At 60.1% G+C, this 56,201-nt stretch carries 55 protein-coding genes and 1 pseudogene (1 of these 56 running past the window's edge); 27 read left to right on the top strand and 29 right to left on the bottom strand.

The features are described from left to right. The 10 genes in view from ACQZ6J_RS25030 to trbI are tightly spaced (at most 49 nt apart) and all read left to right on the top strand, a layout consistent with a single transcriptional unit that may run on beyond the window. A protein-coding gene (locus tag ACQZ6J_RS25030) for a TrbC/VirB2 family protein (protein ID WP_449086093.1) crosses the window boundary here: on the top strand, positions 1 to 57 show its final stretch. 330 nt of this gene lie to the left of the window's left edge; 57 of the gene's 387 nt are visible here — the last part of the coding sequence; its start codon lies off the left edge, out of view; the stop codon is at positions 55 to 57. Next, entirely contained in the window at positions 50 to 349 is a 300-nt protein-coding gene (locus ACQZ6J_RS25025; protein WP_449086092.1) for a conjugal transfer protein TrbD, read from the top strand. Before ACQZ6J_RS25030 ends, ACQZ6J_RS25025 begins: the two co-directional genes overlap by 8 nt. A 9-nt stretch (positions 350 to 358) precedes the next feature. Beyond that, positions 359 to 2,830 (top strand): conjugal transfer protein TrbE, encoded by a 2,472-nt coding sequence (locus ACQZ6J_RS25020; RefSeq protein WP_449086091.1) that lies wholly within the window; start codon positions 359 to 361, stop codon positions 2,828 to 2,830. Then, entirely contained in the window at positions 2,799 to 3,608 is an 810-nt protein-coding gene (gene trbJ / locus ACQZ6J_RS25015; protein ID WP_449086090.1) for a P-type conjugative transfer protein TrbJ, read from the top strand. The genes ACQZ6J_RS25020 and trbJ overlap by 32 nt, the downstream gene beginning before the upstream one ends. Continuing rightward, positions 3,608 to 3,829 carry an entry exclusion protein TrbK gene (gene trbK / locus ACQZ6J_RS25010; protein ID WP_449086089.1) on the top strand — a complete coding sequence of 74 codons (222 nt, stop codon included), beginning with the start codon at positions 3,608 to 3,610 and terminating at the stop codon, positions 3,827 to 3,829. The genes trbJ and trbK overlap by 1 nt, the downstream gene beginning before the upstream one ends. Next, a complete protein-coding gene (gene trbL, locus ACQZ6J_RS25005; RefSeq protein ID WP_449086088.1) occupies positions 3,823 to 5,013 on the top strand; it encodes a P-type conjugative transfer protein TrbL in 1,191 nt (396 codons plus the stop codon). The genes trbK and trbL overlap by 7 nt, the downstream gene beginning before the upstream one ends. Positions 5,014 to 5,062: 49 nt before the next feature. Then, the gene (locus ACQZ6J_RS25000; protein ID WP_449086087.1) at positions 5,063 to 5,725 is read left to right on the top strand and encodes a conjugal transfer protein TrbF; all 663 of its coding nucleotides are present in this window, start codon (positions 5,063 to 5,065) and stop codon (positions 5,723 to 5,725) included. A 20-nt stretch (positions 5,726 to 5,745) separates the two neighbouring features. Continuing rightward, on the top strand, positions 5,746 to 6,585 hold the full coding sequence (gene trbG / locus ACQZ6J_RS24995; RefSeq protein WP_449086086.1) for a P-type conjugative transfer protein TrbG: 840 nt from the start codon (positions 5,746 to 5,748) through the stop codon (positions 6,583 to 6,585). Continuing rightward, positions 6,585 to 7,040, top strand: coding sequence for a conjugal transfer protein TrbH (trbH, locus tag ACQZ6J_RS24990; RefSeq protein WP_449086085.1), 456 nt, complete (start codon positions 6,585 to 6,587; stop codon positions 7,038 to 7,040). The genes trbG and trbH overlap by 1 nt, the downstream gene beginning before the upstream one ends. Before the next feature lie 13 nt (positions 7,041 to 7,053). Then, positions 7,054 to 8,361, top strand: coding sequence for an IncP-type conjugal transfer protein TrbI (trbI, locus tag ACQZ6J_RS24985; RefSeq protein ID WP_449086084.1), 1,308 nt, complete (start codon positions 7,054 to 7,056; stop codon positions 8,359 to 8,361). 46 nt (positions 8,362 to 8,407) lie between these two features. Here the strand turns inward: trbI and ACQZ6J_RS24980 are convergent, their stop codons facing one another. Continuing rightward, positions 8,408 to 9,403, bottom strand: coding sequence for a Gfo/Idh/MocA family protein (locus tag ACQZ6J_RS24980; RefSeq protein WP_449086083.1), 996 nt, complete (start codon positions 9,401 to 9,403; stop codon positions 8,408 to 8,410). Positions 9,404 to 9,691: 288 nt separating this feature from the next. Here ACQZ6J_RS24980 and pdxR point away from each other — a divergent pair, with 288 nt between their 5' ends. Beyond that, positions 9,692 to 11,209 (top strand): MocR-like pyridoxine biosynthesis transcription factor PdxR, encoded by a 1,518-nt coding sequence (pdxR, locus tag ACQZ6J_RS24975; RefSeq protein WP_449086082.1) that lies wholly within the window; start codon positions 9,692 to 9,694, stop codon positions 11,207 to 11,209. Positions 11,210 to 11,218: 9 nt separating this feature from the next. Here the strand turns inward: pdxR and glpK are convergent, their stop codons facing one another. The 8 genes from glpK to ACQZ6J_RS24935 form a co-directional block, all read right to left on the bottom strand. Next, complete coding sequence (gene glpK, locus ACQZ6J_RS24970; protein WP_449086142.1) at positions 11,219 to 12,745, bottom strand: glycerol kinase GlpK; 1,527 nt, start codon at positions 12,743 to 12,745, stop codon at positions 11,219 to 11,221. A 201-nt stretch (positions 12,746 to 12,946) separates the two neighbouring features. Continuing rightward, positions 12,947 to 14,536 carry an ABC transporter substrate-binding protein gene (locus tag ACQZ6J_RS24965; RefSeq protein WP_449086081.1) on the bottom strand — a complete coding sequence of 530 codons (1,590 nt, stop codon included), beginning with the start codon at positions 14,534 to 14,536 and terminating at the stop codon, positions 12,947 to 12,949. Positions 14,537 to 14,658: 122 nt separating this feature from the next. After that, entirely contained in the window at positions 14,659 to 16,296 is a 1,638-nt protein-coding gene (locus tag ACQZ6J_RS24960; RefSeq protein ID WP_449086080.1) for an ABC transporter ATP-binding protein, read from the bottom strand. Further along, positions 16,289 to 17,113, bottom strand: a complete 825-nt coding sequence (locus ACQZ6J_RS24955) for an ABC transporter permease (RefSeq protein WP_449086079.1) — start codon at positions 17,111 to 17,113, stop codon at positions 16,289 to 16,291. The genes ACQZ6J_RS24960 and ACQZ6J_RS24955 overlap by 8 nt, the downstream gene beginning before the upstream one ends. Before the next feature lie 8 nt (positions 17,114 to 17,121). Further along, the gene (locus ACQZ6J_RS24950; RefSeq protein WP_449086078.1) at positions 17,122 to 18,081 is read right to left on the bottom strand and encodes an ABC transporter permease; all 960 of its coding nucleotides are present in this window, start codon (positions 18,079 to 18,081) and stop codon (positions 17,122 to 17,124) included. Between the two features lie 97 nt (positions 18,082 to 18,178). Beyond that, a complete protein-coding gene (gene glpD / locus ACQZ6J_RS24945; protein ID WP_449086077.1) occupies positions 18,179 to 19,696 on the bottom strand; it encodes a glycerol-3-phosphate dehydrogenase in 1,518 nt (505 codons plus the stop codon). 163 nt (positions 19,697 to 19,859) lie between these two features. Then, positions 19,860 to 20,771, bottom strand: a complete 912-nt coding sequence (locus ACQZ6J_RS24940; protein WP_449086076.1) for a nucleoside hydrolase — start codon at positions 20,769 to 20,771, stop codon at positions 19,860 to 19,862. Then, a complete protein-coding gene (locus ACQZ6J_RS24935) occupies positions 20,771 to 21,868 on the bottom strand; it encodes an ABC transporter ATP-binding protein (RefSeq protein WP_449086075.1) in 1,098 nt (365 codons plus the stop codon). Before ACQZ6J_RS24935 ends, ACQZ6J_RS24940 begins: the two co-directional genes overlap by 1 nt. Before the next feature lie 145 nt (positions 21,869 to 22,013). Between ACQZ6J_RS24935 and ACQZ6J_RS24930 the strand changes: the two genes are divergently transcribed. From ACQZ6J_RS24930 to ACQZ6J_RS24900, 7 genes are all read left to right on the top strand, one after another. Beyond that, positions 22,014 to 23,030: a LacI family DNA-binding transcriptional regulator gene (locus ACQZ6J_RS24930; RefSeq protein WP_449086074.1), complete on the top strand. Its 1,017-nt coding sequence runs from the start codon at positions 22,014 to 22,016 to the stop codon at positions 23,028 to 23,030. Between the two features lie 73 nt (positions 23,031 to 23,103). Further along, entirely contained in the window at positions 23,104 to 24,375 is a 1,272-nt protein-coding gene (locus tag ACQZ6J_RS24925; protein ID WP_449086073.1) for a sugar ABC transporter substrate-binding protein, read from the top strand. A gap of 73 nt (positions 24,376 to 24,448) precedes the next feature. Further along, the gene (locus ACQZ6J_RS24920) at positions 24,449 to 25,306 is read left to right on the top strand and encodes a carbohydrate ABC transporter permease (protein WP_449086072.1); all 858 of its coding nucleotides are present in this window, start codon (positions 24,449 to 24,451) and stop codon (positions 25,304 to 25,306) included. Next, positions 25,303 to 26,130: a carbohydrate ABC transporter permease gene (locus ACQZ6J_RS24915; protein WP_449086071.1), complete on the top strand. Its 828-nt coding sequence runs from the start codon at positions 25,303 to 25,305 to the stop codon at positions 26,128 to 26,130. Before ACQZ6J_RS24920 ends, ACQZ6J_RS24915 begins: the two co-directional genes overlap by 4 nt. Positions 26,131 to 26,238: 108 nt before the next feature. Next, on the top strand, positions 26,239 to 26,694 hold the full coding sequence (locus ACQZ6J_RS24910) for an RbsD/FucU family protein (protein ID WP_449086070.1): 456 nt from the start codon (positions 26,239 to 26,241) through the stop codon (positions 26,692 to 26,694). Between the two features lie 27 nt (positions 26,695 to 26,721). Beyond that, entirely contained in the window at positions 26,722 to 27,678 is a 957-nt protein-coding gene (rbsK, locus tag ACQZ6J_RS24905; protein WP_449086069.1) for a ribokinase, read from the top strand. Positions 27,679 to 27,840: 162 nt separating this feature from the next. Next, positions 27,841 to 28,557 (top strand): autoinducer binding domain-containing protein, encoded by a 717-nt coding sequence (locus tag ACQZ6J_RS24900; protein WP_449086068.1) that lies wholly within the window; start codon positions 27,841 to 27,843, stop codon positions 28,555 to 28,557. A 10-nt stretch (positions 28,558 to 28,567) separates the two neighbouring features. Here ACQZ6J_RS24900 and ACQZ6J_RS24895 read toward each other — a convergent pair whose 3' ends face one another. From ACQZ6J_RS24895 to traA, 5 genes are all read right to left on the bottom strand, one after another. After that, positions 28,568 to 28,894 (bottom strand): transcriptional repressor TraM, encoded by a 327-nt coding sequence (locus ACQZ6J_RS24895; protein ID WP_449086067.1) that lies wholly within the window; start codon positions 28,892 to 28,894, stop codon positions 28,568 to 28,570. Positions 28,895 to 29,224: 330 nt separating this feature from the next. Next, positions 29,225 to 29,830, bottom strand: coding sequence for a TraH family protein (locus tag ACQZ6J_RS24890; RefSeq protein WP_449086066.1), 606 nt, complete (start codon positions 29,828 to 29,830; stop codon positions 29,225 to 29,227). Positions 29,831 to 29,847: 17 nt separating this feature from the next. Further along, positions 29,848 to 31,083 carry a conjugal transfer protein TraB gene (locus ACQZ6J_RS24885; RefSeq protein ID WP_449086065.1) on the bottom strand — a complete coding sequence of 412 codons (1,236 nt, stop codon included), beginning with the start codon at positions 31,081 to 31,083 and terminating at the stop codon, positions 29,848 to 29,850. Beyond that, the gene (traF, locus tag ACQZ6J_RS24880) at positions 31,004 to 31,534 is read right to left on the bottom strand and encodes a conjugative transfer signal peptidase TraF (RefSeq protein ID WP_449086064.1); all 531 of its coding nucleotides are present in this window, start codon (positions 31,532 to 31,534) and stop codon (positions 31,004 to 31,006) included. The genes ACQZ6J_RS24885 and traF overlap by 80 nt, the downstream gene beginning before the upstream one ends. Beyond that, complete coding sequence (gene traA / locus ACQZ6J_RS24875) at positions 31,531 to 34,833, bottom strand: Ti-type conjugative transfer relaxase TraA (protein WP_449086063.1); 3,303 nt, start codon at positions 34,831 to 34,833, stop codon at positions 31,531 to 31,533. Before traA ends, traF begins: the two co-directional genes overlap by 4 nt. Before the next feature lie 254 nt (positions 34,834 to 35,087). Between traA and traC the strand changes: the two genes are divergently transcribed. The 4 genes from traC to ACQZ6J_RS24855 all read left to right on the top strand — a co-directional run bounded on the left by traC (position 35,088) and on the right by ACQZ6J_RS24855 (position 37,979). Then, complete coding sequence (gene traC / locus ACQZ6J_RS24870; protein ID WP_449086062.1) at positions 35,088 to 35,396, top strand: conjugal transfer protein TraC; 309 nt, start codon at positions 35,088 to 35,090, stop codon at positions 35,394 to 35,396. Between the two features lie 4 nt (positions 35,397 to 35,400). Next, complete coding sequence (traD, locus tag ACQZ6J_RS24865; protein WP_449086061.1) at positions 35,401 to 35,616, top strand: type IV conjugative transfer system coupling protein TraD; 216 nt, start codon at positions 35,401 to 35,403, stop codon at positions 35,614 to 35,616. Beyond that, positions 35,603 to 37,564, top strand: coding sequence for a Ti-type conjugative transfer system protein TraG (gene traG, locus ACQZ6J_RS24860; protein ID WP_449086060.1), 1,962 nt, complete (start codon positions 35,603 to 35,605; stop codon positions 37,562 to 37,564). The genes traD and traG overlap by 14 nt, the downstream gene beginning before the upstream one ends. A 145-nt stretch (positions 37,565 to 37,709) precedes the next feature. Further along, positions 37,710 to 37,979, top strand: a complete 270-nt coding sequence (locus ACQZ6J_RS24855) for a WGR domain-containing protein (RefSeq protein WP_449086059.1) — start codon at positions 37,710 to 37,712, stop codon at positions 37,977 to 37,979. Positions 37,980 to 38,060: 81 nt separating this feature from the next. On the opposite strand, the gene ACQZ6J_RS24850 is transcribed toward ACQZ6J_RS24855, so the two are convergent. From ACQZ6J_RS24850 to ACQZ6J_RS24820, 7 genes are all read right to left on the bottom strand, one after another. Then, positions 38,061 to 38,420: an HVO_A0114 family putative DNA-binding protein gene (locus ACQZ6J_RS24850; protein ID WP_449086058.1), complete on the bottom strand. Its 360-nt coding sequence runs from the start codon at positions 38,418 to 38,420 to the stop codon at positions 38,061 to 38,063. Continuing rightward, entirely contained in the window at positions 38,417 to 38,698 is a 282-nt protein-coding gene (locus tag ACQZ6J_RS24845; protein ID WP_449086057.1) for a toxin-antitoxin system TumE family protein, read from the bottom strand. Before ACQZ6J_RS24845 ends, ACQZ6J_RS24850 begins: the two co-directional genes overlap by 4 nt. A 418-nt stretch (positions 38,699 to 39,116) precedes the next feature. Continuing rightward, positions 39,117 to 39,356 (bottom strand): hypothetical protein, encoded by a 240-nt coding sequence (locus ACQZ6J_RS24840; protein WP_449086056.1) that lies wholly within the window; start codon positions 39,354 to 39,356, stop codon positions 39,117 to 39,119. A 2-nt stretch (positions 39,357 to 39,358) separates the two neighbouring features. Further along, positions 39,359 to 39,802, bottom strand: coding sequence for a DUF3846 domain-containing protein (locus ACQZ6J_RS24835; RefSeq protein ID WP_449086055.1), 444 nt, complete (start codon positions 39,800 to 39,802; stop codon positions 39,359 to 39,361). A gap of 516 nt (positions 39,803 to 40,318) precedes the next feature. Continuing rightward, positions 40,319 to 40,891: a hypothetical protein gene (locus tag ACQZ6J_RS24830; RefSeq protein WP_449086054.1), complete on the bottom strand. Its 573-nt coding sequence runs from the start codon at positions 40,889 to 40,891 to the stop codon at positions 40,319 to 40,321. Further along, positions 40,884 to 41,117 (bottom strand): hypothetical protein, encoded by a 234-nt coding sequence (locus ACQZ6J_RS24825; RefSeq protein ID WP_449086053.1) that lies wholly within the window; start codon positions 41,115 to 41,117, stop codon positions 40,884 to 40,886. Before ACQZ6J_RS24825 ends, ACQZ6J_RS24830 begins: the two co-directional genes overlap by 8 nt. A gap of 84 nt (positions 41,118 to 41,201) precedes the next feature. Beyond that, positions 41,202 to 41,522, bottom strand: a complete 321-nt coding sequence (locus tag ACQZ6J_RS24820) for a DUF736 domain-containing protein (RefSeq protein ID WP_449086052.1) — start codon at positions 41,520 to 41,522, stop codon at positions 41,202 to 41,204. Between the two features lie 814 nt (positions 41,523 to 42,336). On the opposite strand from ACQZ6J_RS24820, the gene ACQZ6J_RS24815 reads away from it, so the two are divergent. Continuing rightward, the gene (locus ACQZ6J_RS24815) at positions 42,337 to 42,921 is read left to right on the top strand and encodes a TetR/AcrR family transcriptional regulator (protein ID WP_449086051.1); all 585 of its coding nucleotides are present in this window, start codon (positions 42,337 to 42,339) and stop codon (positions 42,919 to 42,921) included. Beyond that, complete coding sequence (locus ACQZ6J_RS24810) at positions 42,918 to 43,748, top strand: EamA family transporter (protein WP_449086050.1); 831 nt, start codon at positions 42,918 to 42,920, stop codon at positions 43,746 to 43,748. Before ACQZ6J_RS24815 ends, ACQZ6J_RS24810 begins: the two co-directional genes overlap by 4 nt. 540 nt (positions 43,749 to 44,288) lie before the next feature. Here the strand turns inward: ACQZ6J_RS24810 and ACQZ6J_RS24805 are convergent. From ACQZ6J_RS24805 to ACQZ6J_RS24790, 4 genes are all read right to left on the bottom strand, one after another. Next, a complete protein-coding gene (locus ACQZ6J_RS24805) occupies positions 44,289 to 45,092 on the bottom strand; it encodes an ABC transporter ATP-binding protein (protein WP_449086049.1) in 804 nt (267 codons plus the stop codon). Further along, positions 45,082 to 45,954, bottom strand: coding sequence for an ABC transporter permease (locus ACQZ6J_RS24800; RefSeq protein WP_449086048.1), 873 nt, complete (start codon positions 45,952 to 45,954; stop codon positions 45,082 to 45,084). The genes ACQZ6J_RS24805 and ACQZ6J_RS24800 overlap by 11 nt, the downstream gene beginning before the upstream one ends. Then, positions 45,951 to 47,300 carry an amidase gene (locus ACQZ6J_RS24795; RefSeq protein ID WP_449086047.1) on the bottom strand — a complete coding sequence of 450 codons (1,350 nt, stop codon included), beginning with the start codon at positions 47,298 to 47,300 and terminating at the stop codon, positions 45,951 to 45,953. The genes ACQZ6J_RS24800 and ACQZ6J_RS24795 overlap by 4 nt, the downstream gene beginning before the upstream one ends. A gap of 86 nt (positions 47,301 to 47,386) precedes the next feature. Then, positions 47,387 to 48,367: an ABC transporter substrate-binding protein gene (locus ACQZ6J_RS24790; RefSeq protein WP_449086046.1), complete on the bottom strand. Its 981-nt coding sequence runs from the start codon at positions 48,365 to 48,367 to the stop codon at positions 47,387 to 47,389. A gap of 134 nt (positions 48,368 to 48,501) precedes the next feature. On the opposite strand from ACQZ6J_RS24790, the gene ACQZ6J_RS24785 reads away from it, so the two are divergent. Next, entirely contained in the window at positions 48,502 to 49,416 is a 915-nt protein-coding gene (locus tag ACQZ6J_RS24785) for a LysR family transcriptional regulator (RefSeq protein ID WP_449086045.1), read from the top strand. Between the two features lie 239 nt (positions 49,417 to 49,655). Here ACQZ6J_RS24785 and ACQZ6J_RS24780 read toward each other — a convergent pair whose 3' ends face one another. Continuing rightward, entirely contained in the window at positions 49,656 to 50,510 is an 855-nt protein-coding gene (locus ACQZ6J_RS24780) for a DUF932 domain-containing protein (RefSeq protein ID WP_449086044.1), read from the bottom strand. Between the two features lie 637 nt (positions 50,511 to 51,147). Between ACQZ6J_RS24780 and ACQZ6J_RS24775 the strand changes: the two genes are divergently transcribed. Continuing rightward, on the top strand, positions 51,148 to 51,813 hold the full coding sequence (locus ACQZ6J_RS24775) for a hypothetical protein (protein ID WP_449086043.1): 666 nt from the start codon (positions 51,148 to 51,150) through the stop codon (positions 51,811 to 51,813). Between the two features lie 409 nt (positions 51,814 to 52,222). On the opposite strand, the gene ACQZ6J_RS24770 is transcribed toward ACQZ6J_RS24775, so the two are convergent. From ACQZ6J_RS24770 to ACQZ6J_RS24760, 3 genes are all read right to left on the bottom strand, one after another. Continuing rightward, the gene (locus ACQZ6J_RS24770; RefSeq protein WP_449086042.1) at positions 52,223 to 53,041 is read right to left on the bottom strand and encodes an N-6 DNA methylase; all 819 of its coding nucleotides are present in this window, start codon (positions 53,039 to 53,041) and stop codon (positions 52,223 to 52,225) included. 268 nt (positions 53,042 to 53,309) lie between these two features. Next, positions 53,310 to 53,492, bottom strand: a complete 183-nt coding sequence (locus ACQZ6J_RS24765) for a hypothetical protein (RefSeq protein ID WP_449086041.1) — start codon at positions 53,490 to 53,492, stop codon at positions 53,310 to 53,312. A gap of 71 nt (positions 53,493 to 53,563) precedes the next feature. Next, positions 53,564 to 55,522 (bottom strand): ParB/RepB/Spo0J family partition protein, encoded by a 1,959-nt coding sequence (locus ACQZ6J_RS24760; protein ID WP_449086040.1) that lies wholly within the window; start codon positions 55,520 to 55,522, stop codon positions 53,564 to 53,566. 351 nt (positions 55,523 to 55,873) lie between these two features. On the opposite strand from ACQZ6J_RS24760, the pseudogene ACQZ6J_RS24755 reads away from it, so the two are divergent. Next, positions 55,874 to 56,172, top strand: a pseudogene (locus tag ACQZ6J_RS24755) (aldehyde dehydrogenase family protein); the annotation flags it as partial. Positions 56,173 to 56,201: the final 29 nt, after the last annotated feature.

Genomic DNA, 56,201 nt, shown 5'->3' with positions numbered 1-56,201 from the left:
ATCGAGACAGACGGTGGCCGTTGGATTCTCTCGGCAGGGGAGCGTGCTCATGGCTGAGCCCGGAACCCTTCTCGCACGTTCGCGCATCCATCGGGCGCTGTCGCGCCCGAATCTCCTCATGGGTGCCGACCGCGAGCTCGTGCTCGTCACTGGGCTTGCCGCGGTCATCCTGATCTTCGTGGTCCTGACCTGGTACGCGGCGATGTTCGGGATAGCGATCTGGCTCGTGGCCGTCGCCGCACTGCGGATGATGGCGAAGAGTGATCCACTGATGCGCAAGGTCTATGTCCGCCACATCAAATACAAGAGCACCTACCGCGCGACCTCGTCGCCGTGGCGGCGGTACTGAGGGGCGGCCATGGTGTCTCTGGCGCGTTTCCGACAAACCGGCCCGTCCTTTGCCGATCTCGTCCCGTATGCAGGACTGGTCGCCAACGGCGTGATGCTGCTAAAGGACGGCTCCTTGATGGCCGGCTGGTACTTCTCAGGCCCTGACAGCGAAAGCTCGACCGACGCCGAGCGGAACGACGTGTCGCGCCAGATCAATGCGATCCTGTCGCGGCTGGGCTCCGGATGGATGATCCAGGTCGAGGCGATCCGCGTGCCTGCGACTGATTATCCCGCAAGCGACGCCTGTCATTTTCCCGATCCGGTCACCCGCGCGATCGACGCCGAGCGCCGGTCCCATTTCGAACGGGAAAGCGGGCATTTCGAGAGCCGGCATGGGCTGATTCTGACCTGGCGGCCGCCGGAACCAAGGCGATCCGGCCTGGCCCGGTATATCTATTCCGATGCGCGAAGCCGTTCTACCACCTATGCCGACACGGCGCTCGACTCCTTTCTGACGTCTATTCGCGAGGTTGAGCAGTACCTCGGCAATGTCGTCTCCATCCGAAGGATGGTCACGCAGGAGACAGAGGAGCGTGGCGGCTTCCGTGTCGCTCGTTATGACGAGCTGTTCCAGTTCGTCCGCTTCTGCATCACTGGTGAGAACCACCCGATCCGCCTGCCTGATATGCCGATGTATCTCGACTGGCTGGTCACTGCCGAGCTTCAGCATGGGTTGACTCCAACTGTCGAGAACCGCTTTCTCGGCGTCGTCGCGATCGACGGCCTGCCGGCCGAGAGTTGGCCAGGCATCCTCAACGCCCTCGATTTGATGCCGCTCACCTATCGCTGGTCGTCCCGCTTCGTCTTCCTCGATGCAGAGGAGGCGAAAGCGCGGTTGGAGCGGACCCGTAAGAAGTGGCAGCAGAAGGTTCGACCGTTCTTCGACCAGCTTTTCCAGACGCAGAGCCGTTCGGTCGATCAGGACGCCATGCTGATGGTGGCCGAAACCGAGGACGCCATTGCCGAGGCGTCGTCCCAGCTCGTCGCCTATGGCTACTATACGCCTGTTATCGTGCTGTTCAACGAAGACCACGGCCGGCTCCAGGAGAAGTGCGAGGCCATCCGACGCCTTGTTCAGTCGGAGGGTTTTGGCGCCCGCATCGAGACGCTGAACGCAACCGATGCTTTCCTCGGCAGCCTCCCCGGTGTCTCCTACGCCAATATCCGCGAACCGCTCGTCAACACGCGCAACCTCTCCGATCTCGTCCCGATGAATTCGGTCTGGTCGGGAAATCCTACAGCGCCTTGCCCGTTCTACCCGCCTGGGAGCCCGCCACTGATGCAGGTCGCCAGCGGCTCGACGCCGTTCCGGCTTAACCTGCACGTCGATGATGTCGGCCATACGCTGATCTTCGGTCCGACCGGCTCGGGCAAATCCACCTTGCTGGCGCTGATCGCCGCGCAGTTCCGCCGCTATGCCGGCGCCCAGGTCTTCGCCTTCGACAAGGGCCGCTCGATGTTGCCGCTGACAATCGCGATCGGAGGAGATCACTACGAAATCGGTGGAGACTCCCTCACAGACGGTAAGGGCGCATCGCCGCAGCTTGCGTTCAGTCCGCTCGCCGAACTTTCGTCGGACAGTGACCGCGCTTGGGCGTCGGACTGGATCGAGACGCTAGTGGCGCTGCAGGGCGTGACAATCACCCCCGACTACCGCAACGCCATCTCGCGCCAGATCGGCCTGATGGCGCAGTCGCGGGGCCGGTCGCTCTCCGATTTCGTGAGCGGCGTCCAGATGCGCGAGATCAAGGAGGCGCTCCACCACTACACAGTCGATGGACCGATGGGGCAGTTGCTCGACGCGGAACAGGACGGGCTGTCGCTCGGCGCATTCCAGACCTTCGAGGTCGAGGAACTGATGAACATGGGCGAACGAAGCCTTGTGCCTGTGCTGCTCTACCTGTTCCGCCGTGTCGAGAAACGACTGACCGGAGCTCCGAGCCTCATCATTCTCGACGAGGCGTGGATAATGCTGGGACATCCCGTGTTCCGTGAGAAAATCAGGGAATGGCTGAAGGTGCTGCGTAGGGCAAACTGCGCTGTGGTGCTTGCCACGCAGTCAATTTCCGATGCCGAGCGTTCGGGCATCATCGACGTGCTGAAGGAGAGTTGCCCGACCAAGATCTGCCTGCCGAATGGGGCGGCGCGCGAAACGGGGACGCGGGAGTTCTACGAACGCATCGGCTTCAATTCTCGCCAGATCGAGATCGTCGCAAACGCCCAGCCCAAGCGCGAATATTATGTCGCCTCGCCGGAGGGCCGGCGTCTCTTTGATATGTCGCTCGGCCCTGTCGCGCTCTCCTTCGTTGGCGCCTCCGGCAAGGACGATCTGGCGCGCATCCGCACGCTTCACTCCGAACATGGGGCCGACTGGCCTGTCCATTGGCTCCAGCAAAGGGGGATTGCCCATGCGCCATCGCTTCTTCAGAACACCTGGTAAAGGGCTCGCCGCGACCGCGGTCGTTCTTATGATCCTGCCGGCGGCAACGACGGCCGTCTACGCCGGCGGCGTCACCGGCCAGGCGACCGAGTTCACCCAGATCGCTAACAACACCGAGCTGATCGGCCTCGTCGGCAAGTCGGCCGAGCAGGTCAACAATCAGATCACGCAGATCAACCAGCTGGCGGAGCAAATCCAGAACCAGCTGCACATCTACGAGAACATGCTGCAGAACACCGCGCAGCTTCCCGAGCATATCTGGGGCCAGGTCGAAAATGACTTGAAGCAGCTCCAGAGCATCGCAGCCCAGGGGCAAGGCATCGCCTTTTCCATGGGCAATGTCGACGATGTCCTTGGACAACGCTTCCAGAGCTTTGCCGATTTTAAGACGGCGCTACCGAACAACGACAGCTTCTCTTCCACCTATCAGAACTGGTCGACCACCAATCGCGACACGATCGCCGGCACTTTGAAGGCGGCAAACCTGACCGCCGAGCAATTCTCCAGCGAGGAATCCACCATGTCCTCTCTGCGTTCGATGTCGGAGTCGGCCGACGGGCAGATGAAGGCGCTCCAGGTCGGGCATGAGATTGCCGCGCAGGAGGTGGGCCAGCTCCAGAAGCTGCGCGGACTCGTCTCGCAGCAGATGACCATGATGGGCACCTGGTATCAGTCGGAACAGGCCAAACAGGATCTCGCGCAGGCGCGGCGAGAAGAGTTCTTCAAATCACAAACGCCCAGCATGACGGGCGGACAGGAGATGAAGCCGAGATGGTGATGTCCAGGCTGCAAATCATAGTCGCCGTTCTCGTCATAGCCGCCGCAGGCGGCGGACTCGTCTGGCTGGTCATGCCGGCGGGACAAGCCGACCGGCCAGTGAATGCCGCACCCGCTGGCTCGCAAGGTATCAGTGACCACCAACAAGAGGCGAAGAAGTTCTTCGGGGAGAAGCGCGAATTCGACCTCAAGAACGGGCAGGAGATGAAACCGAGATGGTGAAGATCGCTCTATCGCCGCGAGGATTGCTGATCGCGCACGGGGCTCTGATTGTCTGCTTGCTGGCGGCCGGGCCTGCCCACGCCCAGGAAGGCAGCGTGCTGACCGAGCTGGAAAACCAGATCGTCGCAGCGGCCAAGGGTTGGGAAACAACGGTCATGAATGCCGCGCGGTCGCTGTTCTGGATCCTTGCGGGGATCGAGGTCGGCATCGCCGCCGTCTGGCTTGCGATCAACGCCGCCTCACTCGACGCCTGGTTTGCCGAGCTCGTCAGGCGCATCATGTTCATCGGACTGTTCGTCTTCATTCTCGACCAGGGTCCGAGCTTCGCCAGGGCGGTCGTCGATAGCCTCTACCAGTTGGGCGCCGGCTCGGGTTCGGCCTCGCCCGCCAACGTATTCAACGCTGGTCTGACGGTGGCATCGAAGATGTCGGAGAAGATCAGCTTCGGCCTGTTCGAGGACAATGCGCTGGCGCTGTCGGCAGCACTCGCGATGATCGTCAGCGTGATCGCGTTTTCGCTTGTCGCCGCGATCTTCATCTCCGTTCTGGTCGAGATGTATGTCGGCCTGCTCGCCGGCATGATCATGCTCGGGCTCGGCGGCAGCTCCTACACCAAGGATTTCGCAGTCCGCTATCTCGTCTACGCCTTCTCCGTGGGCATGAAGCTGATGGCCCTGGTGATGATCGCCAAGATCGGCTCCGATGTGCTGATCGGCCTGGCCAGCAGTCCGTCCGTCGGCGACGACTATCAGACGGCGCTGGCGATCGCCGGCATCGCCGTGGTCGTGTTCGTGATTGCCATGTACGTGCCCAACATCATGCAGGGTGTCGTCCAGGGGGTCTCGGTCACCGGTGGCATGGAAACCATCCGCCATGGCTCGCAGGCGGCCAGCTTTGCGGCCGCCGCGACCGTCGGCACGGCCTCGCTCGGCATGGGCGGCGCGAAAGTGGGGGCTGCCGCCTATGCCGATGCCCGGTCGACCGGCTCCTCGATGGCGGGTGCAGCGCTGAAGGGCATGGCGAGCGGGGTAGGTGCTGCGGGCGGCGCTCTTGCCTCGGCGGCGCGCGATCAGGCGATGGGCGGCCGGGGCACCTACGGAACATCGACGCTGGGGCTCGCCAACGCAAAGCTCGAGGAGGCGCGCAAATCCTCGCTCGCGCCCAAGAATCCATCCGGGAAATAGGGCTACGACATGAAACGGCAGGAATCCGCAACGGCGGCGGGGAGGGCGCATGGCATTGCATGACGCACCCGACAACCCGTATCTCGCGGCGAGGCAGGAGTGGAACGAACGCTACGGCTCCTATGTCCAGGCAGCGCGGGCATGGCGGATCGTCGGCATCACGGGAATGCTGATGGCGGTGATCGGTTTCTCCTATGCGCTCTTCCAGAGCACGCAGGTGAAGCTGGTCCCCTATATCGTCGAGGTCGACAAGCTTGGCACAGCCGCGAATGCGGGCTTCCCGCAACAGATCGAATATGCCGATCCGCGCGTGGTGCGCGCGACGCTCGGCGGCTTCATCACGAACTTCAGGTCGGTCACGCCCGATGCGGTCGTTCAGAAGCAATATATCGATCGCACCTATGCGCTGCTGAGGACGGGCGATCCTGCGACGGAGAAGGTGAATAGCTGGTTTCGGGGGAATTCGCCGTTCGAGAAGGCCACGAACGCCACCGTCGCCATCGAGGTCAACAACATCGTCGCCCTTTCGAGCCAGTCCTACCAGATCGACTGGACGGAATACGAGCGCGACCGGAAGGGCAAGGAAACGGCTGTCCGGCGCTTTCGCGGCATAGCGACGGTGACGCTGACGCCGCCGCAGGACGAGGCAGTCATCCGACTCAATCCCCTCGGCCTCTATCTCCGCGATTTCGACTGGACTGCGCAGCTTTGAAAGGCATGGCCATAATGAAGATGAGAACCAGAACCGTCCGGGCCGTGCTTGCGATCGCGGCCCCCGCCGCGCTCGCAGTGCTCCCCGCGTCCCTCCCGGTAGCCTTCGCCCAGAGCATGAGCGCCAACGAGACGAAGGGCACGAACATTTCCGGGCAATGGCGGGGAAAGAATGGGCTCGTCACACGAGGGACCGACGGCAAGGTCGTCTTCCTGTTCGGAGAAGTGCAGCCCTCGGTCGTCTGCTCGCCGCTCCAGGTCTGCGACATCGAACTCCAGGCCGGCGAAATCGTCCGCGACGTTCTGGTTGGCGATACCGTGCGCTGGAAGGTCGAGCCGGCAACCTCTGGCGCCGTCGGTGGGCAGGCGATCCATCTGATCGTCAAGCCGGCTGAGCCGGGCCTCGTCACCTCCATGGTCGTGACCACATCGCGCCGGACCTATCATATCCAGCTCAAATCCCATCCGACGCAATACATGGCACGCGTCGGGTTCGAATATCCCGAGGACGTCTCCACGAAACTGGCTGACATCAATGCCCGGCTGGAGGCGAGCACGATCCCGGGCGCCGGCGTCCCGGCGGAGCAGTTGAACTTCGCCTATTCCGTCTCTGGCGGGGCGAGCTGGCGGCCGACGCGGGTCTACACCGACGGGACAAAGACCTATATCCAGTTCCCGAAATCCATGTCCTCCCAGGACGCTCCTGTCCTGTTCGTCGTCTCGGGCGGCGAGAACCGCATCGTCAACTACCGCATGCGAAGCGGCATGATGGTGGTCGACTATACGATCGATCGCGCCGTGCTGGTGTCCGGGGTCGGCTGGAAGCAACAGAAGGTCACGATCAAGCGGGCAGGGCGGTAATGCGGTTCTTCACCACTATTCGCGCCATAGCGTTCGCCGCCACCGTCTCAATCCTTGTCTCCGGTTGCCAGTCTTCCGGCGTGGATGGGCTCACCTCAAGCAACGCCCCGCCGGAAATCTCCGGGCCGGCCGCGAGCGCCATCGCCGGCGATATGGTCAGCCGACTTGCCGAGCAGATTGGTCAGAGGAAGGTGACCGTGGCCTTCAAACAGGACAACTCTCCGTTCGGGCAGGCGCTGGAAAGCGCGCTGAAGGGGTGGGGCTATGCCGTGGTGACCGATCAGAAGACAGACGAAAAAGCAAAACTCGTGACGCTCGCCTATGCGCTCGAACCGTTCGAGGGGCAGGTGCTCGCACGGTTATCGACCGCCGGTGTCGAGATCGGTCGCGCCTATAGCGTCACCGCCGCCGGTGCGACGCCTGCAAGTCCGCTGTCCGTCATGCAGCGCGGGTAGGGGAGAGACAAACATGGTGCAATCATTGCAACTCGGTGGAACGTCGAACAACAGCAAGGCGCCCGGAATGCGGCGCGTCAACCGCCTGCCGGTCATCATCGTGATCGTGCTCGCTGTCCTCTTCCTCGCCGTCATCGTCTTCGGACTGGCGGGCAGGGGACTGTACTTCGGGAACAATGCGGGCATCGACCAGTCGACGGGAACGCCGGCTTCCACCTATGCCGATCAGTTGAAACAGGGGGTAACCGACGGCATCATCGGAGAGCCGCAGCAGACGCAGAATTTCCAGCCGACGCCCGTCGAGACCAGGCAGGAGACGGCGAAGAACCCCTTCAGCGCCGAGCCGACGACGACGGAAAAGGAGAAGAAGAGCGAGCTCGAACCGGACGCGGCCTGGCGCGCACGTCTCCAGCGTGAGCAGGACGAACAGTATTTGCGGGAGCGCCAGCGCCAACGCATGGCGAGATTGCAGGCAAATGCCGCCGCCTATGACGCGCCGCTTGCTCTCGATCGCAGCAAGCTCGAGGCCAAATCCGACGTGGCGGCCGATCGGTCCAACGCGGCGACCGCCCAGGACAATGCGTCACCGACCAGCGTATCGGATCTCTATTCCGCCGCTTTGAGAAACGGCCTTGGCGGGCAGAACGTTGATCCGAACGGCCAGACCTCCAAGGAGAGTTTCTTCAACGCCGACATCAAGGAACTGGGCTATCTGCCGAACCAGGTGGTGCCGCAGCGATCGCCATATGAACTCAAGCGCGGGTCGGTCATACCGGCAACCCTGATCAGCGGGATCAACAGCGACCTTCCCGGCCGCATCACCGCCCAAGTCAGCCAGAACGTCTACGACAGCGCGACCGGCCATTATCTTCTCATTCCGCAGGGGACGAAGCTCTTCGGGCGGTACGACAGCAAGGTTTCATTCGGTCAGAGCCGGGTGCTCGTCGTCTGGACGGATATCATCTTTCCGAACGGCTCAACACTGCAGATCGGCGGCATGTCCGGCACGGACGCACAGGGCTACAGCGGCTTCAAGGACAGAGTGAACAATCACTACCTGAAGACGTTCGGCTCCGCCGTGCTCATCGCAATGATCGGAACTGGCATAGATATGTCACTGCCTCAAAGCTCGACCCTTGCTACGCAGGATACCGCGTCAGACGCAGCCCGGCGCAATTTTGCTGAGACATTTGGGCGTGTGACCGAACGCACCATCGATCGAAACCTTGATGTGCAGCCGACACTGGAGATCCGCCCCGGATACAAATTCAATGTTCTTGTTGATCAGGATATTGTCTTCCCCTCGGGCAGTCAGCGGTAGCTAGAGAGAGGGGTAGAGACAAGCCTCACCGCCCGCTGTCCACGGACTATGGGACGATGACGGTGTGAGGCTCCGCGGCCACCGCTCGATCTACCGCTTTCCGAAGTTGAAGTGATCGGAGCGCCTCTTCGCCCGAAGCGGGCAACTGAACCCCTGACGCTAGTGAGCCCACGAAGGCCTTCAGGGCAGCGAGTGCGCCGAGTCTTGCTTCATCCTCGCAGTCTGGAAGTGGAGTCCAAGCATTGAAGCCGTCGGCATACGCTCTGTATCCGACTGCCATTCCCTTGCTTCCAATCAATCGAAACTCGTCGTCTTTTGAACCGGGCATTGCTCTACGATTGTCAGTGCCGATCATTGTCTGACCGATACAGCCGCCAGCGAACTGAAATAGCGCACAAACCGTACCTCCACTCAATGTCGGAGATGGTCCAAGCTTGTCAGATATCGCGCTAACGCCCACGATCTCCTCGTCCATAAGGAACCTGAGCAAATCAATCTCCTGAATGGACGCGACTTTCGAAGCTCCTTCTGAAACGCCCTCAATCCAAAGGTCTCCAGGAACACGTTCATCTGCCAGCAGCGCGCCTCCCAACCTGATATGAATGATTTCACCGAAGAAGCCATTTTCTATCATTTTTCGAATTTTCATGAATCGGGGACGAAAGCGCGCTTCTTGCGTGACCATCACTTTCACGCCGACTTGGGCGGCCAAGTGCACGACCGCTTCGGCAGCAGCAAGGTCTTCGGCGAAAGGCTTTGCTAGAATGAGGTTTACAGCTGCATTCAGGACTATGGTAGCGCGCTCCAAATCTTGTTCGTCCGACATGCCAACGCATACAACATCCACTTTCTCATGGAGCAGCATTTCTTCGAGATCACGGTAAAGTGCGCTTAGCTTGGCAAACCGCCCTTTGAGAGTGTCGAATTGGCGAGCATCAAGATCGCACACGACGATGCGGTCTACCTCCGGCGAGCTGTCGAGCGCCTCCAAGTGACAGATGGCGTCGTAATGTCCGACAATTCCTGCAATCAGTTTCGTCACGTCCAACCCTCTCTATTTGCTAAGAGAGCTACGTACAAAGTCAGGTGAGGCTGTTTTTGTGGGTAATCGTGGGCAGTCAGGGAGATCAGAACGATATCGGGCATCATTCCTCCCTTTCCTACGCAGGCGAACTCCATCGGCCAGCGCAGCCCCAACAATGCATATGTGAAACCCGATGTGCCCATAGGCCGCCAACAGCAGGCTCTCTTCGCGGTAGATTTTAGTCGGAAAGTGTGCTGGCATACATGTCCAGAAATCACATAAACCACCAGTCCACTTGTCACACACATGGAGGCGATCATTAGCCGAACGATAGAGGGTTTTGATCCCAACGGATTGCCGCTGGACGCTGCCAGCGATCATCCTTTGCACCTTCAGCTTTATGACGGGCTGAGGATGATGATCGTCTCTGGCTCAGTCAGAGGCGGGACAAGGATCCCGTCGTCTCGCGTATTGTCGCAAAGCCTGGGCGTCTCGAGGTTTACGGTGATCACCGCCCTAGATCGGCTCGCCGCCGAAGGCTACATTCGAGCAGTCCGCGGAAGCGGAATATATGTCGAGAATGTTCCTGGCCGCGTCGCAAACAAATCCAGCACAAACACAGATCAAGGCCCGACAGTTTCCAGATGGTTCCAGAAACTGATGTCGCAGCGTGGAAGCACACTAACATGGCGTCAGTCTCGAAAGCCTAGCAACGGCTCGCAGCTATTGGACATGGCCACACCCGACCACCGACTGTTCCCGACGCGGATATGGACCAGCATTACCAAGGAGGTCTTTACGGATTGGGACTATCGAACGCTCAACTATCGAGAGCTTCCCGTTCGCTCCTTGTTAGAGGAGCAAATTGCTCAGCATCTAGCAGTCAGTCGCGGTATCCGATGCGACCCCGAAGAAGTAGTTACCACCCTCGGAGCTCATCATGCTGTGGCTCTGTTGGCTGAGCTTCTTCTCGACCCGGGCGACACTGTCGCCTTTGAGGAGCCTGGTATGCCGGCAATACGCTCGATCTTCGAATCTCACAGTTCCAAGATCGAACCGATGTTCGTCGATGGATCCGGCCCAAATCCATCCTCCGTCAGCCGTCACAATGTCAAACTTGCCTTCGTTACCGCTGCGAAACAGCAACCAATGAATGTTTCGATGCCTTTGAAGCGCAAGCTTGAAATGCTGAATTGGGCTTCCGAAAGTGGAGCGTTGATCATTGAGGATGACTATGCAAGCGACTTTAGATATCGAGGCAGTCCCGTCCCCCCGCTCAAGGCATTAGATCAGACGGGACAGGTCGTGCACGTCGGGGCGTTTACCTCGACTTTATTGCTCTCACTACGTGCCGGCTACATGATCTTGCCAAAAGCTCTTGCGAACAAGTGCCGCGAACTGATCCAGATCCGCTATAGGGCCCTGCCTCAACTTACGGAGCAAACCATTGCGCGGCTGATCGAAGATGGACACTACGGGCGACACCTGCACCGAGTGCGAAAAATCTATGCGAAGCGACAGGAGCGATTCCTTAGCATCCTCAAGTCCGACTTGAGCGATGTGTTCGAGCTGCCTGAATTTGCACCCGGCTTTTACAATCTTTGCTACTACAAGGATCAATCTATAGATGAGGATGAGGTATTGTTTCAATGCGAACAGAGCGGGCTAGGTGTCCAACAGCTCTCGTATTACTTCGCGAACGGAAGATCACCTCGCAAAGCTCTTATGGTGGGGTTCGCGGCATCGAATGAGAGCGAAATTGAACTAGGGTTGCGGCTGCTGAAGCAGTCTGTGTTGCAGAGTTCGGCACAACGGCCCAAATGATCTTTGTAGTCAAACCATGTGACCGCCCATTGGGCGTGAAAGTGTTCTCGACACAGCGTCCCGCCAGCCGCGAATCTTGGCCTCCCGGCTCTGCTCACTCAGAGAAGGGGTGAAAATGCCATCGCGAGCCCATGACTTTTCGAACTCAGCAGCCCCCGGCCACACTCCCGAACGAAATCCCGCTAACCAGGCCGCCCCTAGTGCCGTGGTTTCGATGAGCGCTGGTCGCTCGACGGGCATCCCGACAATGTCTGCAACACGCTGCATCGTCCAATCGGACGCTGCCATTCCTCCGTCCACCCTGATGCGGCTAATTGCAGCGTGACGTGTCCAGTCATTCGTCATGGCTGCCACGAGGTCTTGTGTCTGGAGCGCTACCGACTCCAAAACTGCTCGAGCTAATTCCGCCCTCCCGGTGTTCCGGGTGAGGCCAAATATCGCTCCGCGTGCGTCCGGATCCCAGTACGGCGCACCTAGACCGACAAATGCTGGGACGACGAAGATCGCCTGGCTTGGGTCAGCGCTTGCGGCAAGCGGCCCTATTTCCGATGCAGTCGTGATGATACCGAGCTCATCCCGTAGCCACTGGACTGCAGCTCCCGCAACAAAAATGGAGCCTTCAAGCGCATACGTGACCTTTCCTTTGAGCTTGTATGCAACTGTCGTGAGCATCCTATTGGTCGATGAAACCCGCTCCTGTCCTGTGTTGAGCAACGCGAAGCAACCTGTCCCGTAGGTCGATTTGATCATGCCGGGCTCGAAACAAGCATTGCCGATGACGGCGGACTGCTGATCGCCGGCAACACCGTTAATTGGGATTGTAGCGCCAACGACGGCGGGATCAGTATGGCCAAAGTCGTCCGAATTTTCGAGAACTTCCGGCAGCATCGAAGTCGGAATGCCAAACAAAGTCTGTAATGACTCGTCCCATTCGCATTTTTCGATATCGAAAAGCAGCGTCCGGGATGCGTTGGTGACGTCTGTCACATGGCGACGGCCACCAGTAAGCTTGTAGATTAGCCAGCTATCCACCGTGCCAAAGCAGACTTCACCCGCGGTTGCGCGAGCTCTCAACCCATCGACGTTTGCCAGCAACCACGCGAGCTTAGTGGCCGAAAAATATGGATCGAGAAGAAGGCCTGTTTTGGGAGTGATTATCGCCTCTTCAATACCGTCGGCCTTCAGGCGAGCGCACGCGTCGGCCGTCCGGCGGTCTTGCCACACGATCGCATTGTAAAGTGGCAACCCGGTCTTGCGGTCCCATACAACGACCGTCTCCCGTTGATTGGTAATCCCGATGGACGCAATCTGACCCGGGGAGATGCCTCCCGCCGACGACGCCTCTCTGATCGTAGCACTAACGCTCTCCCAGATGTCGATCGGGTCGTGCTCGACCCAGCCAGGTTGCGGGTAGATCTGGTTTATCTCGCGCTGGGCCGACGAAACAACCTGCATTCCGGCATCGAAGACGATTGCCCGCGAGGAGGTCGTACCTTGATCGATCGCCATTACAAATCCAGTCCTGCTCACACACATCTCCGAAAGCTTGTTTCCAATGAATGAAAAGCTCCCCGCAATTAGCGGGGAACGATAATTTTGATCCAACTGAGGTGAAGACGAGACCCTGGCGTTCGAATCTGGCGTCCGTCCTAGATGGCGCGATTGGTCACAGCATTCTGCATGCTGATCGCATGGCCTACGGCTGCGCGAGACATGACGCCGTCGACCGCACTCTGTTCAAGCAGCTAGCCAGCATTCTGACAAAGCGTAACCATCCATCAGCTCGCCGTTCGGATTCTTGACATAGCCTCCGACCTTGCTGGCATTGATCACATCAATGTTGTGATTGAAGAAGGGCACGATCAAGCCACCCTGATTTCGTAGTAAGTTAGCCATGTCGGTATAGATCGCCTTGCGTTTCGTCTGGTCCAGTTCCGCGCGGGCTGTCAGCAGCATTTTGTCGAATTCCGGGTTCTTGAACCGAGTGTCATTCCAATCTGCTGACGAAAAGTAGCCGGTCGAATACATTTGGTCCTGAGTAGCTCTGCCTCCCCAATATGATTGGGAGAACGGCTGCTTATTCCACACGTCCGACCAATAGCCATCGCCTGGCTCACGCTTGATTTCAATTGTGATGCCGGCTTTTGCACAACTCTGCTGATAGAGCTGCGCCGCATCGACAGCGCCCGGAAACGCAACATCGGAGGTACGCAGGAGGATAGATCCGGAATGACCCGACTTCTTGTAGTGGTCAGCGGCCTTTTCAGGGTCGAACTTGCGCTGCTCGATCCCTTCCGGAAAAAGAGGATAAGCCGCATTGATGGGGTAGTCGTTACCGAGTGCTCCGTATCCGAAGAGAATTTTGTCGAGCATTTGCTCCCGATCAAGCGCGAGCTTGAGCGCCATCCTAAGATCGAAGTTGTCAAAGGGGCTGGTGTCGCAGAACATGTTGAATGTATAAAATCCACGACCGAGAATGTTCTCGACACTTAAGCCCGGCAGCCTCTTCAGGAGACCCACGACCTTGGGCTCGACGCGGTTGATCAACTGAACCTGTCCGCCCTGCAAGGCGGCGACGCGTGCGGTGGCATCGTTGATGACGATGATCTCCACCTGATCGGCATGCGCAGCCTTGTCACCGCGCCAGAAGTTAGCGAACCTCTCGCCGCCATGGCGGACGCCCGGCTCATTGACAGACAGCTTGTAGGGGCCGGCAGAGATCCCGGCATCCGGTTTATCTCTTCCGCCGTTTGGTTGTATGATCAGATGATAGTCAGTCATAAGGTACGGAAAGTCAGCATCTGGTTGGTCAAGGGTGACAACAACCTCCTTGCCCATGGCGAATACGTCTACTATGTTCTTTAAAATGCCGAGGGCACCTGACTTCGACTTTGCGTCGGCGTGTCGCATAATTGTCGCGGCTACGTCATCGGCTGTAACAGTCTTTCCGTTGTGAAACTCGACGCCATCGCGCACCTTTATGGTCCACGTTTTTGCGTCTTGGCCGAAACCAATCTCTTCGGCAATCAGATATTCAAGGTCGCCTCCGGGTGTAAGGCGCGCCAGGTATTCTCCCCACAACTTCCCGAGGCTGTAGCTCACCGGATTCTGGCTGAGCGCTGGATCTAGGCTATCGGTTGAATTGCCGCCCTGCATACCAGCTTTGAGAATGCCCCCTTTTACCGGCGCCTGCGCAAACGCCTGCGTAGCAAGCGAGTTTGCCACTATTGCCGACGCACCAAGTGCTGCTGCGCGCCCGAGAAACGCTCTACGTGAAATCTGCCCCATGGTAGCGAGGACGGTAAGGTAGTCGAGTTCAGTCTTCATGTTCGTCGATCTCCGTTGACACAAATCCCCACGCGGACGTTTGACCTCCGCGCGCCTTCCAGTCTTCCCGTTAGGGCACTCATCTTTACCCCAGCGCATTGGTTATCCGGCGCAATCGCTTGCTATCCTCCGGAAATCGTTCGGTTTCTGTGCCTCGAATGTCTTTCGAGCCAGCCAATCTCTATCTCTGGCACGGATGACAAGAGCAGGTCGGTATAGTCGTCGAAGGGTGGGTTCAGAACCTTGCTCTTCGCACCGTAGCGAACCACTTGGCCGCGGTGCATAACCGCAATGGAATCGGCGATCGAACGAACAGTCGAGAGATCGTGCGTGATGAAGAGGTATGCCACGTGCTCTGTCTTCTGAAGATTGAGCAAAAGCTTGAGTATCCCATTGGCCACCAGGGGGTCTAACGCACTGGTCACCTCATCGCAGATGATCAGCTTCGGTTTGGCCGCCAGCGCACGCGCGATGCAGACGCGCTGCTTCTGGCCGCCGGACAGTTCGGCCGGGTAGCGATCGATGAAGCCCTTGCCCATCTCGATCTCTTCCAGCAGTTCCAGCACCCGCTTCTGCCGCGCTTCGCCGCGCAGGCCGAAATAGAAGGTCAGCGGCCGGCCGATGATCGTGCCGACGGTGTGGCGCGGATTCATCGCCACGTCGGCCATCTGGTAGATCATCTGTAATTCGCGCAGATCGTCCTTGGTACGGTCGGCCAGCTTGCGCGGCAGCTTGCGCCCGGAGAAGGTGATCTCGCCATCGGAGGGTGGCAGCAGGCCGGTGATGGCGCGGGCGAGCGTCGACTTTCCGGACCCGGATTCGCCGACGACGGCCAACGTCTGGCCGGGATGGATTTCGACGGAGACGTTGTCGAGCACCTTGACGATGCCGCGGCCATAGGCGGCAGTGGCGTTCTTGACCGCCAGGATCGGCTTGCTGGTCGGGTGCTTTTCCTCGTGCTCGACATGATGCACCGAGACCAGCGCCTGGGTATAGGGCTGCTTCGGCTGCTTGATGATGTCATGGGTCGTACCCTTCTCGACCAGCTTGCCGTGCCGAAGCACCATGATGTCGTCAGCCACCTGCGCCACCACTGCAAGGTCATGGGTGATATAGAGGGCGGCGACATGGGTGTCGCGGATCGCTTCCTTGATCGCCGCGAGCACGTCGATCTGGGTGGTGACGTCGAGCGCCGTCGTGGGCTCGTCGAAAACGATCAGGTCCGGTTCCGGGCAGAGCGCCATCGCCGTCATCACGCGCTGCAACTGGCCGCCGGAGACCTGGTGCGGATAGCGGTTGCCGATCGTCTCCGGGTTCGGCAGGCTGAGCTTGCGGAACAGGGCGACGGCCCGCCGCTCGGCCTCGGCGCGATTGGCGACGCCGTGCTTAAGCGAGGATTCGACCACCTGGTCCATCAGCCGCTGGGCGGGATTGAAGGCGGCAGCCGCGGATTGCGCGACATAGCAGACTTCCTTGCCGCGCAGCTTGCGGAGGCCGTTGCGGCCGGCCTTGAGAATGTCGCGGCCGTTGAGGATAACCTCGCCGCCAGTGATGCGGACGCCGCCGCGGCCAAAGGCCATCGAGGAAAGGCCGATGGTCGACTTGCCGGCGCCGGATTCGCCGATCAGGCCGAGCACCCTGCCCTTTTCCAGCTTCAGCGAGACATCGTCGACCAGCGTCACCTTCTTCGGCGCCTCGCCGGGCGGATAGGCCGTCGCCTCGATGCGGAGGTTGCGGATATCGAGCAGAGTATCAGCCATTGCCGCGCCCTCCCTTGAGGCTCGTGGTGCGGTTCAGCACCCAGTCGGCCACCAGATTGACGGAGATGGCGAGGACGGCGATGGCCGCGGCCGGGATCAGTGCCGCCGGAATGCCGAAGACGATGCCGTCCTTGTTTTCCTTGACCATGCCGCCCCAATCCGCATCCGGCGGCTGCACGCCGAGGCCGAGGAAGGAGAGCGCCGACAGGAACAGCACGGCGTAGATGAACCGCAGGCCGAGTTCGGAGACCAGCGGCGACAGTGCATTGGGCAGGATTTCGGCGAAGATCACCCACAGCTTGCCCTCGCCGCGCAGCTTGGCCGCCTCGACGAAATCCATGACGTTGAGATCGACGGCCACCGCCCGGGACAGGCGGTAAACGCGGGTCGAGTCGAGGATGCCCATCAAGATGATCAGAGTGAAGATGTTCGACGGCAGGACCGAGAGAACGACTAGGCCGAAGATCAGTGTCGGGATTGCCATTAGAATGTCGACGACGCGCGACACCAGCATGTCGAACCACCCGCCAGTCACCGCGGCAGCGAAACCGAGGATGGCGCCGAGCGAGAAGGCGAGTGCCGTCGCCAGCACCGCGATCATGATCGTAGTCTGGGCACCGTAGATCATGCGCGAGAGGAGATCGCGGCCGAGATTGTCGGTCCCAAACGGGAATTTCGCCGAGACAGGCAGCCAAACATCGCCGACGATTTCGCCAAGACCATATGGCGCGATGAGCTGCGCCAAGATCGCTACCAGCAGGAATGCCGCTGTGAAGACAAGCCCGATGAGGGCGCCGGGCGGGATGCGTCTGAACATGACCGCCCTCACTTCGGATGCCGGAGCCGCGGATTGGCGAGGATGGACGCCACGTCCGCGATCATGTTGAGGATGACATAGACGGCGGCGAAAATCAGGCCGACGGCCTGCACCACCGGCACGTCGCGCTTGGCGACATGGTCGACCAGATATTGCCCCATTCCGGGATAGACGAAGATCACCTCGACCACCACGACACCGACGACGAGATAGGCAAGGTTGAGCATCACCACGTTGATAATCGGGGCGATGGCGTTGGGGAGAGCATGCCTTCTGATCACCTCGAAGGCAGTGAGGCCCTTGAGCTCTGCAGTCTCGATATAGGCAGACTGCATGACGTTGAGAATCGTCGCCCGCGTCATGCGCATCATGTGGGCGAGCACGACGAGTGTCAGTGCGGTGGCCGGCAGCGCAATCGCCTGCATCTTCTCGAGGAATGACATACCGGGATAGACGGTCGAGATGCCCGGGAAGATCTGGTATTTGACCGCGAAGAAGAACACCAGCACATAGCCGATGAAGAATTCCGGCACCGAGGTCGAGGCGAGCGCCACGCTCGAAATCAGCTTGTCGACCCAACCGTTGCGATAACGCACCGCTGTCAGCCCAAGGATGATTGCCAGAGGCACCGCGACTGCCGCCGACCAAAAGGCAAGGAACAGCGTGTTCCACAGCCGCTCCTTAATTGAGGTGGCGATATCCTGGCCGCTGGTGAGAGCTATGCCAAGGTGGCCATGAAGAACACTCCAGAGCCACCTGAAATACCGGACATAGGCCGGATCGTTGAGATGCATGGACGCCCGAAGGTTGGCGAGCGCTTGAGGCGTCGCCGACTGGCCGAGTATGGATTGCGCCACATCGCCGGGAAGCACCTGGGTTCCTGCGAAAATCAGAACTGAGACGGCAAGCAGGAGTATTGCTCCTAAAGCAACGCGCTTTGCGATCAGCAAGAGGAATAGCGGCGGCAATATGTACTCCTTCAAGGGTTAGATTGATTTCCTCCCGAATGCCTGCCTATGCTCGAAATCGGACCCCTCCTCACGAAGACTCTGATTACTCACTTGCCTATTTGGCCGCACACGCCGGCATGCTTTGGAAGAGCGCCGTCAACTGTCTGCCCTGTTCCACGCTCAGGTGAAGTCCCACTTTGGTCCGCCGCCAGAGCACGTCTTCAGCGGTGAAGGCCCATTCATGCTCTATGAGATAGCGAACCTCGGCCTCGTAGAGGTCCGACCCGAAATGCCGCCCCAGATCGACGTTCGAGAATGCTTTCCCGAGCAACAAGCCGGAGCGGGTGCCGTAGAGGCGCACAAGCCGGCGAGCGTGTGGATCCGTGAGGAAGGGATAGCGCGCCTTGAGCTTGCCGACTTCGGCCTCGTAGCCAGTCGCCGGAAAATCGCCGCCCGGCAGGTGGCTTTTTGCCGTCCAGGGCGCGCCCTTGACGCCGATCGCCTCGCCGATCTTCTCCAGCGCATGTTCGCCGAGTCGGCGATAGGTAGTCAGCTTGCCGCCGAAGACGTTGAGGAGCGGCGCTTCCCCGGCTGTTCCCTCGACCTTCAGCACATAGTCGCGCGTCGCTTCCTGCGCCTTGGAGGCGCCGTCGTCGTAAAGGGGGCGCACGGCAGAATAGGTCCAGACGATATCTTCGGACCTGACTGGCTCCCTGAAATATTCGCTCACGGCCTTGCAGAGGTAATCAGTCTCGTCCTGAGATATCGCCACGTCCTTGGGATCGCCGCCATAGTCGCGGTCGGTGGTGCCGATCAGCGTAAAATCCCGCTCGTAAGGGATTGCGAAAATGATGCGGTTGTCGGGGTTCTGAAAGAAATAGGCGCGGAGATCGTCGAACTTCTTCCTCACGACGATATGGCTGCCCTGCACGAGGCGGACATGGCGGGCCTCGTTCTGTCCGAAGGCGGAACGGATGACATCATCGACCCACGGGCCGGCGGCATTGACCAGTAAGCGGGCCTGGAAGGCGCGTCTCTCGCCGGTCGCCGTGTTTTCCGTCTCGATGATCCAGAGCGCGCCATCGCGGCGGGCGGAAACGACCTTGGTGCGCGGCAGGACGTTGGCGCCGCGGTCGGCGGCGTCGCGGGCGTTGAGAACGACCATGCGGGCGTCGTCAACCCAGCCGTCGGAATATTCGAAGGCCTTGGTAAACAGCGCTTTCAGCGGTTTTGCAGCCAGATCGCGACGCATGTCGAGCACTGTTGTCGGCGGCAGCAGTTTGCGACCGCCCAGGTGGTCGTAGAGGAACAGGCCGAGCCGGATCATCCATGCAGGGCGGATGCCACCCTTGTGATAGGGCAGCACGAAGCGCATCGGCCAGATGATATGCGGCGCCATCGCCCAGAGCACCTCGCGCTCCATCAGGGATTCGCGCACGAGGCGGAATTCATAGTGTTCGAGATAGCGCAAGCCGCCATGGATGAGCTTGGTGGCCCCCGAAGATGTGCCCGAGGCGAAGTCGTTCATCTCCGCCAGCGCGACCGAATATCCGCGCCCGACCGCATCGCGCGCTATCCCGCAGCCATTGATGCCGCCGCCGATCACAAAAACATCGAATGTCTGGCTGCTCATCGAGGCTCTTTCGAATGGGGAATACAAAGAGATCGGTGAGAGGCCCACAACTCGTTGTGGGCCTCCATTTTGTCCTCAAATCTGGGAGGCGATCCGAGGACGCTGGTTTAGCGGTGACGCGACTTGGGCCAGCTTGCCCACCTCCGGCTCACACCCCGCCGTTCTATCGTGCTCTTAACTTTTCGAAGAAGTCCTTTAGGATCGGGTCGCGATGTATCCGATAGACGTACCGCATAGGGTGCCGCTTTTGGTCGACACTCCAAGTGACCTGATCGGTGAGCACTGGAGTGTGGGTGATAATGCTTTCACACCAATCCGGATTGAGAAGCCAGGCAACCGGCGCCATGTCCCAGATTTCTTTCGACCAGCCCACATGGTCGTCCGAATACTCCTTGTACCGCTGTGCGAGAAACTTGCCGATCTCGCCAAAAGGTTCGACATGTTGTTCGATCTCAGGAACGGAGCTGAGAAGATGCGAAACAACTCCGAGGCATGGCAGCAATACGACTGGAACACCGCTGTCAAAGAGAACCTGCGCACCGCCAACGTCCTGGCGGAGATTAAATTCCGATGTGTCCGGCCATTCGAGAGCATGGCCCCCAAGCCAAACAACCACAATCTTGTCGATGATATCGGGCGCCTTCAGGATAGCGGAGGCGACGTTACTGATTGCCGCGATCGCCACCACATAGAGAGGATCATTGGAAGAGCTCGCCCGTGCGCGCGCAATGAGGTCATCGACCGCAGGAGCATGTTGTGCAACTTTCCCCGGCCCGACGTAATTCCTGACACCTTCGAAGACGAGGCCCTCCGGATTGACGTCCATGCGTTTGAGCAGACGGAGGATTTCGTCGTGACTCAGTTCCATCCCATGTCCGGGATCTTTCGAACGATCGTTGTGAAACGGCGCTGCGTAGATCGCTTGCAGATCAAGTCGGTCGGCCGACAGCAGCATCTGCACGATCGCGAACTGATCATCGATTTCGTTGAACGTGTCGGTATCCAGAACGCATTTCACACGGCCTTTGGGCGCTTCAAGCATTCTCATTCGGTCGGCGTAGCCAAGTTGAATCATCAAGTTTTCTCCCTTAACCGTGGTGCTGGACGCGGCCCGACGGCTTTCCCATCGCTAGCCGTGAACAAGTAAATGTCGTCAGCCTTTGCGCTGAGCCTGATTTTTTCCTCCGGACTGAGCATCACCATCCCGTCCAGAACGACTGTCACTGGCGATCCCAACACGTCGGCAACGATGTGGGTTTGCGAGCCGGTCTGATCGACCTGAAGCACAGTGCCCGGCAGGCCCGTTTCGTCGCCAGAAAGGCGCAAGTGCTCAGGTCGAATGCCAAACTCCACCGCGGTTCCGTTAGCGATGTTGGCCAAAGGCACAGTGGGAAGGCCTTTGGAAACCTGATCAACGACCGCGTGGTCATTTTCGATCTTGCCTGGAATGAAGTTCATCGCTGGTGAGCCGATGAACCCGGCGACGAATTTATTCGTGGGGTTGTTGTAGAGTTCGATGGGCGATCCGATCTGTTCGACCCGGCCACCGTTGAGAACAGCAATGCGATCAGCCAAGGTCATGGCTTCGATCTGGTCGTGCGTCACATAGATCGATGTTGTCCGAACCTTCTGGTGCAGAGCCTTGATTTCGGCGCGCATCATTACGCGGAGCTTGGCGTCGAGATTTGAGAGAGGTTCATCGAACAAGAACACGGCAGGGTCGCGTACGATTGCCCGGCCCATCGCGACACGCTGCCTTTGTCCGCCCGACAACTGGGACGGGCGCCGATCAAGAATCGCATCGATGTGAAGTAGCCTGGCCGCTTCATCGACCCGCCTGCCGATTTCCGACTTAGCTACGCCCGAGAGCCGCAGATTGAGGGACATGTTTTCTCGGACCGACATATGCGGATAGAGCGCATAATTCTGAAACACCATCGCCACATTGCGTTGTTTCGGATCCAGCGAGTTGACGACTTTTCCATCGAAGAGGATTTCACCTGCCGATATAGTCTCGAGGCCCGCTACCATTCTCAGGAGAGTGGATTTGCCGCACCCCGACGGCCCCACCAATGCGAGGAACTCCCCGGGATTAACCTTGAGATCGATGCCGTGAACAATTTCCACCTGGCCGTAAGATTTTTTCAGACCCCGAAGCTCAACAACACCCATGCGCAATTCCTCCCGTTTATTCTCCATCCGCGGCCATCTCCCAAAATTCGGGTGTTGATGGTACGTAGCTACAGCGACTGCACAATGTGAGAACGTGTGCAGTCTTTACAGAAAGCCTTTATCGATGGTCAAGAGAAAGAGTGATATGAGTGACAAAAAAGAGGGGCGTTCCCGTTCAATCGATGTTGCTCGCCTAGCCGGCGTCAGCAGATCGGCAGTGTCGCGAACGTTTACCCCGGACGCCTATGTCTCAGAGGCCACGAGAGAAAAGGTGCTGCGCGCAGCAAAGACGCTCAACTACCATCCGAATGCGATGGCCCGGAGCATCAAGACCCAGCGTAGCGGCATCATCGGCGTCATTTCTGCGGATCTTCAGAATCCGTTCTATGCAGATACGCTCGAAAAAATCGGAGCTGCGCTGCAAAGTCAGGGCCTGGCTTCACTCGTCCTTTTCGGCGATGAGACAAGCACCAGCGGTCAAATCTCGCAGATTTTGTCCTACCAAGTTGACGCTCTCATAGTGACAAACGCCGTTATTTCATCGGCGCTCACCGACAATATAAGCCGCACAAAACTGCCCGTGGTCGCAATCAATCGATACTTTCCGCAAGACTGGATCACGTCGATAACCTGCGACAATATCGCTGGAAGCGCTGCGATTGCAGACCACTTGCTTGACATCGGGTGCTCAAAAATTGCCCTCGTATCTGGCAAGACGGAGGCTTCCAGCAGCCGGGACCGGGAAGTTGGTTTCGTTCGGGCTCTGGTGAAACGCGGCACTGCACCAATTGCCATTGAAAGCGGTGACTACACTCACGACAGCGGTGTTGCAGCAGCGCGGAAGCTTCTTTCAGGACCAATTGTCCCCGACGCAATTTTCTGCGCCAACGATCTAATGGCGATCGGCGTGATCGATATTGCCCGCGCTGAGTTCGGCCTGAAGATCCCAGAGGATCTGCGGGTCGCCGGCTTCGACAACTCCATCATCGGCTCATGGCAGTCTTACAACCTCACCTCTGTCGATCAGAACGTTCCACATATGATCGAGCTCGCCGTGAAGAGTGTCCTGGAGCAACTGCGAGGCGAGGGTAGCCAAGGCGGCGAGCATCTTCAGGTCCAAGGAAAACTCATCGTGCGGCAGTCGACCGACCCAACTGCCTGAACGATTGACAACGCTTTCCTCAAATGCAACAGATGCCGACCTGCACATGTGTGCACATTTGAGGAGGAAGGCAATGAAAAAGCTGTTGTGGCTATCGACTGCGGTATTTGGTGCGGCGACGTTAATCCTTGGGGGGGCGGCGCAGGCTCAGGAGAAAACAACGATCACTTTTCTGAGCGCAGAGTACGATGCGACGTTCAAACCGGTCATCGATGCGTTCGAGAAGCTTCATCCCGACATCAAGGTCGTGCATCAGTCCGTGCCCTTCAACGACCTGAATGCCGCGATCGAATCCCGCGTTGGTCAAGGCGACAGCAGTATCGACGTCATTGAAGCGGATACGCCGCGCATTTCTGCCTTCGCCTCGAAGAACTATCTTCTTGATGTCTCTGATCGTGCCGACGCCATCAAGGCTGCAAACCCGACCCCCACTGACTTCGAGCAGGTCAGCTACAACGGAAAAGTCTACGCCTATCCGATGTGGACTTCGACGCAGCTTCTTTTCTACAATCGCAAACTACTGAAGGCGGCCGGAATCGAGGCTCCGTCGGGCGATCCCGGCAAGCGCCTGACCTGGGATCAACTGCTCGAGCAAGCCGCCGCGACCCAGAAGGCAGGGGCCAAGTGGGGCGTAGAGTTCCAGCAAGTTGATCGCTACTATCAGCTCCAGATGCTCTTCGAGTCTGCTGGCGCTGGACCGGGCCTCAAGGGCGACGGCTTGATGGAATCGAACATCGCGAGCGATGGCTGGATCAAGACCGCCCAGTGGTACAGCGACCTCTTCTCCAAAGGTCTTTCTCCCCGTGGTGTCACACCTGAACAGACTGATGACCAATTCATGAACGGTGAAGTCGCCTTCATGATCGGCGGTCCGTGGGCGTTCGGACGATATGACGCCGTCAAGGATCTCGACTACGGTGTCGCCCCAGTTCCGTATTTCAAAGATGGCAAGCCGGTCACGCCGACGGGCTCGTGGGCGCTCGCACTCAACCCGCACAGCCAGCATCTGGACGCAGCACGCGCATTCGCCGAGTTTGCATCGTTGAACGCGGAAGGAAACTACCTGACAGTGTCTGCCAACCCACTGCCGCCGACCAACGCCGAGGCATTCAAGACCTACGCTAGCAAGCTCGGTTCAGAGACGGACAAGATCGGACCGGCGATCGATATCATCAACTACGAACTGAAGAACTCCGCCGTTGGTCGTCCGCGCACCATCGGCTACGTCACGTTCGAGACTGTTATGAACAAGGCTTTCAGCGACATTCGCAACGGCGCTGATGTCGCCGGTACACTGAAGGCGGCCGACCAGCAGCTCACGAGGCAGCTGTCGCGTCTTCGCTGATCCGTTCACGTCTAAGCCAGAGAGGCGCCGACACATTTGGCGCCTCCAATCGTTTCGAATGGGACCGGTTGCAATGACATCGTCGAAGTCACGTTATTTTATTGTCCTGGCCTTTCTTGGGCCGGCGCTCCTTTCAGTGTTTCTCTTGCGTTTGTGGCCGGCCGCTCTCGCGCTTATCAATTCGTTCAGGGAACCCGGCGGTGCGTACGGCCTGGGAAACTACACCTACATCTTCACCGACCCCGAATTCTTGAACAGCTTGAAGATCACGGCGATCTACTCGATCATCGTCAACCCCCTGCAGATCGCAATCGCCTTGGCATTGGCGCTTCTGATGAACGCTGGAATGCGAACGATCGGGTTTTGGCGGACGATTGTCCTGCTTCCTGTCGCTATTCCGCAGAGTGTGTCAGCTGTTGTATGGGGCGTCGCATTGCGGCCCGATGGCCTCGTCAACTCAATTCTCAACGCAATGGGATTGCAATCGCAACGCTTCCTGACGTCCCCGGATCAATCGCTTGCTTCGATCATGCTAATCGTGAGCTGGATTGGCGTGGGCTATTGGATGACGTTCCTCGTTGCTGGTCTGCAGGAAATTCCAAAGTCGCTCTATGAGGCTGTCAAGATCGATGGCGCAAACGGATGGCAGCAATTCCGGTACATTACCTTGCCACAGCTTCGCAGACCGCTCACGTTCGTTCTGGTTGCTAACACTGTAGCGAACTTTCTGGTATTCGCGCCGGTTCAGATCTTAACCCAGGGCGGCCCCACAGGGTCGACCAACCTCATCATGAACGAGGTCTATTCGCAGGCGTTTGTGCTCAGCGATCCGAGCAGCGCCGCTGCTTCGACGGTTATTCTCGTCGCCGTCGCCTTGCTAGTTGTCACGATACAGTTCCGATTGATGAGCGCCGGGGAGGATCGGGCATGACCGAAGCTTCGTTCACTCGTAAGTTCTTTGTTGTTCTTGTTGCCGTGATCTTCTTCCTGCCACTCTGGTGGCTGGCCGCCAGCTCGTTCCGGCCCTCGGACTCAATTTTTCGCTATCTTTCCCCGATTGGAGTCTACACTTTCTGGCCAGACGAGTGGACGCTGAAAAACGTCGTCGGGATCTGGGACAGCCCATTCCGACTTGCAATCTGGAACTCGATCATTGTCTCCATGATTACGGTCGTCGTGGGCCTTGCGCTTTGCTCCATGGCCGCTTTCGCGCTGGCAGTGCTTGAGTTTCCATTCCGGAACGCGGTTTTTGTTGTCATGGTGATCAGCTTCCTGATCCCGTTCGATGCGATTGCGGTGCCGCTCTACAGCATCATGCGGATGTTCGGGCTGCAGGACAGCTATACAGGATTGATCTTGCCAGGGATCGGAAACGGGCTTGCCGTTTTTCTCTTGCGCCAGTTCTTCCTAGGTATTCCCAAGGAGATCCGAGAGGCCGCAATCGTAGATGGGATGGGTTGGTTTCGGATCTATTACTCGATCTACCTTCCTCTTTCGGTCCCCGCGATGGTGAGTGCTGCGCTCATCCTCTTCATCTTCCAGTGGCAGGCATATCTGTGGCCGTTGTTGATCGCACCAGGCGCCGACTACAAGGTCGCTGCTGTGGCAATCGCCCAGTTCTCAACCGGCTACCGCACGGACTACGGTCTGATATTCGCTGCTGCTCTCTTCATCGCGGTTATTCCAATGGCGATTTTGACGATCTTGCAGCGCTACTACTCTGCCTCCATCGCAGCGACCGGTAGCAAGGAATAGGCCAAAGTTGCGAACCCCTGCCTTCCGAATAGCCTCCCGCTCCAGCCCACATTGGATCGGCAAGGGGGCGACGATTCAACACAACGTAGCTAGAATTGGACGACCGTCATGCTGAAGAATATCGATCCCGCGCTAAACGCCGACGTGCTTCACGCGCTGAGATCTATGGGACATGGCGATCAGATCGTCGTAGTGGATGCGAATTTCCCGACGGACAGCATCGCGCGCCAAACCGTTGCCGGCAAGGTCCTGCATATCGACAACGTGAGCGCTGCTCGCGCAGTGGAAGCCATCCTCTCCGTGATGCCGCTCGACACTCCGCTGCAGAACTCAGCCGGTCGCATGGAAGTAGCGGGGTCCCCCGCAGAGATTCCACCAGTGCAGGAGGAAGTTCAAGCTCAGGTTGACGCTGCCGAAGGACAGCCGAGCCCCATGTATGGCATCGAACGGTTCGCTTTTTATGATCTTGCGAAGAAAGCATATTGTGTCGTGCAAACCGGAGAGGGGCGTTTCTATGGCTGCTTCCTCTTTACCAAGGGTGTCGTCCCCCCGAAAGACGCTTGAGAGTAGAAGCAGTCGGAGAAGCGAAATATGGAATCTGACGTTGTGATCCTCGGGGTTTTCGTCGCTGATACGGCATATTTGGCCCCTCAGCTTCCGGTCATTGGCCAGACCCTGCTGGGCTCGGGGTTCGCGTTAGGACCCGGCGGCAAGGGATCGAATCAGGCAGTTGCAGCAGCTATGGCAGGCGCGAAGACCACCTTTATTTCCAAGATTGGGCGGGACGCCTTCGGTGAGATTGCGCTTCGTACGTATGAGAAGGCAGGAGTTCGTGCACGTATTGTGCAGATGGACGATGTTCCAACGGGCGCTGCCTTCATCTATGTCAGTTCGGAAACCGGCGACAACGCAATTATTGTCTATCCCGGTGCGGCGGGTACCATATCGCGAGCGGACGTCGAAGACGCTCGTGATGCCATAGAAAGCTCCCGCGTTTTCGTAACGCAGCTCGAACAGCCGGTTGAGGCCGCGGAGACTGCACTGCGGATAGCTCGCGATGCTGGTGTGGTGACCATCTTCAATCCTGCACCGGCCGAAATCTTCCCCGATACGATCTATTCGCTCTGTGACTATATCGTTCCAAACGAAACAGAGGCGGCCGCGCTGGTCGGCTTCGAACTCTTGTCCATCGAAGACGTCCGGCGTGCCGGCGACATCTTTCTTGAGCGCGGGGCAAAATCTGCCCTCATCACGCTTGGCGGCCGAGGCGTTTTTTTCCACAGTGCCCAATCCTCAACGCATATTCCTGTGGTCTCCAACGGACCTGCGATCGACACGACTGGCGCCGGCGATGCCTTCGTCGGCGGTTTTGCCGCAGCCCTCTCGAATGGGATGGAGACGATTCAAGCCGTACGCTTCGGCTGTGCGACAGCCGGGATTGCCGTGACACGACGCGGAACGGCACCGGCGATGCCGGATCTCGGGGAAATTGAGGAACTGTTGGCAAAATCCGACGTCGCCCCAATGTTGCTCGGTATAGGGCCTTAAGCGTTGGTCGTTGCCGATGAAGGCATGGGTTCGGAGATTCCGCAGAGACGGCTGAACGACGGTTTGTTGCCCCTCATTCACGAAGCCTGACAGCCAGCCGTAGTGCCGGCTGATAAGGGAGTGGAATCTTGAGGTCAACGTCACAGAAGAGGAGATACTTGGTTGGATGGACAGCTTCAATCTCTGATCGATGCGCTCGATATCGCCAGCGACGAACGCATGGTGCGCACCGCCCTCAAGAGCTTTGCGGTCGCCTGCGGATACGAGCGCTTCGCTTACCTCCAGACTGCGGGCGGTGAGATCAAGACCTTCAACACCTATTCTGAGGAATGGCAGGGCATTTATCTCGACCGCCGCTATTCCCGCATCGATCCTGTCGTCACTACCGCAAAGCGGCGCATGGCGATGTTCACCTGGTCGGCCGACGACTGGAATGTCCGCGACATGACGAAAGAGGAGAGGCTGTTCCGTTCCCAAGCTATCGACTTTGGCGTCCGGAGCGGCCTCACCATCCCCATCGAGGGCAGCTTCGGTTCCATCCTCATGCTGACACTGGCAACCTCGCAGAAACAGGCCGACGCCTCCACGCTCGGCGACCGCGTCCGCGCAGAGCGTGCCGTTCTCTATGCCTATCACCGGCTGCGGATTTTGGCAGAACGCTCTCTGAGCGCCCCGAAGCTAGCCTTGTCCCCGAAGGAGCTTGTCTGCCTGAAATGGGCGGCGAAGGGCAAGTACATGCTGGAGATCGCTGAGGTCACTAACACCCAGTACCGCACTGTGCAGCACTATCTCGACAATGCCCGCGCCAAGCTCGGTGCCACAAACCTCACCCATGCCGTCGCCATCGCAAAGGACCGAGGCCTGCTTCAATCGGAGTGATGTCATTCTGTCAGCTCTCTTCCTGACAGTCCTCCGGCTCTTTCGGAATAAATCCTAGTAGATCCAAGAGGTCTGACAGCCGGTCCTGCTGTGCCATCGACTTTTTCCTCCGCGCCAGACATTCGGTTTCAAGGCTTACGACCTGTTCGAATGGGATGCTGCAGTCGGCCTTCGCACGTTCCCATTCGTCGAATACGATCTGATCGGACTCCATGAGTTGGCGGTGCTCGCGCATTGCTTCGATGACAATAGGCTCCAGCTCAGCCTTGCTTAGAGTGGCAAGGCGTGCGCTATCATTTCCCTTGCCTGGACCGTCCCGAGTGTCGATTTCCTGCATTACCCACCGCGTTCGAATTGGTCCGCGGTGCGCCCCCGCAAACGTTAATCCCTGATCCCAAGCCGGGGGTTGGAAACTGTACCTAGACAGTCCTGCGACCTTTAGCACCGGAGCACCTGGACATACGTCGCAGGCCCACCGGCCAAATGGCCAGAGGATTCTGATGTCGAAACGGCCGACATCAACCGCTAGATAGGGGTTTCCACACCCCGAGGCAGCGCGTACTGCCCTGTTAGCCTTATAGGGCCGGCCGCTGCTTTTCGCCAGAGACAACCCTGTGAATCTTACCAATTTTCCCCGGGGAGCCCCTGAGCATGGGCGGGGTTCCCGTCAAGGTTTAGTCGATCCGATCCCTGTAAGATCAACGCGAATCCCGGCCTTGTTCGGATCGCTGGCCGTCTCGTCTTTGGCCGCATCCTGAGGGCGTTCTTGCTCCTTCTCGCTGTCGACTTCGTCCGGCTCCGCGTCTTTCGGCTCCGTCGCCCCTGCCTCTGCCGGCTCCGGCGCCTTGAACACAGGCTTCCCCTCGAAATACCCCGTCTGCCAGGCGATGATGGCATCGTCGAACGCCTCGTCGACGGGATTGCCGTACCATTTTACGACAACGCGATAGACCTTAGCGAACAGCGCCGTTCCCATGCGGATGTTTTCGCAGGGGCCGACCAGATCGGGTTTGAGCTGGCCGGCTTCGAGAATACCGAGACCGGCCGGATATTGGGTGATGCCGACCCGGGTGACGTTCCGGCCGACATTTTGCCGGATCAGGTCCATCGCCTCCTCGACCGTGTTCGGCTTTGGGACGAGAACAACACGACTGCCGGAGCGTACCGTCACGGTCAGGGGATCGGGCGATCCCATCTGCTCGATAAACTTTTCGACGATTGCCGGCTTCAAGCCGGGATCGGCACATTGCTTGATCAGGGCGGCGTCGACCATCCGAACTTCTCCATATTTCAAATGTTGAATGCGGTGACGAGGGGCAGATCGAAGAGCCGCGCCCAGGCGGCGGCGCTGGCTTTCTGGATCGCGACGATCGGCGTGCCCGACGTCCACCAGCCGTTTCCAGTCGCGACGATCACGTCGGGCGTGTACAGCATCGAGTGGAGGACCGGCCATATCAGGAGCTGCTCGTAGCAGATCAGCGGCGCGATCCGGGTTCCCGCCAGGTCGACAACGGGATTTTCAAATAGATGCGCCCGAGCGCCACCGACCTGCCCGGTCCAAGCGCGCCAGGGCTGCCACATCGAGCCTGGAACCGGCATCCGCTCCCGATAGAAAATCCGCGCGTCGCCCTCTCGGATCGCAACCAGCACATTGTCGTAGGCGTCCGGATCGACCTCTGCCGCGCCGGCTAGCACAATCACGTCTGAGCCTCGCATTCCCTCCTGCCAAAGGCGGCGGACGGTCGGCGTCCAGAATCCGAGGGCGCTTTCCGGCAGGACAACGAAACGGGCGCCATCGACAGCTTCGGCACGGACCCTTGCGATCATGTCACGATGCCAGTCGAGAGAGGTATCGCGGCCGAGGCTTTCGCCGAGTGCAAGGTCGACGCCCTTCCACTTCTCCGGCAGAACCGGATTCGTCCAGTTTGCGGCGGACCAGAGCCAGAAGCCGGTCACGGCAATGGCAGCAGCCCGCCACCAGCGCGTCGTCATGACCGCAAGGCCGGCTGCGGTGGCGCCAAGCCCCCACCATCCCCATCCGGAAAAGACGACGCCGGCCGCGGTCAGCGGATGCGCCCAGCCGACGATGCCGAAGGGTGGCAATGCCATCAGCACGGCGGCCGCCCCATATCGCAGCGCCCTCCCCCATCCCGGTCGATTTGTCCAGAGCACCGTATGAACGAAGACGAAGCACAACGATGCAGCGAGCCAGAGCATAAACCCAGGCCAAAGATCGGAGGCGTAGAAGTTGGCGACGCCCTGCGGCAGCCCGCGTGACGCCGCCAGGAAGTAGCCGGCCGAGACGAAAGCCGCAATCATGCGCGATCTCGAATGCGCCCACAGCACCGGAAACAGCATCGCCAACGGAAGGGCAAGGGCCTGTCCGCTCCAACCGATCGCGCCGATCGCGACCGAGGCGGCTGTCAGGATAGGCCCATAGAAGGGATCACGGATCGAAAACGAGAAGCGGGCGAGCAAGTCCGAGCACGCCATCCGCCGGGACCGGCCCGAAATATCGTGAATCATAGGAGGTCTCATAGGGAGAGAAGAGAAAGACAAAACCGGGCGGGACGATCCCGCCGGCATATGGTTGAAGCGCCCTGCCCGCCCCGTCGCTCGCGCGAATGGACGAATGCGCCAACGGCGCACCATCGATGACGACGTTGACGCCGGTTTCGACCCGCTGGCCTGCAAGAGCAGCGACGGTCTTGATCAGCGGCGCGAATCCACCGGGGCAGAGACCACGGCGGAGATAGCCACGCTCGAATGCCGCCGCAAAACCCGGCGTCGCCGGTGGGCAGACGAAGACGAGGTCATCGCGGGCGACCGGGCGGTTGATGCCAACGATGCGCCATAGTCCGAGCGGCTCGCTGGGGGTCAGGTTGATCCGCAAGCCTGCGAACCAGCCGGTGGCAGAGACCGCGAGAAGACCCGCACCTGCAATGCCAATGAAGCCGACTACGCGCCGAGGACTCATGGTTTCAGGGCCTGGCTTTGCCGCTGCGTCTGGCGCAGGCTCTCGGTCTTCCGGAGCGTCTCGGCGGTGCGCTCGTGGGCGGCAAGCTGTTGCGCCGTCCGCATCACCGGCCAGGCTTTCACGAGCTTCTCGCGCTCGGTGGCCCCAAGCCCTTCCGCCGCCTTGTCGAAGACGCTTCCGCTCGGGGCGCGGGCGGCGTTGACGAGCAGACTGCGCTCGCCGAACCGTTCCGCCACCGCCTTGCCGAAGGCATCGATCTCGGCCTTGATCTCGCGGTTGCTGATGGCGTAGCCGACGGCGGCCGCCAGGTCGTTGCGGTCGATCGCGTCGCGCACCCGTTCGAGCACCGTGAACGCCGCCGGCGACAGCGCCGGAATATCAATCGAGACGCGATGGCGCAGCGTCTGCTCTTCCTTTCGTATCCGCTCTTCGGCGGTCTGCCGCAGATCGAGATAGCGTTCGATGTCGCGCTTCAGCGCCGGCACGTTGACCTCGGCAATTCGCCGCGCCTCTTTGTCGGATTTCGAGGCGAGCAGGCCCGTCTTGCCGCTGAGCGGGCCGATCGACGCGGGCGCGGCGACCAGCCGGTCCAGCGTCTGTTTGGCAACCTGGCGATCGGTGAGAACGGCGTTGAAGTCCATCGCCCGGAAGGCTGTTTCCGGATCAGCGAAGACATAACGGAAGCGGCTCGACAGCTCCTCCCATTGTTTCTTGACGGCGGGATCGGCGAGCAGCTTTTTCTCGACCGCATCGTCGAGCGCGGTCGGGTTGAGAGGGATGCCGGCAACCATCGGCTCGGTCTCCTTTCTGGTTTGGGTTTTGCGGGTTTCGATGAGGCCGAGACGCTCACTGAGGCCGCGCAGGCGAACTGCGAGATCGGTGAGCTTCTGCTTCTGGCGGACGGTCCATTCGAGCCTGTCGTGGACCAGCGTGCGGGCGACACGGGCGATCTGCAGGCCGCGGTTTTCGGCAAAGCGCAGCGCCTGCCGGTAGAGCTCGCCGCGCTCGTAGTCGAGCGTCGTCTCCTTTGCAGCACGGCGCGACAGGATCTGCACGAGACCGCCGGCCTTGGCGAAGGAACGGGCGCCGTAATAGAGCGTCATATCCTCCCGGTGGCGGGTCATCGCCACATAGGTCAGGTGGCGGTCAAGCGACAGCGATGCCAGCACCTTCACCCGGTCGACAGTCGCCCCTTGGGATTTGTGGATCGTCGTCGCGTAGCCGTGATCGACGTTGCTGTAGACGCGTTGTTCCACAGTGATCTGGCGACGATGCTCGCCCTCACCGACCTCGGCCACGATGCGGCCGGGTACTGCTTCCACGACACGAGCGATCATGCCGTTCTTCACGCCGAGGACCGTGTCGTTCTTCAGGAAGACGATCTGGTCGCCGGCATCGAACTTGCGTCCACCCTCAGCCGTCGCAAACGCATGGCCCTCACCGACAATGCCACGATCAACCAGGCAGGTCCGGGCGAGATCGTTCAATGCGCGAACGTCGCGGCGCAGATGCGCGAGGATCAGCGTGGTCTTTGCCGGATCGTATTCGTTGTTCCAGTCGTCGATCAGACGCTTGACGGCGGTTGCCTTGAGCTTCTCGCCGACCACGCGGCTCTTCGCCTGATAGGCGCCGATCGCCTCCGCCACACGACCGCGGGCAAGATCGAGCGAGGCGGTGCGCATCCACTCTTCGCGCTGGCGATAGATGGTCTCCAGCTCGGCATAGCCGATGCGGTTGACGATCGCCCGGAAGGAGGCGCCGGCCTCAATGGGTTGAAGCTGATCGGGATCGCCGATCAACACGATCTTGGCGCCGGCCCGCACCACCGCTTCGAGGAACACCGTCATCTGTTTCGAGGCCACCATGCCAGCCTCGTCGAGCACGAACACGCTCTTCGCATCGAGGGTATTCTTGCCGTCGCGCCAGCGCAGTTCCCAGGATGCCAGCGTTCGGCTTTCGATGCCGGCTTCCTTCTCAAGACCCTCGGCCGCCTTGCCGGCGAGCGCTCCGCCGACGACGCGGTAGCCGGCCATTTCCCAGGCTTCGCGTGCCGCTTTCATCATCGTCGTCTTGCCCGCGCCAGCACGGCCGACGACAGCCGCTATCCGGGCGCTGCCGGCGACATGCTCGATCGCGACCTTCTGCTCAGGCGAAAGATTGCCATGACGCACGAACGTCGTCTGTAGCACCTTGTCCTTGACGCCGTGACTGGCCTGCTCCGAGAGCCAGATCGAACGTCTCGCCATCTCGGCTTCGAGCCGGATCAGCTCGTGCGTCGTATAGCGGGCGCGGATGCGCTCGCCAGTCGCAAGATCGATGGCGTCGCGATCAATCCGTAGCAATTCCTCGCTCCGCAGGATGCGCGCCATCACTTCCTGGAAGGTGCCGGCATGATCGATATAGCGGTGCAGGACCTTGGCGATATCGCGTTCGTCGAAGACGCTCTTCTCGGCGGAAAGAAGATCGAGAACGACCTCGGGACGCTTCAGGATCCGCGCGGCGTTCTCCCCGCGCTGGGCGTTCAGAAGATCGATCCGTTCCAGCGACGGCTGCCATCCCTGCTGCTCGGCCTTGCGCTGGATCGCACGCGCGCCGACGCCGACATGGACGGTCGGAACGAGATCGATCCCACGCTCGGCATAGGATCGCCCATCGACGCGGGCCTCAAACCCGCGCAATGCCAGATGCTCGTTCTGCAGGTCGAGCCAGCGGTTGCGCTGCTGCAGGAACTCCGCCTTCTCCCCGGCCCATAGCCGATACTGGATCTTGCCGCTTTTCGTGCGCACCGGCTGGCCGTCATCGCCAACGACGGCAATCTTCTTCGCCCCGAAACCGCTCTCGGTCAGCGGGCGCAGCGTCGTCATCAGGTGAACATGCGGATTACCGGGCTCGTCATGATAGACCCAGTCGGCGACCTGCCCGCGTGACAGGACCTGTTCGAACACGAAGTGGCGCATCAAGGCGATGTTCTCCGCCTTCGACAGTTCGACAGGCAGCGCGATGATGAACTCTTTGGCGAACTGCGCGTCCTCGCGCTTCTCGAATCCCTCCACCTTGTTCCAGAAGGCTTCGGCTGCCCCGGCAACCGGGCGATCAGCGATCAGCGCAAGCGCCCACTTCGGGGCATCCGGCGGTAACAGGAACTCCTCATGGGCGAGATTGCGCTTGTTCGAATAGTCGACTGCCCGCCCCTCGATCTCATAGGTCATCTTCGCGCAATGCCGGTAGGCGGCCGACAGCACAGCGCTGCGGCCATTGCCGCGTCCGATGAGCTGGGGCGTAAAATGCGTGATGGCCACGACGAAACGATCTCCTGACAGGATCAAGCACCATGTTCGTCAGGAGGAGGCAGCGGCCCCCGGCAAGGCCAAACGCAGGCGTCGCGTCAGCGACGTATTACTGCGCCCTTGGATCCGCTCCTTCGGAACGGCGGGATCATCCTCCAAGGCGTCGGCTTTGCCGACTGTAGAATAAACGGGGGTGCGCTTCGCGCCTCCCCCCGGCAATCTTGGGCTCTACGCTTCGCTCTATCGCCCAAGGAGGTCCAGCCGGAATGAAGAAGCCGTCGTCGAAGATCAGGGAAGAAATCGCCAGATTGCAGGATCAGTTGAGAGCCGCCGAAACGCGCGAGGCCGAGCGCATCGGCCGGATCGCGCTGAAGGCGGGTCTCGGCGAGATCGAGATCGAGGAAGCCGAGCTTCAGGCAGCCTTCGAAGAGGTGGCTGGACGGTTTCGCGAAGGTCAAGGGGCAACAGCGGGATCGTCAACCGGGAAGAAGAGCGCTGGCGGGAGCAGGACCGGCAGCGAATCGTCCGCGGCGATCGCGCCTGGCGCGAATGCGGGCGGCGCTGGCGAGGCTTGAGCGGATGAAACGTTCCACGACATCCGAAGCGCGAAAGAAGGACACGCGCGAGAAGATCGAACTCGGCGGCCTCATCGTGAAGGCAGGCCTGCGCTACGAGAAGCGGGCCATGTTGCTCGGGCTGCTGATCGACGCTTCCCGCCGGATCCGCGACGACGAACACGAGCGCGCCCGATGGATGGCCATCGGCGCGGAGGTCTTCGGCGATGACGGCGAATAGGATGATGCTCGCCCTCGTCCCGGCCCTGCTGATGATCGCCGTCCTGTTCGCCATGACCGGGATCGAACAATGGCTGGCCGCATTTGGAAAGACCGCCCAGGCGAGGATGATACTCGGACGGATCGGCATCGCCCTGCCCTATGCGATGGCCGGCGCGATCGGTACGATCTTCCTGTTTGCAGCGGATGGCGCGGCCAATATTAAGGCGGCCGGATGGAGCGCGGCAGGCGGCGCGGCGATCGCCGTGATTATCGCTGCGGTCCGCGAGATCCTCCGGCTTTCGCATCTGGCAAGCGGTGTACCGGAGGGACGCTCTGTCCTCGCCTATGTCGATCCAGCGACACTGCTCGGGGCCTGCGCCGCGTTGTTTGCCGGCGTGTTCGCAGTGCGTGTTGCGATCAAAGGCAATGCCGCTTTCGTGGCCGCCGCGCCGCGCCGCATTCGTGGCAAACGCGCCATTCATGGCGAGAGCGACTGGATGGGTATACCCGAAGCCGCCCGGCTGTTTCCCGATGCCGGCGGCATCGTCATCGGTGAACGATATCGCGTCGACCGTGACAGCGTGTTGGCGATGGCGTTTCGCGCAGATGTGAAGAACACATGGGGGGCCGGCGGCAAGTCTCCCCTGCTCTGCTTCGACGGATCGTTCGGCTCGTCACACGGCGTCGTCTTCGCCGGCTCCGGCGGCTTCAAGACGACGTCGGTGACGATCCCGACCGCGCTCAAATGGGGCGGCGGGCTCGTCGTGCTCGATCCGTCGAGCGAGGTCGCGCCGATGGTGGTCGAGCATCGAAGACAGGCTGGACGGAACGTCATCGTGCTCGGCCCCGCCCATGCCGGGATCGGCCTCAATGCGCTCGACTGGATCGGCCGGTTCGGCAGCACGAAGGAGGAGGACATCGTCGCTGTGGCGACATGGGTGATGACCGACAATCCGCGGCAGGCGTCGGCCCGTGACGACTTCTTTCGCGCCTCGGCCCTGCAACTGCTCACCGCGCTGATCGCCGACGTCTGCCTGTCAGGTCATACGGAAGAGAAGGACCAGACGCTGCGCCAGGTTCGGGCGAACCTTTCGGAGCCTGAGCCGAAGCTGCGCGAACGTCTGACCAATATCCACGACCAGTCGGATTCCGCCTTCGTGAAGGAAAACGTCGCGCCGTTTATTTCCATGACACCGGAGACGTTCAGCGGCGTCTACGCCAATGCCGTGAAGGAGACGCACTGGCTCTCCTATCCGAACTATGCGGCGCTGGTTTCGGGGTCGAGCTTTACAACCGATGATCTCGCCGCCGGCAATACCGACATCTTCATCGCACTCGATCTCAAGGTGCTGGAGACGCATCCGGGGCTCGCCCGCGTCATCATCGGCGCCCTGATGAATGCGATCTACAATCGCAATGGCGCGGTGAAGGACAGAACGCTGTTTCTCTTGGACGAGGTGGCGCGTCTCGGATATCTGCGCATTCTCGAAACCGCCCGCGACGCCGGGCGCAAGTATGGCATCACCCTGACGCTGATCTTCCAATCGATCGGCCAGATGCGCGAAGCCTATGGCGGGCGCGACGCCACGTCGAAATGGTTCGAGTCGGCGTCGTGGATCTCCTTTGCTGCGATCAACGATCCGGAGACGGCCGACTATATTTCCAAGCGCTGCGGCGACACCACGGTCGAGGTCGATCAGACCAGCCGTTCATCGCAGATGTCGGGATCGTCGCGCACGCGCTCAAAGCAGCTCGCCAGTCGCCCGCTGATCCTGCCGCATGAGGTCCTGCGCATGCGCGGCGACGAACAGATCGTCTTCACCGCCGGGAATCCACCGTTACGCTGCGGACGTGCCATCTGGTTCCGGCGCGACGACATGACCGCGTGCGTTGGCGAAAATCGCTTTCATCGCATACCGCTTGGACCGGAGAAGCCGGGCGTTGCCAGCGGCTCACTTGAGCCGTGACGGCCCCGCAACCAGAAAGATGGCCGATGGGGGGCTCCGGATCAAGCGACCCGTCCGACAACATATCACCACCGTGAATCAATCGGGGCCAACCGATTCAAATGTGTCGTTGGACGAGGAGTCCGCACTGCGCGATCCTGCGGCCATGATCGCGCAACCGTACCACCTTTATGTCGAACGGACGGACCCAACGAAGAACATGGCCCGCTACTATGCCATGTCGATCGAGCCGACGCTGTTCGGACAGGCGTGCCTCGTTCGTCGATGGGGACGCATCGGCGCCGGTGGTCAGAGGCTGGTGCATTATTTCGAGCGTGAGGAGGAAGCGGTCGACCTTTTCCTCGCGCTTCTCAAACAGAAGCGCTCGCGCGGATACAGATTAAAACCCCATTCGGGTCAGAAGACGAGCATCTGACTGGCGATAAAGTTCGCCTTTCCTAACAAGGCGTGGAGCGGGGGGCTCGATGCCCCCGGTTCACGCCAACGCCCGACTGGATCAGGCGGCCGCCTTCACGTCGAATTCGAAATGGAGCTGGTCATACGGAAACTCAACGCCAGCTTCCGTCCTGTCCAGGACGCCAGCGTTGACGAGCGTCGTCACGTCCTTGTGGACGGCCTGCACGTCCCGGCCGACGCGGCGGGCGACTTCCCGTATCGCCAGCGGTCCTTGTCCTGCCATCGCCTTGATGATCGCGAGCCGTGGCGGCGCGAGAACCCTGTGCATGTCGTCATAGCTTGGAAAATTCACCGACGGCGTGGCGGGAACGACGACGCCCTGCAATGCCTTCTGTCCGGCATTCACGAAGCGGGTCTTGGCATCGGCAATCGAGCTTAGTCTGATGACGAGCGTCCTCATGCGAGTATCCTTTCCATATCCGCCTGAAACGCATCGAACAATGCTTCCAGCGTTGTGAACTCTATCGGTTCCTCGATATCGCCGAGATGGCGATGATCGCCCTTGCCGCGCTCATTGTCATAGCGCATGACGCACTCGCCATTGACGATCAGCGCCAGACGATACTTGAAATGGTGGCTGCTGCCCGGGACGGGGGTCGGCACATGCCACAGAACCGTCTCGAAAAATGCCGTATCGCTGACGGTGGTTCTCGATTTTTCGATCAGCACGGCTTCCATGTTGTTTTCGATAACATCACCAATCGTTGTTGTCAAGAACAACAGCGATGGGCTGTCTTGCGCAGCAAAGCCAACGCCGGGTTTCGACGCCCCGGCGCAGGCTCCGGGAGTGCATGTTTCGGCCGAAAACCGTTCCGCCCGAGAAGGGCCGGAACCGGCCCTCCTCTCGTGATCCTCGATCACCCCCGTCAATTGCCCGCGCCATCTCCGGGAAGGTCGCCGTTGATCGCGGCGGCGAGCCGGTCGATACCCTGCGCATCGAGGGCGGCGAATTCGCCAAATCCGCATGACAGATATTCCAACTCCTCCGGGCGGGTTTACGCATCGCGCCAGAAGATCAACGCGGCGGTGATGGTGGCCCGGTCGACGCGGTCAAGATCGATGCGGACGTTTCGCAATGTCGGCATGGTCGATCCTCCTATGGGCGGTTCGAAAAGAGCGGCATGATGCGCTTCTTCGTAAGGCGGTCGCGGGTGGTCGTGAACATCGAGCCATCCCATTCCCGCCACGTCTCCCAGCCGTTGATGGTAGCGCGTCCATACCAGACGCGCACCTTGACGGTTGTTTCATCGATCTCCTCGACGATGGACACGGTAAAGCTGCCGCCCATATTCGACGGGGTGTCGTAGACCTCAACCTCTTTTTGCCGGTCGGCCATGGTCAAGCCTCCGGTCGGATGATGACGGGTCGGCTTCGCTGGACGCGAATGGTGAAACCCGCGACGCGGGTGCCGATGATCCCCGGCTTATCGATATGCTCGAACGCCGGATCGAAGACGGCGCGGGAAATCAGGAACTGCCCCGCGACAAGATCGATGGAATGGGTGGGCGAAACGCTGTCACCTTCCTCGTTCACGCCGGTCACGAGCAGGTTCCCGGCCAGCGGCGACGGGAAGTTCTCCAGTTGGGTGAAGCATTCGAGGCCGTCGACAAGACCGTTATCGTCGCAATAGGCGACATGGTATTCCCCGATCCGGACGGCATCGATGCAGGTGCAATCGATATAGGCATAGATGGATTTGAGGGTGTCTTTCCGGTCGATCTCAACGCTGCGGATGGTTCCGGCCTTGGCGTCGATCAGGTAGCCGATGAATTTGTCTGTCATTGGGATGATCTCCTTCTTCCCGCGAAGCGGTCTTGCTCTTGCCCTCGTGGGCAGGAGCCCCGCTCCTGATCCCGAGCAGTCGGCGATCCGATCGGGAGAGAGGGGGACAAGGACAAAATCGGGAGGGGGATCACCCGCCCATCGGGCCAGTGCGGTTCCGCCTTCGCGGATCCGTACCAGGTCCTGCACGAGGCAGCAGAACGCCGGCCAGCCGGCGGGCTGCCGGTGAGGAAGGACGGGGAGACCCGATTTTGTCCTTGTGGGGGAGAGAGCGGCGGCCGTTCTTTCCCCTCTGAGGAGACAAGGTCTGTATGAAATACAGGCCGTCTGATCTGTTTCGGCGCTCTGGCCGGTTTTCGTTGCAAAGCAACAGCACCCGCCCCGGCTCGATGCCAGGGCGGGCGCTGCGGGCGCGATTGGCAGAGTCCAGCGATCTCCTCTCGATCAGGGAAAAAACGCGGGTGACGGGATGGTCGGGCCATCCCTCACCGCAGCGGGAGCAACGAAACCGCATGATCAGAATGCGAAAGCGGCCTGCCCGCTCGCCTCCGTATAGGTCATGCTCTCGCCCGCCGCATAGCGCTCTCGGCCAAGCTCGGACCATTGCAGATGGCCGGAACGGTCATAGCGGAACCAGCCATCCTCGATCCCGAAGATCATCCCCCATGCCGTATCCTCGGCGCACAGTCGGTCGGTATTGATCGGCCAATGCTCGCTACCCTTCTCCTGTCGGCAAACCATGGGCGCGCTGAAGGCGCGAATGACCGCGCCGCGCTCGTCGCGTTCGGTGGCTCCGACCTCCCGCATGATCTCGCGGGCTTCCGCCGTGGTGATATAGCCGGAAGCCTTGCTGTCCTCATGATGCGAGTAGCGGCAGCCGTAGGCGATGGCATTCATGATACAACCGGGTTCGGTGAATTCCTGCGTCGCCAGCAATTCGCGCCAATGCCCAGCGCTGATCAGGTCGACGGCGTGCCACCAGCGGGCAGTCGGCCCGCTCGAATAGCCGTGGCGGTTCGGTGCGCCATTGCGGTCGATCTCGAAACCCAGTGCCGCCTCGACATGCCTGACATAGGGATGATCAGCCAACAGCGGATGGCGAAGGCCGATCCTGCGCGGCCGGTCGCCATCGGGGGCAGCAGACCTCGATGGGGAAGCGGAACAGTCTCGACGGCAGGTTCCACGGCTCATGCAACTCGAAACCGTGCGGCACGGACAGGGAGTTATTGATGTCGAGCAGGGCAAGGTTGGGCGCAAATCCCTTTTCCACGATCCTTGCGCCAAGGGTGTCTGTGGTTGGGCTATCCATCGTCATCGTCTTTTCCTGAGTTCTTCCGGGCTGTTCGGCCCGCCCGAAGGGAGCGATCCCCTCGGGCAGGTCCGATGTTCCAGCGGTTGCTCAGTCCCACGGGATGACGGCCATCAGGTCTTCGTCGTCCTGCCCCGGATAGCGGCCCAGATTGGCATTGAGCCTGCCGTGGCCGGTGTTGATGGTGAGGCTGTGATAGTCGCCACCGTTCTGGTTCTTCCGCTTCCAGATCGCACCGATCTCCACCTGTCGGCCCCTCGGGGACTTCGCATAGAGGCGGTAGACCGGCGCATCGGGATTGGTGCTGCGGTTCTCCTTGCCGGTGATGTCGAGGTCGTAGGAGATGGAAGCGATATTGCCGGTAAGGGTATTGTCCTCGCCGACGCGGATGAAGTTTGCATAGTCGGTCATTGTCTGTCTCCGTTGGTTGCGATTGCCACCCCGAAGGGCAAGCCCCCTCGGGCGAAGCCTCTACCCGGTCTGATCCGGGGGAATGGCCTCTGACATTCCCCCGGACAGAGGGGGGAGGGCGAAAGCCCGCCCCTCGGCGACGGCCGGGCGGGTCAAGGGGTCGTGGCGGGCAAAAAACGGAAGGTTCGGCGCGCAGCGGTGAAAGCCGTTTTTTTCCGGCGCGACAAGCGGCTCTGCCGCGCCTGCCCCTTGATCCGAACGGCCGGCGATGTCATGGGGCGAAACAAACAAATGCGGCCCGGCACGGGCCTCATGGCCGGGTGCTTCAGCAGCCGATGGACAAGCGATCGTCACCGGGATCGGCGGAGACGGCCAAAGAGCCGGCTCCGTGCCGAAGGCATAGAGCGCGCGCGCTCGTACCGAGCGGATTGCCCGAACAGTGCGCGCAATCTTTGAGATATAGGCCGTGATACACGGCGGTCGTTTCCCACGAGGCTCCGGAAAACCCTACGGCGCTATTTGGGAGCGCGGGTTTCCTCCGCCTGCTCCGCTCGCCTGCGGCTCGCTCCGGCCGCGGCCGCGCCGCCCGGCGGCGCTGCGGCTGGAAAACAACATGGACTGCGCTGCGCGCAGACTTTGCCATGTCAATCATGCCGGTTGGCGCAGCCTATGCGGCGTGGAGCCGGACGGGCGCATGTGCCTTGGAACAATCTCGGGGCAGGCGTTGCTGCTATCCAGACGTTCCTACGCCCATTGACCAAACCTGCGGACCAACGTATGAGTGAGACAGGTCTGTATCATTTAAGGCGTTACCATGTCACTCCGCGCCGACGCCGCCGAAAAGCGCCAGCATATTGTTGAAACCGCCTATCGCCTGTTCAAGCGCGATGGCTTCCACGCCACCGGCATAGACAAGATCATTGCCGAAGCCGAGGTCGCCAAGATGACCATGTACCGGCATTTCCCGAGCAAGGAGGGGTTGATTGTCGAGGTTCTGGACTGGCGGGCGGCTCGCTTCAAGAGACAACTCGACCGGCTCTCCAAAGCGGAGATGACGCCGAATGAGAAGATCACGGCGATTTTCGACTGGCACGAACGTTGGTTCGAGAGCCCGGATTTTCATGGCTGCCTGTTCCAGCACGCGCTTGCCGAGTTCGGAGAGCCGACGCATGCCGTATTCGAGGCGGTCGCGCGGCAAAAGCACGATCTGCAACAGCGGCTTCGGGATATCCTGGCGCAATCCCTGCTGGATGCCCGCGCCGGGCACATCGCCACGACGCTATTCATGCTGATCGAGGGCGCAACGGTGCTCGCTCATATGGGACAAGGCAAAGCAGCGATCGTCAGCGCCCGGAAGACGGCGGCCGATGTTCTGGCATCGGCGGGAACCCCTCAATGAGCGCGGTTGTCGTCGGCCTTACGCTGTTCGCCGCGATCTTGCACGCCGCATGGAATGCTTTCCTGCGCAACGGCGGCGATCGGCTCTGGACCGTGACCGTCATGAGCTTCGCCAGCACGGTCTTCGCCCTCCCCTTTGTGTTGATCTATCCTCTGCCGGCGTCGGGGGCCTGGCTCTATATCGTTCTCTCGGCCGTCCTTCAGGTCGGATACAGCATCTTCCTCGTCGCGGCCTATCGGTACGGCGAGTTGGGGCAGGTCTACCCGATCGTGCGCGGAACCGTGCCGCTGCTGGTGACTTCAGGCGGTTTCATCATCACCGGTGACAAGCTCAATCCCTACCAGATCGCCGGCGTCGTGCTTATTGCCGTTGGCATCATGAGCCTGGCGCTCGGAAAGGGGCGAGCTTCTACCTCGTCCATCCTGTTCGCGCTGGCGACGGGCGCAATCATCGCCGCCTATGCGACCGTGGATTCCATAGGCGTGCGGCAAACCGGGCAAAGCGGGGCTTACACCGCTTGGTTGCTCGTCCTGTATGGGACATTCCTGCCAGCCGCATTCCTCGCCCTGCGTCGGCGGCTGGTGGTCGACTTTCGCGCACCCGACACATGGAAGGCGTTTGGCGGCGGACTGGTCGCGATGATCGCCTATGGCGTCGTGGTCGCGGCCTTCGCCCTCGGGCCAGCCGGCCCGATCACAGCGCTACGGGAGACAAGCGTTGTGTTCGCGGTCCTGATTGGCTGGCTGTTTCTCGGGGAAACCCTGACCGTCCGGCGCATTGTCGCCTGCGTCATCGTTGCGGCCGGCGCTATCCTGCTCGGGCACTAGCGAAACAGGTTCCCCTCTGGCGATCAATTGTCGCCAAAGTCTGCGCGTGGGCAGGTTGCTGCCTATCGATCATGCCGGCACGACGTGAAACGAGCCAGACGCGATCCGGAAACATGAAGAGCATCGGAGAAATCAGCATCGCGCCGGCTGGCGGCCGGGATTTCGGGAATTCTCGCTGCGGAAGAAGGGCAGCCGCAGGAGCTTCAACATAGTGGCCTGAAGGGGAAGCGGGACCGACTGCCCCCGCGCCTTGCGCTCCGTTTGATGGGCGGGCGGGGAGTGTCGAGGGGTGGGACGCCAGGGGCACCCCTCGCCCCCGCCCCGCGCCGCTCGATGCGGCAAGGGACAGCCAATCCCTGCGATCAGGGGTCCCTTCGGCAGGATCAGGCTATGGCGCGATTTTCGCAGCTGGTCCCTTGGAGATCAGCCGCCGAATATATGCCGTAATTCCGGTTCCGATCCCTCGGGATATCCGACTTAGCGGCGGCGGTTCTAAGCGTTTTGCATCTGCGACCGGGGCTGAATTCGTGCCAGTGATGACTATCCGCTGGGCATGCTATCGAGAAGTTTAGATACAGATTTCGCGTAGGCCGCAAAAGCTTCGTTCAATCTGAACTCACCCGTCCTCGGATAGCCAGCGTCTATGTCAATCGATCCCACAACCCTTCCTGGGCGCGGAGCCATGACCACTATGCGGCTGGATAGATAGACGCTTTCCACTGTACTATGCGTGACAAAGACGACCGTGCAACCCGTCCGGCGCCATATCTCCAGCATATCGTCGTCCAACTTGGAACGGGTAATTTCATCGAGCGCGGCGAAAGGCTCGTCCATCAGAAGCAGCGCCGGTTTTGTGACCAGAGCACGAGCAATCGACACTCTCATCTTCATGCCGCCCGACAATTCACGCGGATATGATTTCGCGAAGGCTGCGAGCCCAACCATCTGCAGACAGTTAAGGACTTCCTGTCTATCATCACGTTCAAGGTCCGGCTGAAGGGTGAGCGGCAACGCGACATTCTCTTCCACCGTTGCCCAAGGCAGGAGGTTAGGCTCCTGGAAGACGTAACCAACTGTCGCGGATAACTTCGGTGCTGACTGAACTTCGACAACACCCGATGTCACAGTGCCGAGATCAGCGAGAAGCCGGAGAATCGTTGACTTTCCGCATCCGGACGGACCGAGCAGGCTGACAAACTCGCCCCGTCTGATCTCCAGATTCAGGCGATCGAGAGCGATCGTTCCATTGTTGTATTTCTTCGTCACGTTGCTGAGACGCGCCAAGACATCAGGCGTGGCGGACACCAGTCGAGGCATCACCCGATCATGCATCTCAGTTTTCATTTTTCGTCTCGCTTTCGTGCCAGTGACGAAGAAGCTTCGTCTGAACCGTGCTCATGATGTACCAGATGGCGATACCGAACCCGGAAAGAAGCATCAGCGCCGCGAACATCCTTGGGACGTCAAGCATGTTGCCGCTTTGTACAATGGTCCAGGCAAGGCCGGTGGATGTGCCGCTTCCGGCAACGAACTCGGCAACGACCGCGCCGATGACAGAAAGTCCTGAGGAAATGCGCGCACCCGATAGAATGAACGGCAACGCTGCGGGGAACTGAAGGTAGCGCAATCGCTGCCATCTCGTCGCCCGATACAGGGTGAAGAGATTTTGCAATCCGTGGTCCACCGATTTTATCCCGATCACAGTGTTCGAAAGAACCGGGAAGAAGGCGACCAGCCACGACAAAATGAGCAGCGCCAACCAGACACGCGACAAGCCGACCCATATGATGATCAGGGGGGCGATGGCGATGATGGGCGTCACCTGCAGAGCAACAGCGTATGGCCAGACGATCCTCTCCGCTGTTCGCGACATGGTGACGATTGTCCCGAGTGCCACGCCGCTGACCAAGGCCAGAAAGAAGGCACTGATCGTGACGAACGCCGTGTTTCCAAGCGCGCGGAGCAGGTCCTGCCAGTTTGCAAGGAGGGATGAGAAAATGAGCGTGGGAGCAGGAAGGACGTAGGGCGCGATATGAAGCAGCCGGACCGTAACTTCCCATCCCAACAGGAAGACGAGACCTGCCAGAAGCGGGAGCCACCGGTCCAATAACTGTACCCAACGCCGGCGGTCGTTCACTTCGTCAGGTGTCATGCTGTCTGTCCACTCAGCATCTTGAACTGGAGACGATTGGATTTCGGCTGTCATAGCAGGGGTCGCCTCCGATCGGTGTTAGCCGTTTCGAGCGCTTGTGCGACGGCCAAAAGTCGTCGCTCCTCGTACCACGGCGCCACGAACTGAATTCCAACCGGCAGCCCGTCATCCGTGAAGCCACACGGCACGGAGATGGCCGGATGTCCCGTCAAATTGAACGGATACAGCCCGGCCGCCCAAGCGGCGTAATCCTCACTGTCGACGGAACAGCCCGCTTCCGCAGCCTTCGGTGGTCCGGTCAGCGTTGGCGTCGCAATGACGTCGACGCTTCTGAACGCCGTCTGCACCTTCCGGAAGAGGATCGTTCTTTTTGCCTGCGCTTCCGCCAAATCGCTGGCTGTAAATGATCTGCCGAGTTCCACCAGTGCGGCAAAGCTGGAACTCCATTTTGATCTGGCACCTTCGCTCTGCTGGCTCCATCGACCGGCATGACCCACCGCGCCGATCACCCTGTAGGCGTCATACGCATTGTCAAGAAGGTCCGCAGGAAATGCCTCGATAAGGGCTGCGCCTGCATTTTCGAGAGTCTCCAATGCCCTCACCGAAAGATCGAGGATCGCGTTGTCCGTTCGGTATCCTCCAGGGTGAGGAATCCAGCCGATACGCAAGCGGAGAGGTTCGACCGCGGGCATCGCTGTATCGGGGTATGCCGGCCGGCCGACGCTTGCGGCGTCATGATCCGACCCGCCTGCCATCACCGATAGCATCAAATGCAGATCCGAAACGTCGCGCGCCATGGGTCCGAAGGAGGCATAGTTTCCGAAACTGTCGGGAAAATGCTCATGAGGAACTCTCCCGGCCGTCGGCTTCAAGGCAAGAATCGCCGTACATGAGGCCGGACATCTCAATGATCCGCCTCCATCCGAGCCCAGAGCAAGAGGACCGATACCTGCTGCGAGCGCCGCCGCGGCGCCACCGCTCGATCCGCCAGGCGTGTGGCTGGGAGACCATGGATTTCTCGTAGTGCCGTAGAGCGGTGACGTCGTGGTCACCTGATGGAAGAACTCCGGGGCGGTCGACTTGCCGAGCAGGATGGCTCCGGCCTCCTTCAATCGTGTCCAGACGAGATCGTCCTGTGCGGCGGTCGTTTCGACCATCGAGGCTGACCCCGATGTCAGCGGATGACAGGCGGTCGCGATACCGTCCTTGACGGTCAGCGGAATTCCGTGAAGCGGGCCAGTTATATCGCCACGCGCCAGCGCGAGGTCCGCCAAATCCGCTTGCTCACGCGCTTCCTCATAAAGCGGTATCGCAATACAGTTGATCGAGGTCGATAGGAGTTCAGCCCGGCGAATGGCAAGTTCCACAATCTCCCGCGCCGATACTTTCTTGGCTCTCATCAGCGCAGTCAGCCTATGAACCGGCTCGTATAGCAAATCGTCACCGTCAAGCCTCGGTAATCTCATGGATGCGTTCGGCATGATCTTCACTTCGCCGAAGACAGGAATTGCAGCGTATAGGCCTGTTTGAAATCGAGATCCGCGGGATAGACTCCTGCCTTGACCATATCCTCGAAGAAAGACTTCCACCGTTCGTCCGTCATCAGGCCGATATTCGTCTTGTCTCCAACGATGTTGCGTTCGCGAAGCTGCTTGATTGACGCCTGCCAGAGGCCCTCGCCATAGGAGGGATCCTTGTTGATCGAGGTGGCGAGCTTCATGGCGGGCGTATAGTCACCCGTCATACAAGCGTTCCATCCTTGGGACGTCGCCTTGAGGAAGGCCGAGACCGTATCGGGATGTGCGTCCAGGTAGCTCTTCATCCCGAAAACGGTGGTCGCATAATTGGAATAGCCGTAGTCGGCGAGCAGCATGATAACAGGCGGCTTGTCCAGCTTGCCGCCCAAATAATACTCATCCGCTGTTACATAACCCTGCTGCACGGACGTCTTGTCGGAGACGAACACGGCCGGATTGTAGGTGTACGGGCGGAGCTGATCGTCGGTGAAGCCGAATCTCGACTTGAGGAACTGCCAGAACTCGGCCCGCGCAAAGTCTGCGACCATGACCGGATGGCCTTTAACATCTTCAAGCTTCGAAATTCCCTGATCGGCATGCGCCACGAGTGTTTGCGGATCCTTTTGGAAGTAGGCCGCGATCGTCACAGCGGGAATACCCTGTTTCACCATATTCAGCGTGGTGAAGCTGGATCCCATTCCAAGATCCTGTTCTCCCCCGGCCACCAGCATCGCAACATTGGTGCCGGGGCCGCCGGGAATAAGATCCACATCGAGGCCCGCCTTCTCATAAAGCCCCTCGGCCTTTGCGTAGAAGAAACCGCAGTGTTCGGCTTCGGGAAGCCAGCCGAGGCCGAAACGCACCTTTTCCAGTGCAGCGGCTTCGCCACTCCAGCCGAGTGATGCGAGCGTGATTGTTGCGGCAATGCAGATGGAAGCGCGGTTTGGCATGGCAGTCTCCGTTTGTTCCCTTATGCGGATTACGCTATCCAGTATATTGTCCCTCTCAAAGCGTCATTTTTGCATCATATTGTCCCAACTATTGCAGCACTAACATGCTGCAGTCGGCCCGCTAAGGAGCTACGATGAACAGGAAGAACCTGAGATTTATCGAGCAGGTCTCGCGGTTCGGTTCGATGCGGAAAGCTGCAACTACACTCAACATTTCGTCCTCGGCGCTCAACCGGCAGATACTCGCTCTGGAACACGAGATCGGCACTCCGCTGTTCGAAAGGCTTCCCACGCGGCTGCGGCTAACGGCGGCAGGCGAAGTGCTTGTCGCACATGCTCAGACCATGGAAAGGGAATACCAGCGAACCATGGGCCGGATCGCCGCCCTGAAAGGCATGGAGCGGGGCGAGATCCGGATCGCCACGATGGGCGGGCTGGTAAACGGCCCGCTGATCACTCTGGCCTGCGATTTCATCCAGCAGCACAGCCGTGTGCTGGTGCGCGTCGAAATCATGCCGTCCGCGGATGCGATTGCGACCAAGGTTCTGTCCGGGGAAAGCGACATAGGCCTCGGGTACAACATCCTGCCCAATCCGGCCTTGCGAACCCTGCAAGCGGCCGACGTGGAGATCGGAGCCGTCGTCTCTCCCGGTCATCCCCTCGCTCGACAGGATAAATTGAGACTGTCGCACTGCGCAGAATATCCAATCGTCACCGGAACAGCATCAATGGCGATCAGAGGACTTGTTGAATACGCATTCGCTTCAGCGGGGCTTCCTCTGCAGCCAACTGTGGAGACGGATTCAATGGAGGTGATGAAGCAGTTCGCAATAAGCGGCCGCTGCGTCGCCTTCCTCAATCCGTTCGATCTCAGTGCTGAGGCTTTGCGCGGCGAACTGATATGCTTGCCGTTGGCGGAACGTCATTTCTCGACACCGGTCTTGAAACTCGTTGTCAGGTCGAAAGGTGTGCTGGAGGCAGCGGCCGGACAGCTTGCGGAGGAAATCAAGATCCGCATGAGCAGTATTTCGTTCAAGGCAGAGAGATGATCACCGGTACGCCGCTTGGCCGCATCGACGAACCCGAGGATATCGCGCAGGTCGCGATATTTCTTGCATCGGAGGATTCGCACTGTGTTCCGTTTTCATGGGGCGGGCGGGGAGCTTCGAGGGGTGGGGCGCCAGGGGCACCCCTCGCACCTGTCCCGCGCCGCTCGATGCGGCAAGGGACAGGCAAGCCGCCGGGGAACTGCGCCGCCTTGTGCCGGCGGCGCGCTGTTCCTGCGTATTCACCTGCCGCCTTTCAGTTCCGCCATCCGCTCGCCAAGCAGCCAAAGGGCCTTGTTCAGCTTGATATCCTGATCGATGCCATTGACGGCGCGGGACTTCACGCGGCGCGGCCTGCCGAGATCGTCGCGACCAATGCCGCGCAACCCGCCCTTGACGGCGTTCTCCTGCACCACATTCCAGACCGTCCAGAGATCGTCGGCGCGGTCGTCGTGACGGCGGGGAACAAGCAACTGCTCCGCCTTGATCGGCGTCGTGGTTTCGCCCTCGCTGTCGCCAAAGCGGAGAACATGGGCGGCGTCCGCGAGAATGTCCTGTTCGTCGCGGTTCAGCCGCAGGGTCGACCAGTCCTGTGGAGCGGCAAGGGTGCGTTCGGCTTCGCCAAGAACGCGATAGGTGCCCTCGATGACCTTGTTCTGCACGTCGCCGGAATGGCGCACCTTAATCGCGTCGATGGTGCCGGTCTGCGCCACCAGAGAATTGAGGCAGCGAATGCGGAACAGTCCGGCCAGCAATTCGTAGGCGCTGGTTCCGTCGTTTGCGTTCTTGATGAGGATTTCGCAAACGGTGTCGCCTACGTTGTAGACTTTACCGTCATCGATGCGACGCATGCGGATGAGGTGCTTCGTGAAATCGGCCTTACCCTCGGTACGGCTGCGCGACTGCTTCGCGCCGACCGGCATGAAGCCTTCCCGCATGAGACCGCGCAGAATGTCGATGGTCGGAATGGGCATGAAGCGTTCGGACCGGCTTTCATGTGCGGTCACGGCGAAGATGGAAGGGGCGATACGGCGCATCTCGGTTTCGGTCAGGGCTCGGCCGGTGTCGAAACGTGCGGTCTCCGTGTAGATGGTCATGGTCTGTCTCCAAAGTTTCCCGTTGCCACCCCGAAGGGCAAGCCCCCTCGGGCGAAGCCTCTACCCGGTCTGTCCGGGGGAATGGCCTCTGACATTCCCCCGGACAGAGGGGGGAGGGCGAAAGCCCGCCCCTCGGCGACGGCCGGGCGGGTCAAGGGGTCGGGTCGGGCAAAAAACGGAAGGTTCGGCCGCAGGCGGAAGGCCGTTTTTTCCCGGCGCGACAAGCGGCTCTGCCGCGCCTGCCCCTTGATCCGAACGGCCGGCGATGTCATGGGGCGAGAAAAAACAGGGCGGCCCGATACGGGCCTCATGACCGGGTGCGCAAGCACTCGCTGGACAAGCGATCGTCACCGGGATCGGCGGAGACGGCCGAAGAGCCGGCTTCGTGCCATCGGCATAGAGCGCGATCCGCTCATGAAGCGGATGGCCTAACACGTCACACGCACAGCGATCTCAGCAGGACCTACTCCTGTCTCCGACGATGTTTCGGGTTCGCCAGCTCTCCGTTATGTCCCGAAAATCGCATAGAAAACGCAACGCCCTCCCGCATTCAATGAAATAATTACGCACGATATTTATTTTTCATGCGTAAAATGTTATTTAGATGCGTGTCGTGACAATATCATGAGATTTAAGGATGGCATTTCGAGCCGAGGAAGCAGCGGAAACAGGCTACGAGAGCGCGAGAAAATATCTCGTGCCACGGGAGTTTGAACCGGACGTCAGGGCTAAATCCGAGCAGGCACTAGCTGACATAGTTGCTGAAATCGGACCCGCCGTGGATAGCTACCCAAGTTGGCATCCGCTTGTGATGCGACATGATGAGCGCCACCCTGAGAGATATCCGAGCAGAGAATGCGGGTACAAAGGGCTGGATCATACTCGATACTTCGCCCACGGATTTATCACATGTCCATATGGCAACGGGCAGGACGTTATCGATTCCGTTGAGGAACTATCTGTTCACCACGCAGCATCGATCACCGCAGAGCGTCTAAGCGTGCCTTTCTACAACGAGAGTGCGAAGCCAATCCTCGTCCGTTGCAAATGGAACGAGCGTCTTGAGCCGAATTTCTTGATTCCAAAGAAGCTCGCCGTTCCTCTAATGCTTGAGCAGGAAGTTCCCTGCTGGCGCTGGTCTACCAGATCGGAGCGTTGGGAGACGATGCGGCCTTACCTACTTGGTGAACCACATGGGAATCGCTCCTCGCTTTTCGTCAGCCAAGACACGGCACTAGCGCTGAAGAAAATATACTTGTCGCTTGTCGAATCCGGCATGTTCGGGCCATTGAAAATGGGCTGATTGCCAAATCGCTGTTAGGCGCCTGAGCCGTAGAGCTTCTGTCTATGGTTCGAGCCAACGCGATGTGAAACGAGCACGGCACGATCCCGCCAAGATGAAGAGCATCGGAGAAATCAGCATAGCGCCGGCCATCGGCCGGGATTTCGGGAATTCTCGATGCGCAAGGAGCGGAAGAAGGGCAGCCGCAGGAGCTTCAACATAGTGGCCCGCAGGGGAAGCGGGACCGACTGCCCCCGCGCCTTGCGCTCCGTTTTGATGGGGCGGGCGGGGAGTGTCGAGGGGTGGGCGCCAGGGGCACCCCTCGTCCTTGTCCCGCGCCGTTCGACGCGGCTCGGGTCAGGAAGACGGCGGGATCGATATCGATAAGGCGAAGGCCGGGCATTGGCCTTCGCCTTATCGGTTGCCTGCGCTAGAACAACCTGAGCTGGCCGGACTTTTCGACACCAAAGGACGGCTCGTCAGGCTCGGGCGCGCGCGGTTTAGCAGCTTGCGCGGCGTCATTTCCGGGTGTTGCGGGCGAGATCATCGGCGCAGTGCCCTTCCCTTCCCGTTCGGCTCTCCTGAGCTTCCCGTTCCAGCCGCCCATGACATGGGCGAGCGTGTGCCACTCCTCATGAAACCGCATCGCCAGGCTGTCGCCGACCAGAACGGTTGCCGGAATATGCAGAAGCGAAAACTGGATATAGGCCATGTGAACGGCGCGGCGGTCGATATCCACGGCGGTAACATGCAACATCTGCTGATAGTTGAAACCAGCGTCCCGTATGGCCTCGGCCAGGGCGACGATCATCGCGCCGCTGCCAACGGCGGGCTCCTGCGCGATCATGAAACCGCGCTTTTCGATGATCTTGCCGATCTCTTGCCTGCTGCCGGCAAGCATCAACGCCATCATCCGGCAAATCGGGTAGGGCGTGAAGAACTGGCCGCGCGCCTTATTGTGCAATTCGAGCGCATGGAACGTCGCCCCAAGGATATCCTGCGGCGCGTCCTCCATCGCCATGATGACCTCGCCCATGATCTTCGTGAACGTCTCGATAGTGGGGCGGTCATATTTGCCGACGATTTCGAGATAACGCGCTTCGCGTTTTTCGGCGTTCACGAGATCGACGGCATTGCTCATGGAAATGGCCGCGCATTCGCACCAGTCGGAAAAGACCGAATAGAGGTCGTGCTTGTAGCGGCAGGTTTCGAACAGCTTGACGATGGTTTTGAGACGAGGATTGTTCATGGGATGACCTGAAAGCTGGATTGATCCGCAAAGCGGCCTTCTTGGTCCTGCGAAGGCAGGGCGCCGCTCCTGCCTTCCGGGGCCGCGTGAGTGGTGGGCTGGAAGGGGGAAACAGGCTTCGCGGGGAACCGCCTGCACGGAGGAAGGCGGGCGGAAGGCTGTTTGGGGGAGAGAAGGGCGAAGCCCTCGGCCCCTGCCCTACAAGAACGGGACGGAGCATTCCGTCAGGATCCGCCGGGGCTCGATGCCATGGCGGACCCTGTGAGCGCTATTGGTTTCGCTCTGTCGTGTCCTCGACATAGGTTTGCGGCAGATCGAAAGCCTTGAGCGCCACATTCAGGGCTTCCTGAACATCACTCCACTCGACGGATTCATGACCGGCGAGGTAGGCGCTGATGAGCTTGCAGCAGGCTTCGGCGGCGAGCGTCGGGTCGGGGGTTTGGTCGAACATCGGATTTCTCGGCTGGAAGGGAGGAACCGGCCGCGCTGGAGAGGCGCGACCGGCCGACTGGCTGCGGCGGACTATTCCGCTGCCATCGGGAACGACTGCGCCTCGGCCTGAACCTCGGTTTTTGCGTTGGGATCGGTTGCGATCCGGACAGGAGCCGGAAGCCAGCCCGCACCCTTGATCCTGCGTTCCGCGATCAGCACGGCCTCGGCTTTCTTGGAGGCGGCTGAAACCGCAAGGGCCGCTTCCGGTCCCTGCGCTTCAAGGACTGCCTGTTCGATGCCCCGGCGATTGATGTGGCTGAAATAGCTGTCGGCGGTCGTTTCGAACCAGTTGGTCATATCGACCTTGAGGGCGCGGCCAAGCTGGTTTGCCTGTTCGATCCCGTTGCGGCGGTCGGAGAATTTTATCTCCACCGCGTTGACGGCATGCGCGGCGGCATAAGCCAGCAGCGCCAGAAGTTCCTCATGGCTCTGCTCAAGGCACCAGTCGAACAGGTCGGCGGGATTGCCGGGGATTTTATGCCCGTAGTTTTCCCGCAGGCTTTCGAATGCCGCCGATGCAGGGCAATCCTCCGGCTCCCTGATCCACCTATCCAGATGCTCATGGGTGAGGGACACCTGCAGGGCGCTTTTCTCGTCCACGCGCCCGCCATAGCTGATGCGCAACAGCATGGCGTGAACCACGGCGGCCAAGGCCACATCGGGATTGTTCGCCAGTTCCACCCGCAGGGCGGCGGTCTTCTTCGCGGTCAGAACCTCGATCAGGGGTTGGGGATGAGTGAAGGTCGGGGTGCGTTCCTCGGGCTCACCGGTTCCGGCGCTGGTATTGGCGATTGCGCCGATGCCCTCCCCGTCTTCCGTCTCGCCCTCGTTCTCATCGCCATCCGCCGCGTCGGTTTCCTCGACTTCGTCGTCTTCCCGGACGACGCCGATTTCCGCCTGCGCCTTGCCGTGGTGGTTGACGAACACAATCACGCCGCTGCGTGCGATATCGTCGGGCTGATAGGCTTCCTGCTTCTTGGCGAGTTCATCCAGACGCTTGTCGATTTCAGCCACACGCTGACCAGCGTTCTCGTCGTCGGCATCATTGTCGATCAGTTCGGCCAGATCGTCGCGTTCGCTGACGAGCGCGTCATATTCGGCCTGATCCTCGGCGGAAAGCTCGACGTCTTCGGGATAGACGCGCGGAATGTTGAAAATCCAGTCCGGGCGCGCAAAAGCCGTTTCCACCCATTTCCAGCCTTGCTCACGATAAGGCGCGGCGACGTCTTCCAGCGTCTGCATGGCGAGCCTGTCGAGCAAAGCGACGTCCAGCGCATAGCCCTCGCCCTGCTCACCGAAGAGATCGCGGCGCACTGCGCCACCGGCCTGTTCATAGGCATCCAGCCCGCCGATCAGCTTGACGCGCCTGTCGGTGCTGGCAACCTCGTCGGTGACGAGGCCGGACTTGATCCGGTGGACCTGACGATCCCAATGGGGGAGATTGTCCCAAACCTGCTCCTGCCGTTCGTGGTCGTCGGAAACCGTAAAGGCGGAAAGCTGCTCGAAGGTCATCTTTCCTTCGCGATAAACCTCAAGCAGCTTCGGGGACACCTTCGCCAGCGCCAGGCGGCGGCGCACGATGATTTCGGTGACGCTGAAATGCGCGGCAATGTTGGCAATGGACTTGCCTTCCGCCGCCATGACGGAAAAAGCCTCGTACTGGTCGACGGGGTGCATGTCCTCGCGGAACATGTTCTCCGACAGGCTGATTTCCGTGGCGTTCGAACCGTCGCGAACCTTGCATTCGACCGGATGGTTCTTGGCGATTTTGCCCTGCTCCACCAAGAGCAACAGCGCCTGCCTGCGGCGTTCGCCAGCGGTGACGAAATAGCGGCCACGCTTGTCGCCAGTCCGCACGACGAGATTATGCAGAACCCCTTCCGCCTCGATATTGGCGGCGAATTCGCGAAGCTTTTGGGGGTCGTATCTCTTGCGAACGTTCTTGGGGTCGCGGTCCAGCTTGTTCAGTTCGATGATTACTGTCGTCATGGCTTCAATCTCCTGATTTCCCGTTGAACGGGTCTTCAAAACCCGCTGTGGGCGAAGCCTTCTTCCTTTGGTCCGAAGGACGTGCCCGCACGTCCTCGGGACGAAGGGAGGGGGCGTAAGCCCGCTCCCGGTAGGGCGCAGATCCGGTCATGGGTCGGACGGCGGAAAAATCGGAAGGTTCGGCGCGAAGCGGTGAAAGCCTATTTTTTCCACGGCCGACAGCGCCCCTGGGCGCGCTTGCCCATTGGCCTGATCTTCGCCCTATCGTAAGAGCGGCCATGTCAGGGAGGAGAAGCGCGGCCGCCTCGAGGCGGCTGCTCCTTACAGATGCGAGCGCGCCTGCGCGCTCTCGATCCCACGTCCATACTTGGACGATCGGACCTCGCCGGCGTGACGGTCGAGGCAGCTGCCAATTCGGCCTTCTTCGCAACTGGCCAGCGCTGCACTGCTTCTTCGCGCCTGATCGTCACCGAGGGCATCCACGACAGGTTCATGGCGGCGATGACGGAGAAGCTGAAGGGGCTTACCGTCGACGAGAAGCAATTGAAGACCGACACCGACTATATCGAGATCGGCAAGTATGAGGGCGCCAAACCCGCCTTCGGCGGCGAATTGGCGAATTGTTGAGCCGCGACACGCCCGGCTTCTACTTTCCAGACGGATGGTGACAGCATCGACG

This window comes from Rhizobium sp. A37_96, assembly GCF_053521765.1.
The sequence above is the reverse complement of the archived record's forward strand: the minus strand, read 5'-3'. Positions and strand labels throughout refer to the sequence as shown.

Bases quoted from the DNA above. Each gene is read 5' to 3' on its own strand.
- ACQZ6J_RS25025 (WP_449086092.1), top strand. From the start codon at position 50: ATGGCTGAGCCCGGAACCCTTCTCGCACGTTCGCGCATCCATCGGGCG.
- ACQZ6J_RS25020 (WP_449086091.1), top strand. From the start codon at position 359: ATGGTGTCTCTGGCGCGTTTCCGACAAACCGGCCCGTCCTTTGCCGAT.
- trbJ (WP_449086090.1), top strand. From the start codon at position 2,799: ATGCGCCATCGCTTCTTCAGAACACCTGGTAAAGGGCTCGCCGCGACC.
- trbK (WP_449086089.1), top strand. From the start codon at position 3,608: ATGTCCAGGCTGCAAATCATAGTCGCCGTTCTCGTCATAGCCGCCGCA.
- trbL (WP_449086088.1), top strand. From the start codon at position 3,823: ATGGTGAAGATCGCTCTATCGCCGCGAGGATTGCTGATCGCGCACGGG.
- ACQZ6J_RS25000 (WP_449086087.1), top strand. From the start codon at position 5,063: ATGGCATTGCATGACGCACCCGACAACCCGTATCTCGCGGCGAGGCAG.
- trbG (WP_449086086.1), top strand. From the start codon at position 5,746: ATGAGAACCAGAACCGTCCGGGCCGTGCTTGCGATCGCGGCCCCCGCC.
- trbH (WP_449086085.1), top strand. From the start codon at position 6,585: ATGCGGTTCTTCACCACTATTCGCGCCATAGCGTTCGCCGCCACCGTC.
- trbI (WP_449086084.1), top strand. From the start codon at position 7,054: ATGGTGCAATCATTGCAACTCGGTGGAACGTCGAACAACAGCAAGGCG.
- pdxR (WP_449086082.1), top strand. From the start codon at position 9,692: ATGGAGGCGATCATTAGCCGAACGATAGAGGGTTTTGATCCCAACGGA.
- glpK (WP_449086142.1), bottom strand. From the start codon at position 12,745: ATGTGTGTGAGCAGGACTGGATTTGTAATGGCGATCGATCAAGGTACG.
- ACQZ6J_RS24965 (WP_449086081.1), bottom strand. From the start codon at position 14,536: ATGAAGACTGAACTCGACTACCTTACCGTCCTCGCTACCATGGGGCAG.
- ACQZ6J_RS24960 (WP_449086080.1), bottom strand. From the start codon at position 16,296: ATGGCTGATACTCTGCTCGATATCCGCAACCTCCGCATCGAGGCGACG.
- ACQZ6J_RS24955 (WP_449086079.1), bottom strand. From the start codon at position 17,113: ATGTTCAGACGCATCCCGCCCGGCGCCCTCATCGGGCTTGTCTTCACA.
- glpD (WP_449086077.1), bottom strand. From the start codon at position 19,696: ATGAGCAGCCAGACATTCGATGTTTTTGTGATCGGCGGCGGCATCAAT.
- ACQZ6J_RS24940 (WP_449086076.1), bottom strand. From the start codon at position 20,771: ATGATTCAACTTGGCTACGCCGACCGAATGAGAATGCTTGAAGCGCCC.
- ACQZ6J_RS24935 (WP_449086075.1), bottom strand. From the start codon at position 21,868: ATGGGTGTTGTTGAGCTTCGGGGTCTGAAAAAATCTTACGGCCAGGTG.
- ACQZ6J_RS24930 (WP_449086074.1), top strand. From the start codon at position 22,014: ATGAGTGACAAAAAAGAGGGGCGTTCCCGTTCAATCGATGTTGCTCGC.
- ACQZ6J_RS24925 (WP_449086073.1), top strand. From the start codon at position 23,104: ATGAAAAAGCTGTTGTGGCTATCGACTGCGGTATTTGGTGCGGCGACG.
- ACQZ6J_RS24920 (WP_449086072.1), top strand. From the start codon at position 24,449: ATGACATCGTCGAAGTCACGTTATTTTATTGTCCTGGCCTTTCTTGGG.
- ACQZ6J_RS24915 (WP_449086071.1), top strand. From the start codon at position 25,303: ATGACCGAAGCTTCGTTCACTCGTAAGTTCTTTGTTGTTCTTGTTGCC.
- ACQZ6J_RS24910 (WP_449086070.1), top strand. From the start codon at position 26,239: ATGCTGAAGAATATCGATCCCGCGCTAAACGCCGACGTGCTTCACGCG.
- rbsK (WP_449086069.1), top strand. From the start codon at position 26,722: ATGGAATCTGACGTTGTGATCCTCGGGGTTTTCGTCGCTGATACGGCA.
- ACQZ6J_RS24895 (WP_449086067.1), bottom strand. From the start codon at position 28,894: ATGCAGGAAATCGACACTCGGGACGGTCCAGGCAAGGGAAATGATAGC.
- ACQZ6J_RS24890 (WP_449086066.1), bottom strand. From the start codon at position 29,830: ATGGTCGACGCCGCCCTGATCAAGCAATGTGCCGATCCCGGCTTGAAG.
- ACQZ6J_RS24885 (WP_449086065.1), bottom strand. From the start codon at position 31,083: ATGATTCACGATATTTCGGGCCGGTCCCGGCGGATGGCGTGCTCGGAC.
- traF (WP_449086064.1), bottom strand. From the start codon at position 31,534: ATGAGTCCTCGGCGCGTAGTCGGCTTCATTGGCATTGCAGGTGCGGGT.
- traC (WP_449086062.1), top strand. From the start codon at position 35,088: ATGAAGAAGCCGTCGTCGAAGATCAGGGAAGAAATCGCCAGATTGCAG.
- traD (WP_449086061.1), top strand. From the start codon at position 35,401: ATGAAACGTTCCACGACATCCGAAGCGCGAAAGAAGGACACGCGCGAG.
- traG (WP_449086060.1), top strand. From the start codon at position 35,603: ATGACGGCGAATAGGATGATGCTCGCCCTCGTCCCGGCCCTGCTGATG.
- ACQZ6J_RS24855 (WP_449086059.1), top strand. From the start codon at position 37,710: ATGATCGCGCAACCGTACCACCTTTATGTCGAACGGACGGACCCAACG.
- ACQZ6J_RS24850 (WP_449086058.1), bottom strand. From the start codon at position 38,420: ATGAGGACGCTCGTCATCAGACTAAGCTCGATTGCCGATGCCAAGACC.
- ACQZ6J_RS24845 (WP_449086057.1), bottom strand. From the start codon at position 38,698: ATGGAAGCCGTGCTGATCGAAAAATCGAGAACCACCGTCAGCGATACG.
- ACQZ6J_RS24840 (WP_449086056.1), bottom strand. From the start codon at position 39,356: ATGGCCGACCGGCAAAAAGAGGTTGAGGTCTACGACACCCCGTCGAAT.
- ACQZ6J_RS24835 (WP_449086055.1), bottom strand. From the start codon at position 39,802: ATGACAGACAAATTCATCGGCTACCTGATCGACGCCAAGGCCGGAACC.
- ACQZ6J_RS24825 (WP_449086053.1), bottom strand. From the start codon at position 41,117: ATGACGATGGATAGCCCAACCACAGACACCCTTGGCGCAAGGATCGTG.
- ACQZ6J_RS24820 (WP_449086052.1), bottom strand. From the start codon at position 41,522: ATGACCGACTATGCAAACTTCATCCGCGTCGGCGAGGACAATACCCTT.
- ACQZ6J_RS24815 (WP_449086051.1), top strand. From the start codon at position 42,337: ATGTCACTCCGCGCCGACGCCGCCGAAAAGCGCCAGCATATTGTTGAA.
- ACQZ6J_RS24810 (WP_449086050.1), top strand. From the start codon at position 42,918: ATGAGCGCGGTTGTCGTCGGCCTTACGCTGTTCGCCGCGATCTTGCAC.
- ACQZ6J_RS24805 (WP_449086049.1), bottom strand. From the start codon at position 45,092: ATGAAAACTGAGATGCATGATCGGGTGATGCCTCGACTGGTGTCCGCC.
- ACQZ6J_RS24800 (WP_449086048.1), bottom strand. From the start codon at position 45,954: ATGACAGCCGAAATCCAATCGTCTCCAGTTCAAGATGCTGAGTGGACA.
- ACQZ6J_RS24795 (WP_449086047.1), bottom strand. From the start codon at position 47,300: ATGAGAGCCAAGAAAGTATCGGCGCGGGAGATTGTGGAACTTGCCATT.
- ACQZ6J_RS24790 (WP_449086046.1), bottom strand. From the start codon at position 48,367: ATGCCAAACCGCGCTTCCATCTGCATTGCCGCAACAATCACGCTCGCA.
- ACQZ6J_RS24785 (WP_449086045.1), top strand. From the start codon at position 48,502: ATGAACAGGAAGAACCTGAGATTTATCGAGCAGGTCTCGCGGTTCGGT.
- ACQZ6J_RS24780 (WP_449086044.1), bottom strand. From the start codon at position 50,510: ATGACCATCTACACGGAGACCGCACGTTTCGACACCGGCCGAGCCCTG.
- ACQZ6J_RS24775 (WP_449086043.1), top strand. From the start codon at position 51,148: ATGGCATTTCGAGCCGAGGAAGCAGCGGAAACAGGCTACGAGAGCGCG.
- ACQZ6J_RS24770 (WP_449086042.1), bottom strand. From the start codon at position 53,041: ATGAACAATCCTCGTCTCAAAACCATCGTCAAGCTGTTCGAAACCTGC.
- ACQZ6J_RS24765 (WP_449086041.1), bottom strand. From the start codon at position 53,492: ATGTTCGACCAAACCCCCGACCCGACGCTCGCCGCCGAAGCCTGCTGC.
- ACQZ6J_RS24760 (WP_449086040.1), bottom strand. From the start codon at position 55,522: ATGACGACAGTAATCATCGAACTGAACAAGCTGGACCGCGACCCCAAG.